At 57.6% G+C, this 57,671-nt stretch carries 47 protein-coding genes (1 of these 47 running past the window's edge); 27 read left to right on the forward strand and 20 right to left on the reverse strand.

What is annotated here, in order from left to right; translation table 11 throughout:
• Positions 1-30: 30 nt before the first annotated feature.
• From LH464_RS19405 to proV, 3 genes are all read right to left on the reverse strand, one after another.
• Positions 31-900, reverse strand: coding sequence for a glycine betaine ABC transporter substrate-binding protein (locus tag LH464_RS19405; protein WP_226788063.1), 870 nt, complete (start codon positions 898-900; stop codon positions 31-33).
• A 73-nt stretch (positions 901-973) separates the two neighbouring features.
• On the reverse strand, positions 974-1,843 hold the full coding sequence (locus tag LH464_RS19410) for an ABC transporter permease (RefSeq protein WP_255648504.1): 870 nt from the start codon (positions 1,841-1,843) through the stop codon (positions 974-976).
• A 23-nt stretch (positions 1,844-1,866) separates the two neighbouring features.
• Entirely contained in the window at positions 1,867-3,099 is a 1,233-nt protein-coding gene (gene proV / locus LH464_RS19415) for a glycine betaine/L-proline ABC transporter ATP-binding protein ProV (protein WP_226788064.1), read from the reverse strand.
• A 639-nt stretch (positions 3,100-3,738) separates the two neighbouring features.
• Between proV and LH464_RS19420 the strand changes: the two genes are divergently transcribed.
• The 8 genes from LH464_RS19420 to LH464_RS19455 all read left to right on the forward strand — a co-directional run bounded on the left by LH464_RS19420 (position 3,739) and on the right by LH464_RS19455 (position 9,355).
• Positions 3,739-3,948: a cold-shock protein gene (locus tag LH464_RS19420; RefSeq protein WP_226788065.1), complete on the forward strand. Its 210-nt coding sequence runs from the start codon at positions 3,739-3,741 to the stop codon at positions 3,946-3,948.
• 109 nt (positions 3,949-4,057) lie between these two features.
• Positions 4,058-4,342 carry a cold-shock protein gene (locus LH464_RS19425; RefSeq protein WP_226788066.1) on the forward strand — a complete coding sequence of 95 codons (285 nt, stop codon included), beginning with the start codon at positions 4,058-4,060 and terminating at the stop codon, positions 4,340-4,342.
• Positions 4,343-4,370: 28 nt separating this feature from the next.
• A complete protein-coding gene (rpsU, locus tag LH464_RS19430) occupies positions 4,371-4,616 on the forward strand; it encodes a 30S ribosomal protein S21 (RefSeq protein ID WP_226788067.1) in 246 nt (81 codons plus the stop codon).
• 316 nt (positions 4,617-4,932) lie between these two features.
• Positions 4,933-5,748 (forward strand): cytochrome c oxidase subunit II, encoded by an 816-nt coding sequence (locus LH464_RS19435; RefSeq protein WP_226788068.1) that lies wholly within the window; start codon positions 4,933-4,935, stop codon positions 5,746-5,748.
• Positions 5,749-5,788: 40 nt separating this feature from the next.
• Positions 5,789-7,567: a cytochrome c oxidase subunit I gene (ctaD, locus tag LH464_RS19440; RefSeq protein WP_226788069.1), complete on the forward strand. Its 1,779-nt coding sequence runs from the start codon at positions 5,789-5,791 to the stop codon at positions 7,565-7,567.
• Positions 7,564-8,274: a cytochrome c oxidase subunit 3 gene (locus LH464_RS19445; protein ID WP_226788070.1), complete on the forward strand. Its 711-nt coding sequence runs from the start codon at positions 7,564-7,566 to the stop codon at positions 8,272-8,274. The genes ctaD and LH464_RS19445 overlap by 4 nt, the downstream gene beginning before the upstream one ends.
• A gap of 12 nt (positions 8,275-8,286) precedes the next feature.
• Positions 8,287-9,006: a heme-copper oxidase subunit III family protein gene (locus LH464_RS19450; RefSeq protein WP_226788071.1), complete on the forward strand. Its 720-nt coding sequence runs from the start codon at positions 8,287-8,289 to the stop codon at positions 9,004-9,006.
• Positions 9,007-9,013: 7 nt separating this feature from the next.
• Positions 9,014-9,355 (forward strand): cytochrome C oxidase subunit IV family protein, encoded by a 342-nt coding sequence (locus tag LH464_RS19455; RefSeq protein ID WP_226788072.1) that lies wholly within the window; start codon positions 9,014-9,016, stop codon positions 9,353-9,355.
• Positions 9,356-9,413: 58 nt separating this feature from the next.
• Here LH464_RS19455 and LH464_RS19460 read toward each other — a convergent pair whose 3' ends face one another.
• Positions 9,414-10,214 (reverse strand): DUF2189 domain-containing protein, encoded by an 801-nt coding sequence (locus LH464_RS19460; protein WP_226788073.1) that lies wholly within the window; start codon positions 10,212-10,214, stop codon positions 9,414-9,416.
• A gap of 493 nt (positions 10,215-10,707) precedes the next feature.
• Between LH464_RS19460 and rfbC the strand changes: the two genes are divergently transcribed.
• The 5 genes from rfbC (at position 10,708) to LH464_RS19485 (ending at position 14,614) form a co-directional block, all read left to right on the forward strand.
• On the forward strand, positions 10,708-11,283 hold the full coding sequence (gene rfbC, locus LH464_RS19465) for a dTDP-4-dehydrorhamnose 3,5-epimerase (protein WP_226788074.1): 576 nt from the start codon (positions 10,708-10,710) through the stop codon (positions 11,281-11,283).
• On the forward strand, positions 11,283-12,356 hold the full coding sequence (gene rfbB / locus LH464_RS19470; protein ID WP_226788075.1) for a dTDP-glucose 4,6-dehydratase: 1,074 nt from the start codon (positions 11,283-11,285) through the stop codon (positions 12,354-12,356). Before rfbC ends, rfbB begins: the two co-directional genes overlap by 1 nt.
• The gene (gene rfbD, locus LH464_RS19475; RefSeq protein WP_226788076.1) at positions 12,341-13,243 is read left to right on the forward strand and encodes a dTDP-4-dehydrorhamnose reductase; all 903 of its coding nucleotides are present in this window, start codon (positions 12,341-12,343) and stop codon (positions 13,241-13,243) included. The genes rfbB and rfbD overlap by 16 nt, the downstream gene beginning before the upstream one ends.
• Positions 13,240-14,157 (forward strand): glucose-1-phosphate thymidylyltransferase RfbA, encoded by a 918-nt coding sequence (gene rfbA, locus LH464_RS19480; protein WP_226788118.1) that lies wholly within the window; start codon positions 13,240-13,242, stop codon positions 14,155-14,157. The genes rfbD and rfbA overlap by 4 nt, the downstream gene beginning before the upstream one ends.
• Positions 14,158-14,353: 196 nt before the next feature.
• Positions 14,354-14,614: a DUF982 domain-containing protein gene (locus LH464_RS19485; protein ID WP_226788077.1), complete on the forward strand. Its 261-nt coding sequence runs from the start codon at positions 14,354-14,356 to the stop codon at positions 14,612-14,614.
• A 294-nt stretch (positions 14,615-14,908) separates the two neighbouring features.
• Here the strand turns inward: LH464_RS19485 and LH464_RS19490 are convergent, their stop codons facing one another.
• From LH464_RS19490 to LH464_RS19510, 5 genes are all read right to left on the reverse strand, one after another.
• Entirely contained in the window at positions 14,909-15,190 is a 282-nt protein-coding gene (locus LH464_RS19490) for a hypothetical protein (protein ID WP_226788078.1), read from the reverse strand.
• Between the two features lie 300 nt (positions 15,191-15,490).
• Positions 15,491-16,276, reverse strand: coding sequence for a LuxR C-terminal-related transcriptional regulator (locus tag LH464_RS19495; RefSeq protein ID WP_390625019.1), 786 nt, complete (start codon positions 16,274-16,276; stop codon positions 15,491-15,493).
• Between the two features lie 128 nt (positions 16,277-16,404).
• On the reverse strand, positions 16,405-17,835 hold the full coding sequence (locus LH464_RS24735) for a glycosyltransferase family 4 protein (protein ID WP_226788079.1): 1,431 nt from the start codon (positions 17,833-17,835) through the stop codon (positions 16,405-16,407).
• Between the two features lie 243 nt (positions 17,836-18,078).
• Positions 18,079-19,548: an oligosaccharide flippase family protein gene (locus LH464_RS19505; RefSeq protein WP_226788080.1), complete on the reverse strand. Its 1,470-nt coding sequence runs from the start codon at positions 19,546-19,548 to the stop codon at positions 18,079-18,081.
• A gap of 88 nt (positions 19,549-19,636) precedes the next feature.
• Positions 19,637-26,173: a type I polyketide synthase gene (locus LH464_RS19510; protein ID WP_226788081.1), complete on the reverse strand. Its 6,537-nt coding sequence runs from the start codon at positions 26,171-26,173 to the stop codon at positions 19,637-19,639.
• A gap of 298 nt (positions 26,174-26,471) precedes the next feature.
• Here LH464_RS19510 and LH464_RS19515 point away from each other — a divergent pair, with 298 nt between their 5' ends.
• The 3 genes from LH464_RS19515 to LH464_RS19525 all read left to right on the forward strand — a co-directional run bounded on the left by LH464_RS19515 (position 26,472) and on the right by LH464_RS19525 (position 32,416).
• Entirely contained in the window at positions 26,472-31,085 is a 4,614-nt protein-coding gene (locus LH464_RS19515) for a MupA/Atu3671 family FMN-dependent luciferase-like monooxygenase (RefSeq protein ID WP_226788082.1), read from the forward strand.
• A gap of 59 nt (positions 31,086-31,144) precedes the next feature.
• Positions 31,145-31,762: a 4'-phosphopantetheinyl transferase family protein gene (locus LH464_RS19520; protein ID WP_226788083.1), complete on the forward strand. Its 618-nt coding sequence runs from the start codon at positions 31,145-31,147 to the stop codon at positions 31,760-31,762.
• A 390-nt stretch (positions 31,763-32,152) separates the two neighbouring features.
• Positions 32,153-32,416 (forward strand): hypothetical protein, encoded by a 264-nt coding sequence (locus LH464_RS19525; RefSeq protein ID WP_226788084.1) that lies wholly within the window; start codon positions 32,153-32,155, stop codon positions 32,414-32,416.
• Between the two features lie 145 nt (positions 32,417-32,561).
• Here the strand turns inward: LH464_RS19525 and LH464_RS19530 are convergent, their stop codons facing one another.
• Positions 32,562-33,338, reverse strand: coding sequence for a WecB/TagA/CpsF family glycosyltransferase (locus tag LH464_RS19530; RefSeq protein ID WP_226788085.1), 777 nt, complete (start codon positions 33,336-33,338; stop codon positions 32,562-32,564).
• A gap of 287 nt (positions 33,339-33,625) precedes the next feature.
• On the opposite strand from LH464_RS19530, the gene LH464_RS19535 reads away from it, so the two are divergent.
• The gene (locus tag LH464_RS19535) at positions 33,626-34,837 is read left to right on the forward strand and encodes a glycosyltransferase family 2 protein (protein WP_226788086.1); all 1,212 of its coding nucleotides are present in this window, start codon (positions 33,626-33,628) and stop codon (positions 34,835-34,837) included.
• A 122-nt stretch (positions 34,838-34,959) separates the two neighbouring features.
• Here LH464_RS19535 and LH464_RS19540 read toward each other — a convergent pair whose 3' ends face one another.
• Positions 34,960-36,525 (reverse strand): GMC oxidoreductase, encoded by a 1,566-nt coding sequence (locus LH464_RS19540; RefSeq protein ID WP_226788087.1) that lies wholly within the window; start codon positions 36,523-36,525, stop codon positions 34,960-34,962.
• A gap of 393 nt (positions 36,526-36,918) precedes the next feature.
• Here LH464_RS19540 and LH464_RS19545 point away from each other — a divergent pair, with 393 nt between their 5' ends.
• Positions 36,919-38,253: an exopolysaccharide biosynthesis polyprenyl glycosylphosphotransferase gene (locus LH464_RS19545; RefSeq protein WP_226788088.1), complete on the forward strand. Its 1,335-nt coding sequence runs from the start codon at positions 36,919-36,921 to the stop codon at positions 38,251-38,253.
• Positions 38,254-38,274: 21 nt separating this feature from the next.
• On the opposite strand, the gene LH464_RS19550 is transcribed toward LH464_RS19545, so the two are convergent.
• The 6 genes from LH464_RS19550 to epsE form a co-directional block, all read right to left on the reverse strand.
• A complete protein-coding gene (locus tag LH464_RS19550; protein WP_226788120.1) occupies positions 38,275-39,495 on the reverse strand; it encodes a type III PLP-dependent enzyme in 1,221 nt (406 codons plus the stop codon).
• Positions 39,495-39,728, reverse strand: coding sequence for an acyl carrier protein (locus LH464_RS19555; RefSeq protein ID WP_226788089.1), 234 nt, complete (start codon positions 39,726-39,728; stop codon positions 39,495-39,497). Before LH464_RS19555 ends, LH464_RS19550 begins: the two co-directional genes overlap by 1 nt.
• Complete coding sequence (locus LH464_RS19560; RefSeq protein ID WP_226788090.1) at positions 39,725-41,359, reverse strand: AMP-binding protein; 1,635 nt, start codon at positions 41,357-41,359, stop codon at positions 39,725-39,727. Before LH464_RS19560 ends, LH464_RS19555 begins: the two co-directional genes overlap by 4 nt.
• Before the next feature lie 2 nt (positions 41,360-41,361).
• Positions 41,362-41,982 (reverse strand): serine O-acetyltransferase, encoded by a 621-nt coding sequence (locus tag LH464_RS19565; RefSeq protein ID WP_226788091.1) that lies wholly within the window; start codon positions 41,980-41,982, stop codon positions 41,362-41,364.
• On the reverse strand, positions 41,979-42,935 hold the full coding sequence (locus tag LH464_RS19570; protein ID WP_226788092.1) for a glycosyltransferase family 61 protein: 957 nt from the start codon (positions 42,933-42,935) through the stop codon (positions 41,979-41,981). The genes LH464_RS19565 and LH464_RS19570 overlap by 4 nt, the downstream gene beginning before the upstream one ends.
• Positions 42,936-43,088: 153 nt before the next feature.
• Complete coding sequence (gene epsE, locus LH464_RS19575) at positions 43,089-44,402, reverse strand: exopolysaccharide biosynthesis GT4 family glycosyltransferase EpsE (RefSeq protein WP_226788093.1); 1,314 nt, start codon at positions 44,400-44,402, stop codon at positions 43,089-43,091.
• A gap of 316 nt (positions 44,403-44,718) precedes the next feature.
• On the opposite strand from epsE, the gene LH464_RS19580 reads away from it, so the two are divergent.
• From LH464_RS19580 to LH464_RS19595, 4 genes are read left to right on the forward strand one after another with little or no spacing between them, the layout of a single operon-like run.
• Complete coding sequence (locus tag LH464_RS19580) at positions 44,719-45,996, forward strand: polysaccharide biosynthesis/export family protein (RefSeq protein WP_226788094.1); 1,278 nt, start codon at positions 44,719-44,721, stop codon at positions 45,994-45,996.
• Positions 45,993-47,513 carry a GumC family protein gene (locus LH464_RS19585; RefSeq protein WP_226788095.1) on the forward strand — a complete coding sequence of 507 codons (1,521 nt, stop codon included), beginning with the start codon at positions 45,993-45,995 and terminating at the stop codon, positions 47,511-47,513. The genes LH464_RS19580 and LH464_RS19585 overlap by 4 nt, the downstream gene beginning before the upstream one ends.
• Before the next feature lie 11 nt (positions 47,514-47,524).
• Complete coding sequence (locus LH464_RS19590; RefSeq protein WP_226788096.1) at positions 47,525-48,322, forward strand: hypothetical protein; 798 nt, start codon at positions 47,525-47,527, stop codon at positions 48,320-48,322.
• Positions 48,319-49,320 carry a glycosyltransferase family 2 protein gene (locus tag LH464_RS19595; RefSeq protein ID WP_226788097.1) on the forward strand — a complete coding sequence of 334 codons (1,002 nt, stop codon included), beginning with the start codon at positions 48,319-48,321 and terminating at the stop codon, positions 49,318-49,320. Before LH464_RS19590 ends, LH464_RS19595 begins: the two co-directional genes overlap by 4 nt.
• Here the strand turns inward: LH464_RS19595 and LH464_RS24900 are convergent.
• Both LH464_RS24900 and LH464_RS19605 read right to left on the reverse strand, forming a co-directional pair.
• The gene (locus tag LH464_RS24900) at positions 49,264-50,550 is read right to left on the reverse strand and encodes a glycosyltransferase (RefSeq protein ID WP_226788121.1); all 1,287 of its coding nucleotides are present in this window, start codon (positions 50,548-50,550) and stop codon (positions 49,264-49,266) included. The genes LH464_RS19595 and LH464_RS24900 overlap by 57 nt on opposite strands.
• A gap of 192 nt (positions 50,551-50,742) precedes the next feature.
• Entirely contained in the window at positions 50,743-50,964 is a 222-nt protein-coding gene (locus LH464_RS19605; protein WP_226788098.1) for a hypothetical protein, read from the reverse strand.
• A gap of 94 nt (positions 50,965-51,058) precedes the next feature.
• On the opposite strand from LH464_RS19605, the gene LH464_RS19610 reads away from it, so the two are divergent.
• The 3 genes from LH464_RS19610 (at position 51,059) to LH464_RS19620 (ending at position 54,912) form a co-directional block, all read left to right on the forward strand.
• Positions 51,059-52,066, forward strand: coding sequence for a glycosyltransferase family 2 protein (locus tag LH464_RS19610; RefSeq protein WP_226788099.1), 1,008 nt, complete (start codon positions 51,059-51,061; stop codon positions 52,064-52,066).
• 349 nt (positions 52,067-52,415) lie between these two features.
• Entirely contained in the window at positions 52,416-53,750 is a 1,335-nt protein-coding gene (locus tag LH464_RS19615; RefSeq protein WP_226788100.1) for a hypothetical protein, read from the forward strand.
• A 133-nt stretch (positions 53,751-53,883) separates the two neighbouring features.
• A complete protein-coding gene (locus tag LH464_RS19620; protein WP_226788101.1) occupies positions 53,884-54,912 on the forward strand; it encodes a glycosyltransferase family 2 protein in 1,029 nt (342 codons plus the stop codon).
• 32 nt (positions 54,913-54,944) lie between these two features.
• Here LH464_RS19620 and LH464_RS19625 read toward each other — a convergent pair whose 3' ends face one another.
• Entirely contained in the window at positions 54,945-56,123 is a 1,179-nt protein-coding gene (locus tag LH464_RS19625; RefSeq protein WP_226788102.1) for a glycosyltransferase 87 family protein, read from the reverse strand.
• A 246-nt stretch (positions 56,124-56,369) separates the two neighbouring features.
• On the opposite strand from LH464_RS19625, the gene LH464_RS19630 reads away from it, so the two are divergent.
• Together LH464_RS19630 and LH464_RS19635 are read left to right on the forward strand one after the other, a co-directional pair.
• Positions 56,370-56,891, forward strand: coding sequence for a GNAT family N-acetyltransferase (locus LH464_RS19630; RefSeq protein WP_226788103.1), 522 nt, complete (start codon positions 56,370-56,372; stop codon positions 56,889-56,891).
• 245 nt (positions 56,892-57,136) lie between these two features.
• A protein-coding gene (locus LH464_RS19635) for a glycosyltransferase family 2 protein (protein WP_226788104.1) crosses the window boundary here: on the forward strand, positions 57,137-57,671 show its start. It continues 590 nt past the right edge of the window; the window shows 535 of its 1,125 coding nt (coding positions 1-535); the start codon lies at positions 57,137-57,139; the stop codon falls past the right edge of the window.

Consider the following 57,671-nt stretch of genomic DNA (forward strand, 5'->3'; position numbering starts at 1 on the left):
CGGCCGGGATATCCCGGCCGGTGATGCAGATCACTCCGCGGCCAACCAGGCCTTCACCTGATCCGGATGGTCGGCGATGTACTTCTCGACAGCGGCCTCGTAAGAGGTTTCCTGAGCATTAAACATTGCCGCCTCAAGGTCTGCGATCGGCAGTTTCATGCGCGAAAGGAACCCGGCAACCTTCGGATTTTCTTCCTTGAAACCCTTGCGAGCAAGCACATCGACATGCTCCGCCTTACCGAGCGAGCCTTTCGGATCCTCGATGTAGCGGATGTCGTACTTGCCAAACATCCAGTGCGGGCTCCATGAGGTCGCCACGAACCACTCCTCTGAACGGATGGCGCGGTCGACCGTCGTCAGCATGCCGGCTTCACTGGAAATCTGCAGCTTGTAGTCACTCAGGTCGTAGTCCTTCACCGCCTGCTCGGAAAGCCGGGTCAGACCGGCGCCCGGATCGATCCCCTGGACCGTGTTGCCGAGCTTTTCCTTGACCTCGTCTTTCGCCAGATCTTCGATCGAGCTTATCGCGTCTTCGGGAACATAGGCTGGAACGACCCAGCCGAGCTTGGCGTCGTCGTACACGGTGCCGAGTGTTTCGACCTTGTCTTCAACCTTCGCGAAGTAATCGGCATGTGTCTGGGGAAGCCACGCCATCATCATCGCATCGAGGTCGCCACGGCCGACGCCCTGGTAAAGCGGCGCGACATCCGTCTGCACCAGCTCGACTTCGTGGCCGAGTTCGTCCTGGATCAGCTTGGCGGCAAGCTTCGTCACGAATTCGGCGTCAGACCATGCGGCCCATCCGATTTTCACCGGCGTGGCATCCTGTGCCAGCGCAGTCGTGGCAACGCTGCCGGCCAATGCCGCGGCTACGCCCATGGAAACGAGTGTCTTGAACATGTGTGCTCCTTGTTGGAAGGTTCGCATAGGGCCAACTGCCCTTTGTGATGCTCGGCAGTCAGGCTGTTGCCGCCTATTCGGTTTTCTGCCGGGCAGCTTTCGGGAAGAAGCGGCGCCAGAAGCTGGGGCTCTCCTTCCCGAAGCTTTGGGTGATGCGATCGAGAACGACCGCGAGAATGACAACGGCAAGGCCGCCTTCGAAACCGGTACCCACGTCGAGACGCTGGATGCCGGTCAGAACAGTATTGCCGATGCCGCCTGCCCCGATCATCGAGGCGATAACCACCATGGACAGCGACAGCATGATCGTCTGATTGGTGCCTGCCATGATCGATGGCATTGCATTCGGCAGTTGAACCTTGAAGAGCAACTGCGTGGACGTGCAACCAAACGCATGGCCCGCCTCGACGAACTCGGTGTCCACCTGGCGAATACCGAGGTTGGTAAGCCGCACGACGGGCGGCATCGAGAAAATCACCGTGGCGATCGTCCCCGGTACGGCACCCAATCCGAAAAACATCGCCGCAGGGATGAGGTAAACGAACGCCGGCATAGTCTGCATCAGATCAAGGATCGGGCGCACAACGACCGCCACCGAGTCCTTGCTTGCCATCGCAATGCCGAGTGGCAATCCGATCAGCATGGCAATGATGGTGGACGCGATCACCAGGGAAAGCGTTTCCATCATGGCCGGCCAAAGTCCCATAAGGCCAACGAGCCAGAGAGCCGCGCCTGTGAAGACCGCAAAGCCAAAGCCGACCCGCCACAGCGAAATCAGAATGAAAATGGCGATGCCCGCCGGCATCGGCAGGGCCCCCAGCACGTCCTGTATGCTTCCGGTGACCAGCCCGATGGCCGCCGCAATGAAGTCAAGGGCGGGCGAGAAGTTGTCGAGGATGTAATTGACGGCCAAGTCGACGCCGTCGCCAATATCGAAATTCATACTTGTTTCCGGTCTTTGAAAGGTCAGCTGGCGCGGTCGAGCGTCTCAAGGAGGATCGACTTGCTGATGGAGCCTACATAGCGGCCAGACTCATCGACGACGGGAAGAGGACACACACTTCCAGCCACCTTGCCGAGAACGCTGGATAGCGGTTCGCTGGCAGCGATCGGCTCGATCCCATTTAGAAAGGCGTTACGGTAAGGATCGGCAGACTTGGCCCGCACCTTTTCCACCAGAGACGTCTGGCTGACCATGCCGTGGTATGTCTTGTCGCGGCCGACGACGATTGCGAATTCCCTGTCGAAGTTCTGCATTCGCTCCAATGCAGCGGCGACCGAGACACCCTGGCGATCGACGATTGTTACCTGCGTCTTGCGGGCGATATCGCCGGCCTTAAAGACCTGCGTGACGTCGACGTTGCGGAAAAATGAGCGGACATAGTCGTTGGCGGGTTGCGTAACGATTTCGTCAGGGGTCCCTACCTGGATGACGCTGCCGTTCTGCATGATGCAGATCCGGTCGCCGATACGCATGGCCTCATCCAGGTCATGACTGACGAAGACAATCGTCCGGCTGTGCTCAGACTGCAGGCGAACCAATTCGTCCTGCATTTCTGTCCGGATCAAGGGGTCAAGAGCCGAGAACGCCTCGTCCATCAAGAGAATTGTCGGCTCGCTGGCCAAAGCCCGCGCCAAGCCGACACGTTGCTTCATGCCGCCTGAGAGCTGATTGGGCAGGCTATCGGCATAGGCTTCCAGACCGACCGCTTTGAGAGCAGCCATTGCCTTCTCCGTTCGATCCGCCTCACTGGCACCAGCTACCTCCAATCCGAAAGCGGCATTGCTGAGCACCGTGCGGTTCGGCAGGAGGGCGAAGGACTGGAACACCATGCTGATATCACGGCGCCGAAGCGCAATCAGATCCTTGCGTGACATCTTCGTAACGTCATGACCATCGATCTCGATTGAGCCAGCAGTGGGTTCGATCAGCCGGTTGAGCAGTCGCAGGAGTGTCGACTTTCCGGATCCCGACAGCCCCATGATGACGAAGATCTCGCCATCCTTGATGTCGAAGCTCGCATCGTTGACGCCAATGGAACATCCGGTGGCGGCATGGATCTCCGTTTTGGACCGACCCGCATTCGCCATGGCAAGAGCTTTGTCTGGCCGCTCGCCGAAGACTTTGAAGACGTTCTTCAGGGCAATTTTTCGCTTGGCGTCCTCGACGGACACCGGAGCTGAAGTACTATTTTCCATATTTTTCACACCTTGCGCCACGGCAAGGCACACCTCCATCACAATGAAGATCAATGCAGTATTGCACCGCGGCATCCCGCGATATCTTCATTATATTCAGCACAATGCTGGAATAAACTTATCGCCCCGGGAGCATGCCTCGGAGAGAAAATCCATTGATCATCGGTCGCAAATCTGCGACCGCACCAACCAAAGATTGGCGCAACCGCGAAAGTGGATATAGCATTCTATCTAGCCAATGAGATTTACGATGTCCATAGAAAATTCGCCTATGCAAACGCCAAACCGCAAATTCCGTTGCTCAAACACGACGAAATATTCGGCAAAAAGGCAATTTTCTGCCGCAACGCGCGACGCGCCAAAAACTAGCGCTACGCTTACATCCAACCTGCCGATTTTACGGAACCGTTTCTCTTTTTCCCGCGGACCGACCCGCCCCTCACAACACCCCAGCCCGGCCACACGGAGATTCCCACACCTCCCCCTTGTTTCTGCCGCAATACCGCCCTATGTGTAGGCAATCGAACTTTGCTAGCGACCTTTGTCCGCCCCCCAGCTGGGACTTTCAGATTTCCTCTCATCGTCGATTACAGATCGGTCGCGTGGACCGTATCTACCAACGGTTGAAAGGAAATCGTTATGAACACAGGCACAGTAAAGTGGTTTAACAGCACCAAGGGCTTCGGCTTCATTCAGCCGGACAACGGCAGCCAGGACATCTTCGTGCACATCTCTGCCGTAGAGCGCGCTGGTATGCGTGGCCTCACCGACGGCCAGAAGATCAGCTTCGAAATCGTACAGGACAAGCGTTCTGGCAAGAGCTCCGCAGAAAACCTGCAGGCTATCTAATTGTAGCCATTGCCCCGCGTGACCACGGATGTACCGGCACGCTTGAGGCAGTGACTTGGAAGGTCGGGAGCAGTCCCGGCCTTTTGTTTTTGCGACGTGGGAGATTTGCATGTCGATCCCAGTCTATTCCGTTGGCGATATTGTTGTTTTCAAGAGCGACCTTTACCGCCGGTCGGATAACAACCGAACTTGTCGCATCGCCTCGGTTCTTCCCGAAGCTCAGGGCGTCATACAATACCGGATACGGTTCGATGACGAGAATTTCGAGCGGCGCGTTACGGAAGCGGACATCGACCGGGTCACGGAACCGCCTTTGAAAAGAGAAGAGCGCGTTACCTCTCCCTCCACCGCTTCGTCCTGGGTCAATCTAAACGCGATCAAGATCAAGAAATAGCAGCAAACGCCGAATAGGAGATACTTTTTTGCAGGTACTCGTCAGAGACAACAACGTCGATCAGGCCCTCCGCGTCCTGAAAAAGAAAATGCAGCGGGAAGGTCTCTTCCGCGAGATGCGGGCGCGCAGCGCCTATGAGAAGCCATCGGAAAAGAGAGCTCGCGAGAAGGCCGAGGGCATTCGCCGGACGCGCAAGCTTGCACGCAAGCAGGCACAACGCGAAGGCCTCCTGCCCGCTCCAAAGAAAAAAGTAATCGCACCCCGCAGCCGCTAAGCATGGCCGCTGTTCGTCCCTCCTGGGAACGAACAGCCCTCTTGTGCGATGTGTGGCAAGCTTCGGTTAAGTATTAGCTGCGCATTATATGCGTGCTTCGGCATCGAAGCACCTGCTGATGAGAAAAGGGCTCATGGGGACCGCCTCCCTATGAACCCTTTTTTTGCCCGGCTTCCGACCCAGGGCATGGGCCTGTCGGGCGGGCAAAAGCCTCCCAGACTGTGGTAATTGCCGACATCTTCCGCTTGTGAGATAGTACCCCGGTATTTGAGAGCAGTTTCATATCAACGGTCGGTTCGGCTCGGGAGGAGCGGAAATGGCTGTAGTGCTGATCCTCGTCCTACTGGCACTTGGCTCCGTGGTGTTTCACATCCTGAGTCCTTGGTGGTGGACGCCGATTGCGTCCAACTGGTCCTATATCGACACCACGCTCATCATCACCTTCTGGATCACAGGCACCGTTTTTGTGGCGGTTGTCTGTTTCATGGCCTATTGCGTCTATCGCTTCCGCCACAAGCCCGGCAACCGTGCTGCCTACGAGCCGGAAAACCGCAGGCTGGAGTGGCTGCTGGCAGCGGGGACTGCTGTCGGTGTCGCGGCGATGCTGGCGCCCGGCCTCGTGGTGTGGCACCAGTTCGTTACAGTGCCCGACGATGCCACGCCGGTCGAGGTTGTCAGCCAGCAATGGCTGTGGAGCTTTCGTTTACCTGGCGCCGATGGAACGCTCGGCCACGCAGAGACCCGTAAAGTCAGCGCAGAAAATCCCTTGGGGTTGAACACGGACGATGCGCGCGGCCTCGACGACGTCATAATTGAAGGCGGCGAGTTGCATGTACCGGTCGGGAAGCCTGTGCACATGTTGCTGCGCTCGGTCGATGTTCTCCACGATTTCTACGTCCCGGAGTTCCGCGCCAAAATGGACATGATCCCGGGGATGGTTACCTATTTCTGGTTCACGCCGACACGCACAGGCACTTTCGAGATCCTCTGCGCTGAACTTTGCGGCATCGGCCACTCGCAGATGCGAGGAACGGTCGTGGTCGATGAAGCGGCGGACTATCAGGCCTGGCTGGAGCAGCAATCGACATTTACCCAGCTTGTGGCATCGGGAGAGCCACAGACGACAGACTGACCGGAGCAGAATGCATATCGGAAGGAAGGGAGCAGGCGTCATGGTCGAGATTCCAGCCGGCAGTGCGAGCGCTATTCCCGCCGCGGAAGTCGCGGATATGGAACTCTATCATCCGAAAAGCTGGTGGACGAAGTATGTCTTCAGCCAGGACGCCAAGGTCATTGCCGTGCAATACGCGCTTACGGCTATTTCGATCGGTCTCGTTGCCCTCGTTCTGTCCTGGCTCATGCGCCTGCAGCTCGCGTTTCCCGGCTACTTCGCCTTTATCGATGCAGACCGCTATTATCAGTTCATCACCATGCATGGCATGATCATGGTGATCTATCTCCTGACGGCGCTGTTTCTCGGCGGGTTCGGCAATTACCTCATTCCACTCATGGTCGGCGCTCGCGATATGGTGTTCCCCTACGCGAACATGCTGAGCTACTGGATTTATCTCATTGCGGTCCTGATCCTGGTTGCCGGCTTCTTTGTCCCCGGCGGACCGACAGGGGCCGGCTGGACGCTCTATCCGCCCCAGGCCGTCCTCTCCGGCACACCCGGCGGCAGGGACATGGGTATCCTCTTCATGCTGTCCTCGCTGATCGTCTTCATCATCGGCTTTACCATGGGCGGGCTCAACTATGTGGTGACCGTGCTGCAGGGACGCGCTCGCGGCATGACGCTGATGCGCATGCCCCTGACCGTGTGGGGCATCTTTACCGCCACTGTCATGGCATTGCTGGCGTTCCCCGCACTCTTCGTCGCGTGCGTCATGATGCTGTTCGACCGTTTGCTGGGCACAAGTTTCTTCATGCCGGCCATTGTCGAGATGGGAGAACAATTACAGCATGGCGGCGGCAGCCCGATCCTGTTCCAGCACCTGTTCTGGTTTTTCGGACATCCCGAGGTCTACATCGTTGCCCTGCCAGCATTCGGCATCGTATCGGACCTCATCAGCACCCACGCACGCAAGAACATCTTCGGCTACCGCATGATGGTCTGGGCAATCGTCATCATCGGCGCCCTGAGCTTCATCGTCTGGGCCCATCATATGTATGTCAGCGGCATGAATCCGAACTTCGGCTTCTTCTTTGCTACCACGACCCTCATCATCGCCATTCCTACGGCGATAAAGGTCTACAACTGGGTCCTGACACTATGGCGTGGCGACATTCACCTGACGCTGCCCATGCTCTTTGCACTCGCCTTCATCGTCACGTTCGTCAATGGCGGCTTGACGGGCTTGTTCCTGGGCAACGTCGTGGTCGATGTCCCGCTATCGGATACGATGTTCGTCGTCGCTCATTTCCATATGGTGATGGGCGTCGCGCCGATCCTTGTAATTTTCGGAGCAATCTATCACTGGTACCCCAAGGTGACTGGGCGCATGCTCAACGACACGCTGGGCCATGTCCACTTCTGGATCACTTTCCTCGGCACATACGCAATCTTCTTTCCGATGCACTATCTCGGGCTGCTGGGCGTGCCGCGCCGGTACTATGAGCTTGGTGAAACCGCATTTGTCCCCCCTTCGGCACACTCACTGAATATCTTCATAACCATCATGGCGCTTTTCGTCGGCGCGGCACAGATGGTCTTCCTCTTCAACCTGGTCTGGAGCCTTTCCCGGGGCAGGCTGGCTGGCGGCAATCCATGGCGCGCCACGACGCTTGAGTGGCAAACGCCTCAAACCCCGCCTGCCCATGGCAACTGGGGCAAGGATCTCCCCGTCGTCTATCGCTGGGCCTATGACTACAGCGTACCCGGTGCGCCCGAGGACTTCATACCGCAGACGGAACCGGCTCGCGACATCCCCACGCGGGAGGTAGTCGCATGAACGTCATGCTGCTCTTCCTCGCGGTCCTCGGCGCCATCATCCTCTGGTGGATGGCGGGCCAACGCCTGACTTCGAAGCCCTGGCTTGAAGCAAGCGCGATACAAGTGGCGGCGACCGGGTCGCGGGACGTACCTGGTCTGGCGGCAAAGGTTGGCCTCTATGTTTTCCTCGGCGTCGTCGGCGCCCTCTTCAGCCTCTTCATCAGCGCGTACTCCATGCGCATGGGGGCTGGCGACTGGGGGGCAATGCCGATTCCGACGGTATTATGGTTCAATACCGTTGTTCTGGTTGCCGTAAGCGCCGTGCTTCAATGGGCAAGGATCGAGGCGGAGGATGGTCGTATGGAAATCTTGCGACCAATGCTCGCTCTCGGCTTCACGCTTGCCTGCCTTTTTCTCGTCGGACAACTGCAGGCCTGGCGGAGCTTGATCGCGGACGGCTACGTGCTTGCCGACAATCCGGCCAACAGCTTCTTCTACATGCTGACCGGATTCCACGGGCTGCATATACTTGGCGGGCTTGTCGTTATCGGTCGCACGACCGTCAGGGCGTTCGCGAATGACATACCGTCAGCGCGGCTTCGCCTCAGCGTCAGCCTTTGCAGCATTTATTTCCACTTTATGCTCGCCGTCTGGCTCATCCTCTTTGCGCTCTTTGCCGGTTGGGCGAACGATGTCGTCGATCTATGCCGCCAGTTGTTCAGCTAGGGAGAATTCCTGATGGAACAGTCTGTCCCGACCCACCGTGAACAGACCCTTCTGCCGGAGGGAATGCGGGGCGTCGTCGCCGATTTCTCGTCGGACCAACGCGCCTTCAAGACGGCCTCCTGGGGTAAGGCGATGATGTGGATCTTCCTCCTGAGCGATACGTTCGTCTTTGGATGCTTCCTCATCGCCTACATGACTGCACGCATATCGACACCTGTCCCATGGCCAAATCCAAGCGAGGTCTTCGCGCTGCACATCGGAGGCCAGGACGTCCCCTTGATCCTGATCGCCATCATGACATTCGTGCTGATCTCGAGCAGCGGCACCATGGCGATGGCTGTCAATTTCGGCTACCGCCGCGAACGCCGCATCACCGCCGCCTTGATGCTGGCAACGGCTCTGCTCGGCGCCATGTTCGTCGGCATGCAGGCCTTTGAATGGACGAAGCTGATCTCGGAAGGTGTGCGCCCCTGGGAGAACCCTTGGGGCGCTGCACAGTTCGGCTCATCCTTTTTCATGATTACCGGCTTTCACGGCACCCACGTCACAATCGGTGTCATCTTCCTCCTTATCGTCGCCCGGAAGGTCTGGCGGGGCGATTTCGATACGGAGAGACGCGGCTTTTTCACGAGCCGGAAGGGACATTACGAATCCGTCGAGATCATGGGCCTCTATTGGCACTTCGTCGATCTGGTCTGGGTCTTTATCTTCGCGTTCTTCTATCTGTGGTGAGGTCGTCATGAGCGAAATGACTGCACATACGCAAACTGCGCAGCAGCATCATCCGATCCGGCTCTACCTTCTTGTCTGGGGCTTGCTTTTCGTGCTCAGCGCCTTTTCCTACATGGTCGACTACATCGGCATTCAAGGCTATCTGCGCTGGTCGTTAATCCTCCTGTTCATGATGCTCAAGGCAGGGCTGATCGTCGCTGTCTTCATGCACATGGCCTGGGAACGGCTGGCACTCGTCTACGCGATACTGCTGCCACCAGCAGCAGTTCTAGCCTTCACCGCACTGATGGTGTCGGAGGCAAACCACACCATTCTTACCCGGCTCGCCTTCTTCGGCACCGCCCCTTGACCGAGGGGCAGCGGCGTCGGTTCACCGACCTATCCGGCGAGGTGTTCCCCAGGAACGATCAACGCTCTGGTACGACAAGCTTGCGATAGAGATGCCAGGTCGCATGTCCAAGCACCGGGATCACGATGGCAAGACCGGCAAAGAGCACGGCAAAACCCGCCGCCAAAAGCACTGCGACGATCAGCCCCCAGACAATGACCTCGACCGGATTGATCAGGAAGGCTTTCGCCGATGTGAAAACGGCTGCCGCTGCGCCCACATCGCGATCTAGAAGCAGCGGAAATGCAACGACCGTGGACGCAAGAACCACCAAGGCGAAGAGGAAGCCGATGGCATTGCCATAAAGGATGAGCTGCCAGCCTCTATCTGTCGTGAACACCTCTTTGATGAAAGTCATCAGCGATTCCGGCTGTTCCGGGCCGAAAAAGCTAACATATAGCGTCTGAGCGGTCACAAGCCACAGAACGAATATTGCCATCAGCATCAGGCCGACGGCAAGGATGGCTGGCACTGCCGGAGAATGCCTGACCTCAAGAGCATGATTCCAGGACGTATCGAGACCAAGCTCACGCCGTCGGCTGATTTCATACAGCCCCAGCGCGGCAAACGGGCCTATCAGGGCAAAGCCTGACATCAACGGAAACAGCAACGGCAACGCATTGGCCCCGGAGGTCCAATAGGCAAGCACGATACCAGCCGCAGGGTAGACCAGACAAAGAAAGACATAGTGGGACGGCTTGGCCCAGAAATCGTCAAGCCCCTGGTGCAGGGACGCGAATACATCACCCATGCCAATGCGCCGAACCCTAGGCTGGGCGACATTCTCATTGCCTCCAGCGATCACATGAAAATGTGTCATTGCAGTTCCTCCGATCCGCCGCGAATAGCACCAGTCAGAATGGGCACTCGTGCGACGAACAGTGCCATGGAACCGAATTCGCGTGCAGGGAGAAGTATACGCCTGCCGGCGACAGCTGGCCAGCGATCTACACCAGAGCAATGGCAAGGTGTCTGCCTTGCAAATAGTTCTGGAGGGGTTGCCTCCGTACTGTCCGTTTTCAGTCCGCTGGAGCCCGCCTGCGGGGTATCGCCTACCTCGTCCCTGAAACGGGATAACCATGCACGAACAACGCCTTTGCGAGCTGAGCATCAATCCGTCGACAAGTGTCAATCTTTCTAAATCATCCTAAAGGGGTGGACGTTTCACCCAAAGGTCAACTGCGCCAACAGAGCTTTTTCACCTACGAATAGAAGTGGGAGGAAAGCAGCACGAGAACCATTAGTTCGCCCCGCGCCGCGTGTTGTTCCCGCCAAGTACCATCATCGTAAGGCTTTTGAGAGGGTGACCCAATATGGATATCGAAGCCACGTCACTTCCGGAAGTCATCAAGATCACACCAGCCCGTTTTGGAGACAACCGCGGCTATTTCAGTGAACTGTATCGCGAGGACCTATTCGGAGCCCGCATCAACGACGTCCACTTCGTTCAAGACAATCAGTCGCTGTCCTGGCAACTGGGGACCGTTCGGGGCCTTCACTTTCAGCACCCCCCATTCGGACAGGGTAAGCTTGTCAGGGTTGTCACGGGGGCCATTTTCGATGTCGCTGTGGATATCCGGATTGACTCTCCGACGTTTGGTCAATGGGCCGGCGCCCATCTGTCAGCGGACAACGGCGCGCAGCTCTGGATCCCGGAGGGCTTTGCTCACGGGTTCATGACCCTCCAGCCGAATACGATTATCAACTACAAGGTCACGGCGTCCTACAGCGCCCTCCATGAAGGAGGTATCCTTTGGAACGATCCGGACATCGGGATCGATTGGCCATTTACCCAGCAGCAGGTTCAGATCTCCTCCAGAGACAGCATGCAACCGCGTCTGCACGAGACGTTCGTCCGTCCGTTAACAGAGGTGGGGGTCGATAGCTGATGCGCATTGTCGTCACCGGAGGAGCAGGATTCATCGGATCCGCTCTCGCGCGCCATCTCATCAAGGAGATCGGCGCCGATGTCCTGGTGATCGACAACCTGACCTATGCGGGGAACATGGCCTCGTTGGTCTCCGTCGAGCAATCCTCCAACTTCCGATTTCTTCGCGCAGACATCTGCGAGACAGACAGGATCATTCAGGCACTTTCTGCTTTCCGTCCCGATAAAATCATTCACCTGGCAGCAGAGAGCCACGTGGATCGCTCGATCATCGGCGCCTCGGATTTCGTACGCACCAATATCGTCGGTACGTTCAGCATGCTCGAGGCGGCGCGACAGTATTGGAACGGGCTTGTTGCTGAGGAACAGGCCTCCTTCCGCTTCGTGCATGTCTCCACCGATGAGGTGTACGGATCGCTTTCCGAGACAGGATTGTTCCACGAAGCAACACCGTATGATCCGTCGTCCCCCTACTCAGCCTCAAAGGCCGCCAGCGATCATTTGGCCCTCGCCTGGCATCGGACCTATGGCTTGCCTGTCGTGATCAGCAATTGTTCGAACAACTACGGCCCCTACCAGTTTCCGGAAAAGCTCATTCCCTTAACAATCCTCAATGCGCTTCATGGCCGACCACTTCCAGTCTACGGCGAAGGTCGCAACGTTCGCGACTGGCTTTACGTCGATGATCACGCGCGAGCGCTGGTGCTGGTTGCCACGCAGGGGGTGCCGGGCCGCAAATACAATGTCGGCGGGCGCAATGAACGGCGCAACATCGACGTCGTCCATTGCATCTGCGCACTCATGGACGAGCGTCGTCCCCAGCATGCGCCACACAGCCGACTTATCCACTTTGTTAGCGACAGACCTGGCCATGATGCTCGATATGCCATCGACGCGAGCCGATTGGAGACCGAACTCAAATGGCGCGCATTAGACGATTTTGAGAGTGGGCTTTCCAAAACAGTTGACTGGTTCTTGGACAATGACTGGTGGTGGCTGTCGATTGAAGAGAGTGGCTCTTCCCGCGAGCGCATCGGCTTGCTCGAGCAGGTGAACACATGCGTGTCGTTGTGACGGGAACCAAGGGACAGACAGCCAGGTGCCTTCAGGAAATAGCACCAAGCCTGGGCCTTGAAATCCTCACGGTCGGCCGCCCGCAACTCGACCTGATGGAGCCCGCTTCTGTCCTTGCGGCAATTACCCGCGCGCGGCCGGATATCATTGTTTCTGCGGCGGCCTACACGGCAGTTGACCTTGCCGAAACGGAGGTAGACACAGCCTTTTCCGTCAACGTTGACGGTGCCGGTGCGGTAGCGCAGGCCGCAGCGGCACTCGATGCACCGCTCATCCACATGTCAACCGATTACGTTTTTGCAGGTGATCAGGCATCGCCGTATCGGGAGACCGATGTGACCCGGCCCCTTTCGATTTATGGGCTGTCGAAACGCAAGGGAGAGGTGCGTGTCGAAGAGACAACGGGCAACCATGTAATACTTCGTATTGGCTGGCTCTACTCTCCTTTCGGGCGCAACTTCGTGCGCACAATGATCGACTTGGCGGGCCACCGCGAACAGGTCAACGTGGTCAGAGATCAACGGGGCGGCCCTACCTCTGCATTCGATGTCGCTCATGTGATTGCCACGATAGCTCAGCGTCTGGTCGACAGTAAGGACGCCGGCCTGCGTGGCATCTTCCACCTTGCACCTCAAGGAGACGCCAGCTGGGCAGAGCTGGCCGAAGAAGTATTCCGTGGCTACGCCATGGTTACAGGCAAGTCTGTAGCGGTGCGGCCAATTGCTACACACGAGTATCCCACCGCGGCTCGAAGACCTGCCCGTTCAACGATGGACACGACAAAACTCCGAACCGCCTTTGGGATTTGTCTGCCGCCCTGGCAGGCTTCGCTTCCGGGCGTCGTAGAGAGGGTTATCCAGGAAAAGGTGGGAGAACTTGCATCATGAAGGGTATTATCCTTGCCGGCGGTTCCGGGACCAGACTCTATCCGATCAATCAGGCGGTCTCAAAACAATTGATGCCTGTCTACGACAAGCCGATGATCTACTATCCGCTCACCACGCTCATGCTTGCAGGTATTCGAGAAGTTCTGATCATCACGACGCCTCATGATCTGGTCGCGTTTCAACGTCTGCTCCACGATGGTTCGCAATGGGGAATTTCGTTATCATACGCGGTTCAGCCGAGCCCGGATGGTCTGGCGCAATCCTACATCATTGGTGCCGATCACGTGGCCGGCGAACGGTCGGCCCTGATCCTCGGGGACAACATTTTCTTTGGACATGGCTTGGCAGATATGATGCAATACGCGGCCAAAGCGTCCACCGGCGCAACCGTTTTCGCATATCAGGTCAGCGCCCCCGAGCGTTACGGCGTGGTAGAATTCGATGCCAGGATGCAGGCCCTTTCCATCGAGGAGAAGCCGCTGAGACCCAGGTCCAATTGGGCAGTGACCGGACTTTACTTCTACGATGAGACGGCCGCTGACATCGCTTCCAATCTCACTCCGTCCAGTCGAGGAGAACTGGAAATCACCGACCTCAACAATGTCTATCTTGAGCGGGGCGATTTGCTCGTGGAGAGAATGGGCCGTGGTTACGCCTGGCTCGATACCGGCACACCGGACAGCTTGCTGGAGGCGGCCGAATTTGTCGCGACCTTGGAGCGGCGCCAAGGCATTAAGATCGCCTGCCCCGAGGAAGTTGCACTCCGGATGGGCTATATCGACTTACACACGTTTGAGATTTGCACCGAGCAGCATGCGAAAAGCGCTTATGGTTGCTACCTTCGCCGGCTGCTGCACGATGAAAGCCTCGGAGCCGAGCGCATTCCACCGCTACAGCAACTCGCCGCCGTGTGAAACACGAGCCGATCCTGTGGCGCATCCGCGAGCGATCCTGGCACGCGTCGCAGCCCACCCCCGACCAAGTTCCAATAAGATGACTAGTGCCCTTCCTTCGGCGAACCTCTACGTCCATTTGATGTCCGCCCCCCAGGTCGTCGGCCGGTTCGATGCGTGAGATGATAATCTGTAAAATTCGCGGGGAGGAGGCGACATGGAACCAGGAACGATACATGTCGAATGGCGGGCACCGGTCACTGTGAGGATTGGCTACGGGACAGCGGAACTAGTTCGAGGTCCGGCTGAGGCATGCGACTACCTCGCTCGGCGTTGGCCGATGCTGGAGGGCTTCTATCACGATCTCGCGGAGCGCAAGTGCCGGGTGGCGGCTGATCGCCGCGCGGCAGTCGAGGAGTCTCGTAATCTCTTTATTTCAGCGGCCATAGAGGCCTCTGTCCTGGCTGGGGAAGAATGACCTGAGCATTCAACGTTACTGAAGAACGGAAGCATGTTCTGACCTTTTCTGGTCCAGAGGCATTCCGATCGGGGCCGATGGCGCATTGCACGTTGACCGGAGACTGCCAGGTCTGTCGTTGAGACAATCGGACCCTCTTTTTATGGTCTTGCCCGAGCGGCTCGATGCGATCGTCTCCGAGCAATTAAGGATTGCTGCGGCAAACAACGCAAAGGAAAACATCTTTCCTGATTGACCGCACCCGGCTTCAATTGGTCGATCGGAGCCACGGGGCAGGATCACCAGGTTCGCGTCTCACTCGGCAGTATCTGAAGAGGCCTGATCACGCAGCCAACGACTTGATGGGGTCATGTTGAAGCTTGACCAATCGCTGTTAATCAAACTTACGAACAACCGGTCATTATTCCCCAAACAGTCCTGGAGATGGTCGCGCAGGTCCCGCGCAGGTCCCTCATGCTTTACGAACCAGACCGCCCCCTGCGCCTGCAACGCGTCGAGCGCGACCAGCTTTTTGCGGACCAATGTGTAGTTTCTACCGATGCGATCCAAGTCCAGTATAACGAGATACACTGCCATAAAAAACACAGCTCCCTGCGTTCTTCGGGCTGAAGAACGCTTCCCCCACAACAAGAAAACAATTCGGGTGATTTATGGGTATGCAAACAAACATAATGTATATGTCTTTCGACGAAACAGTCTTACTAGGCGCTACTCTTACCAGTAAAAATCAAAACATACCACATATGCGCTATCAGCAGATGGAAATTTGCCCGTGGCTCTGTAACAGCGTCCACCGCGAGTTTGATGGTGAAAGGCCATGGCGAGGTCCTGCCCCCCATGGCCTTTGTATTTTCGGTATCGTCACTGCCACAATCTCTAGACAGAATGGTACATGGTGCCGGCCGCAAGATCATTGAGCTTGTAGGCAACTTCTGTTCGATTAGTTGCCTTGAGCTTTTTCATGATATTGCGAATGTGGACCTTGACCGTACTCTCACGAAGGTTGAGCTCGTACGCTATAATTTTGTTTGCCTTGCCCTTGCGAAGAGCCTCCACGACAGCCTCCTGTCGCGGAGTAAACATTCCGAGAAGCGGGCGGGCACTTGCCGCCGCTGGGTCCGCAATCAGATGGCGCATGGCCTGAACGGTTGTCGCCGGCACGAAGATCCCCCCGGCCATCGCCAAACTAACCGCCTCAACGCACACTGCGACACCGACCGAAGACGGTATGAAGCCGCGGGCGCCAAACTCCAGCATTTGCAAAACCTGTGGCAGGTCGTCAGAATCCGAGAGGATAACAATCGGGATTGAACGGAATTCCGACGTTAACCGGCTCATGTCGTTCATCATGTCGGGATCGCTAGAGCGACGTCCGCCGATGTTGAAAAGAATGGCTTCTACCGGCGGATGGAAGTCTTTTTCTCTCTTCCATTCGTCGACAGATCCAACGGCAAGAATCTCCCGGTCCATACCGCGACTGATCAGCGCCTTCGCAAGGCATTCCCGATCCAGGGCCCGCCCATCCAGAAGAAGAAGGCAGCCCTCGCCGTCGGCCACAGCCAGAAACCGATCACTGTCCCTCATCACCGCAGTTACGTCCTGCGTGGGCAAAGCCCTCGCCGATATTGCTGATGCCCTATAACCACCTACTGCCGTATTCATGGCGTCCCCCTTGTACTCAACGAGTGATATCTGCTTTAGGCACTCCTGGTATTCTTCATGATATTGCATAATATCTTCTTTACAGAAGACAAAGTGCACAGTTTCCCTACAACTAATAGCTTACTTCGCTACAACTGATTAAGCAAGTCGTAATCTTCTTTATCTTTATATACGGGCATTGTTAGATTAACGGAAGGCTTGGCGGAATTACCTCGAACCCATTCGTAAACCTGAAGAATCTGCTTGGCCTTTGCATCCCACGTAAAGATCAACCGCGCCCGTGACGCTGCCGCGCAGCTCATGGAAGCCAGGCGTTCGGGTGCATTTCCTAAACTGACCAATGCATTTGCGAACCCCTGCACGAGGCTGTGCCGATCGTGAAAGTTCACAGCTATTCCGCATTGAACATCAATGAGTTCCGGCGGTCCCGCGTAGTCGGCCACTACCGGAACAATGCCAAGCGACATCGCTTCGACCACCACCCCTCCGCCGAATTCTCGCACACTCGGCAGCGCCAGGACATGACTGTCGGCGAGAGCATGGGCCAGTCTTTCCTGTGGGATCCAACCCCGGAATTGCACTCGACCCTCAAGTCCATGGGTGCGAACAAGGGCTTCAAGCAACGGCCGCTGCGGCCCCTCTCCTATGATCACGATTTCGAGATCGCTGGAATGGTGGCAGCTGGCTACCGCCTCGATCAAGATATCGGCGCCCTTGTAGGGTACAAGGCGACCCACAAATGCGATGCGCAAAGGTCCGCTGTCTCGTCGTCTCTGCGTAAATGGAAAGCGGTCAGGCTCGACCGCATTTTCCGGCAACCAGAAGGATTTTGAGAGGCAGGATTTGGGAAGTTCGTCAAAAGTGGCGCGGGAACCTGCTATAAGTGCCGCCGCCAAGTGACGGGTCGCAGAATAATGAGGCATCAGCTTGTGCAGGCGCCGCATCGGCGACAACCAATCCAGCTCTTGTCGCCGGACCGACCGGAACGCAGGTGGCCATGCGACACCGCCGTTCATCGGTCCAACCACAAAAGGCACATTGATGGACTTGAGCTTTTTGGCGATGGCGCTCTGACTCGTCGGGCTGACAGGCGTGACACGATGGACAAGACTGAATTCACCCTCGGTCAGACGGCCCTTCAACACTCGCCATAGTTGCTTTTCAAAGCTGTAATAGGCGATCGAAGATAGGGCCGTAACCGCCGTCCACCCCTTGTTGTCCCCGCCCCTCAGGACCTCGCCAATGCGATGCAGGCGTGAAGCCTGGCGCTCATTGTCAATGGCTATGAAATCGATCTCCTCCCGAAGGCCTGCCCGAAGGAATGCCTCGCGGTTTCTGATCTGTGTCGCCACCAGAGCTCCGGTGTGGCGCGCAATAGCCCTTGTCAGATTCCAGCCTACGAGTGGGACGCTTGTCCATTCCGGGTTGGCCGCTTCAGCAATCAAGAGCGGGCGCACGGTTCCCGGATTCCGCTTTGTCGTACCGGAGACGCTGCCGTCAAACCACGGCGGCAACGATCCGGCAGAGGGATCAACCTCGGTTTTTGCGACCTTCGTCACGACTGCACACTCGCCCCTCTGCATGACCTGCACCAGGACACGCATCCCAAAGACCTAACAATTCAGTTAGAGATGAAGCATCCATCGCCAAACAGACTGTTTTGGCGGCGCATACGACCCTTTACCCACTGTCGATCGTAAGAGCGGTCACGCCTAATTAGCAATCTAGCAGAAGCGGCAAGGCACTACGCCCATCGGGGTAGGCCATCTACCCCCATCAGCATTATGAATAGGATGACAGGATCACGACTGCATGAGTGCAAGCAGCCAGGCAAACGTTTGACCTCCCAGGAAACCGAGGGGCCAGGCCAGAAGGAGTGCCAGTTCCAGGCGCAACGAGTTGAGACCATGGCGGGCATGGAAGTAAAACAGTAGCAGCGCGCCGGGTAGACCATGGAGCGCGACGGCCCAGATGGCGCCATCAAAACCGAACAAATAGTAACCAAGGGGCAGAACAGTGAAGATAGAGATAGTCCGCACCAGGTTCAGCAACGTGAGGTGACCGGGCTTGCCAATAGCCAGGTAGACACTCGCCAGCAGTCCATAGCGCGCAAGCAGCAAGCTGAATGAAAGAATTTTCAGCATCTCGACGGCCCCCGCATATCGGGAGTCGTAAAGGAACGCGATAATGGCTTCGGCCGCCGCATAGGTCGCTCCTGCCGCGGCGACAAACGTAACGTCGAAGGGAATCCGGAGTTTACTGAAGACGGAAGGAAGGCGGTCAGGATCGTCGCGGTACACCTTGCTGAGCGCGGGCATTGCCACGGACGAAAACAAGCGGCTACCAGCGCCCTCCAGCATGGCAACAAGATTAAACGCCAGGATGTAGAGGCCAAGCATCATCGGGGTTGTCCATCCCGCGAGGAGCAGCCTGTCGCCATTTGCGGCAAGCACGGTAAAGGAAGACGACAAGAGCACCCATTTGCCGAAACGTACCAAGTCTTTCAGCGCCGTTGGATCGAGCGCAAACCTGTTGCCAGGCCCGGGAAGCCAGACAAAGCTTAAAATTGTAGACACGACGGCTGAACAGATGGCCGCAATTACAAAAGACCAGATGGAGCGGGTCTGCCACGCCAGCACAACCGCAACGGCCACACCGACTATCTGAGCCGCTAGTTCAATGGCGGTGACACGCGACAATGTGAGATCGCGATACGCGGTAATGATTTTCGCCGACTGCAATCCGGTAATAACGGTCGTGATTGAGATGCCAGCGATGACGGCCGGAAGGACCGGATCCGAGTAAACAGATCCGGCAGGGAACATTCCATGGCGGTTGGCGATCTCCAGGAATACTGCCGCAACGAGACAAACGAGGCATATCCACAATCCGTGGATGAACTGCAACGTCCATGCGGTATCGAGATAATCCTTCTGGCCGCCCATCGGGCTCTGTATCGCTGCTGGGCGCAGTCCGACGTCCGAAAGCATCGCGACGGACACCTGAACCATCGTGGCGATCGCCATTATGCCAAACATCTCAGGCACCAGAAGGCGCGTCAAAATCAGGCTACTCGCTATCCTGAGGAATTGCACGGCGACATAACCGCCCAACGTCCAACCCGCCGCCTGCAATATAGCAGTACGGAAGCGGCGCACCGGCACCTCGTTCTGGCTCTGCTTCTCATCGTCACGCAGTGACGTGATCGCTTTGCGAGGCATCAATGCAGCTCGCGTTGCAAGTGCGTTGCGCCGCGTCAGAAAACTGGCCACTACCACTCTGGAAGCCCCCCTTTAGTTTCGGTTGCTGTCGCTGACGTTTTTCGAAATTGTTGACCGCGCCACGAGCCGGCGCCGCCAATCATTGGGCCGCCTCGAGCATTCTTGAATGCGAAGGCAATGGTTTTGTCTCATGCGGATTATCCTGATCGTGCTGAGACCTCTCGCACGCATCGAGCAACAGCCGACGCAACCTGTCGGCGAGCACTCGAACAAAAGGATCAAGCATCATGCTGTCATGGTCGCCGGGAACCTCAAAAACCAACAAGCGGGACACAGCTGGCCCCCAGCCATTGTCGGCAAGGAGAATATTGCGGCCCTCCTGCAGGAGACGTCCTCCCGGCAACCGGTAAAATACGTCCAGCTTTGGCCTGAAAAGGGTCACCAGGCCCGAGTAGGGTTTGACTTCGTACACACTGGCGGCTTCTCGGAAGGCCATTTCGAGTTTGACGCTATTGAAGTTTTCCGACTCGTGCGCTGAGGCCAAGGCTGAATTTTTCATCCGTTTGCCCGCGATGACGACTTGGTGATCACGCCACCATTTCGACAGGTAAGAGACCTTGTGCCGCCTGATATCCTGAAGCTTCATACGCACGCGGTCACTGGTCGACAAAGCCGGCTGCCGGGGTAAAGGCGTGTCGAAAAGTGCAAGATGGGCGACCACATCACCGTTCCCCACGAGTTGGCGCGCCATTTCCAAAGCAGTTATGCCCCCTCCCGAGTACCCTGCAAGAAGGTAAGGGCCTTCAGGTTGAACGGCTTTGATGGCGTCGATGTAATCGCGTGCCATGTCCTCGAATTTGCGGTGCGGCTCCTGCTCACCATAAAGACCCCGCGCCTGCAAGCCATAGACTGGACGGTCTCGGCCAATGGCCAACGCCACGTGCCGCAGGTTCAAGATATTCCCGAACATGCCTGCACAGATAAACAGAGGCGTTGCTGGTTGGGATGCAGATGGACCAGGTGCCATCGGAACAAGGTGGATGCTGTCCCCGGCGACTGTCGTACGCGACACCGGGGACGCGTCTTCAGGCGTCGCCGCAGTGACGTCCACCAGCTCGGCAATCTTGCTCGCACAGAGGGCAATCGTCGGGCGCTCGAAAAGCGTCGAAATCGGCAAATCTGCGCCAAACTCATTCTTGATCATCCGGAACAGGCGCACCGCGATTAGAGAGTGGCCTCCAAGGTCAAAGAAATTGTCGTTGACACCAATTCGTTCGACGCCAATCAGTTTCTGCCAATGTTCGGCAAGGGTCTCCTCGATCCGATTTGTGGGCGCCACATAATCGTTTTCAAGATCCGGCCTTTCAAACCCATCGCCCACACCTTCAGTTCTGTTAATCGGCTCATCAACGAAATGCGCAAGCGTTTCAAGGTCAATGGAACTGACGATGACCTCGGGAAGCGACGTGACAAGGGCTCGTTCGAGAGCCTCCAAACCTTCCGCCGGCCTGATGCCATTTGCCACCTGCAGGCTGAGCCTTTGCAATGCGGGCGACATCGCCGCCCGTTCTGACCCCGGCGATGTCTCCGCGGGCAGGTTCTGGCCCGTCGTCTGCTCCAAGGCCTTTTCCATCCGGTGCATCACAAACCGCTTGATTTCGACGACAACTTCGCCCGCCGGGTCGGTGATCGTCACATCGAATGCCGCAAATCCATCGCCAAGGTCAGAATTGTCGGCGATCCTGGCCCAGCTCACGATGGTGGCAGGCAGCGGCTTGCGGATTACCACCTCGCCATAATTGGTCGGCACCCACAGCGATCTACCATCGTCATCGCTGAGAACCAGCTCGAGAGCAAAGCCTGTTGCAATGTCGAGAAGCGCGGGATGCATCTTGTAGAGCGATAGATCGCCTGCGAATACTGTCGAGAGACGAAGATCCGCAATCGCCTGGACCTCCCCTACGGCTTTCGCACGCAGAATGGACCATCGCTCCCCAAATCTTAAACGGTCCTGCTGGAACGACGGTAGCGTCTCGTTGCCCGTTGCGGAACTGCGGGCAGGAAGGGCGCCACGAACGGTATCAAGGTCAAGTCGCGCAATGTCGATCCGAGCGTTGGCGGATATGCTCGCTTTCGCGTGGATCACCAGACGGTCGTCACCTTCGCCTGGTTCTTTGGAGGCGATGCATGCATCGAATCCGCCATTTCTCGGCTCCAGACGCAACCTCAGCAACCTCGACCGATCATCCTCGACCACAAGCGGCCGTATGAAGGAAAGGTCTTTGATACGGACATCTTGCCCGAGGCCGTACTCTTGAAGGGCCTGAACCAGCATCTCCAGATAGGCGGCTCCTGGAAACACAGCGCTTCCCGAGAGCATCCGGTGCTCGTCCAAGATCCAGTGCGACCGGGTGGAGAGTGATACTTCAAGCCACAGATTGCCTTCCTGGCATTCGATCCACCTTTCAAAGAAGGGACCAGCCGCAGAATGACTTCCATCTGATGCCGTTGTCGTACGTGCACCGACAGCTCGTGCGGCGAGCCCCACCTCGTTCCAAACACCCCAGTGAATGGAAATGACTCGCCTTCCCTTCCTGCGGGCCGCTTGTGCATAGCTGTTGAGATAGGCATTGCCGGCGAGGTAATCGGTCTGGCCGGCGCGCGCGATGTCTGTGCTGGTTGACGAAAACAGTGCGAGAAAATCGATATCGAGAGTCTTCAAGACGCCATCGAGGACTCTCAGTCCTGCGACCTTGGGGGCCAAGACCCGTTCGATATCGTGATGGTCTTTCGTCTGCAACAGTCCATCGTCCAGAGCACCGGCACTGTGGAACACCCCATGGATTTCGCCAAATCTCGCTCGTGCCGCAGCGACAGCTTCGGCCATCTGCTCGCTGTTTGTCACGTCCGCTGACAGATAAAGGACTTCGGCGCCCTTATCTTCCAGCTGCTCGACCGCCGCCATGGCACGCCTCACCCGTGGCCTGATCAGGGTGCGGTTGACGAGATGCCACTCATCACGCGGCTGCAAGACGGGGCGTGCGAGAATCGCCAGCTTGGCTGCATATTTTTCTGCAAGCTCCGCTGCCAGGGCCAGCGCGATTTCGCTTAGCCCACCTGCAAACAGGTAGACACCCTTGTGCCGGAAAACGGCAGCGTCCGGTGCACCCGGCAATAGCGGAAGGCGATCGTATCCATGCCGGAACCGGCGACTGTTGCGCCAGGCAACCACTTCACTTGCCGGGCGGGAATGGACCTCCTCCCAAAGCTCCTCCAGCACAGCCCATCGCCGCCTTCCAGCCTCATCCGAGGCTTGTCCCCGCCGACCGATGCTGAACAGCCGCCCGGCTGGTGCCGCCGGATTCTCGATACGAAGGTCGAGATCGACCACCTTTATTGAGAGACCCGCCAGCTCCTTAGGTGCTACCAAGGCGGGGCCGAGCACCAATGCCTTGTCCGGATTGGGCGCATCATCCTCATTCACCTGCTGCATACCGGATGTGACAACAGTGATTGACAGTTCACGCTCGAGAGAAAGGTCAGCCCAGGCCTGAACAAGATGGGTGAGGCTGTAGAACCCTTGCTCCTCATGCTGATGAACACTGTTCGAGCCTGGTCTCACGTGTTCCTTTTCATCGGCCAGCCACATATGGACGATACGCGACGGCAGGGCGTCCCGCTGCTGCAGGTCTCCCAGCAACGCCACGTATCCCTGTTTACCAAGCTCGGCGCACAGGACGTAGGCATCATCTCCCCGAGAGCGGAAATTATCGCCGCGGTGGACGGTGATGACACGATGCCCCTTCGTCCTTAACCGGGCAACCAGCGTTGCACCGAGACCATCATCATCGACGAAGACTAACCATGTCGACGGCTGATCCTCTGCGTCTGGGTGATAATCTGGCCAGGACCTCGCCCAAGCAGGTCGGTATCCCCAGGTATCAAGGTCCGTCTGCTTGGTCAGCACAGGGCGGCGTCCGCGGTTACCCAGATCCTTGCTCGGCTCGATGAAATAACGCTTGTGTTGGAAAGGGTAGCTCGGCAAGGCTATCCGCTGCGCGGAGGACTGCTCAACCAATGCGCCTAAATCAACATCCAGCCCGATGGCGAATGCTCGTCCCACTGCTGCCATGAAGTGATCCCGGTCATCGACACCTGCACTGGCGTGAGGCAAGCTGTTGATGATGCGCCCTGCGGCAATCGTTCCTTGCCCCTTGGCAAGCGAAGACAGGACACGACCGGGCCCAACCTCAACAAAGACAAGCGATGGATCGCCGGCAATGGCGGCAAGACCATCAGAAAACCGGACCGTCTTTCGCAAATGGTCTGTCCAGTAAGCTGGGTCGGTCGCCTCTCCGGCAGTCAGTGGTGAGCCGGTAAGGTTAGAAATGATCGGGATTTTCGGCGGGCTGAGAACCAGGCCGGCGACGAATGCTTTGAACGGGTCCAGCACCTCATCGAGAAGGCGCGAGTGGGCCGCGATATCGATTGGAATGCGCGTTGCTTCAACGCCCTTATCCGCCAGTTCCTGACGGAACGCTTCCAGATCCCGATTGCTGCCGGATACCACGCATAGTGAGGGAGCGTTGACGCAGGCGAGATCGAGACTGGCCGGCAACAGTTCCATGAGCGACCGCTCGTCCAGTGAAACACTCAACATTCCACTCAATGGCACTGTTTCAAAAAGCTCTCCCCGCCGCCGCACCAGACAAACCGCGTCGCGGAACGACATGACGCCCGATACGCAGGCAGCCGCATACTCTCCCATGGAATGCCCGATCATGGCCTTCGGCTGCACACCGCGTGCACTCCAGAGACGGGCAAGAGCAATCTCGACAATAAGGATCGCCGGTAGTTGAACCGATGGCCTCAGAAAATGGTTGGCCGCATCGGCGCAGGTATCATCCAGCCAAGCGGTGCGGATTTCGGCACCAACTGCCGCCGGCAAGTAGGATAATCCTTCTTCGACCGCGGCGCGAAAAATGGGCTCGCGTGTGGCGAGCTGTTTTGCCATTCCAGGATACTGGACGCCCCCACCGGGGAACATGAACACGCATCCGCTGGCTTTTTCCAGGCTCGTCTGGAACATCGCATGGGCATCACGATCGGTGAGCGCGTCGAGTGCGGTCTGCCGGCCCCTGACCGGCAGAACCATCCACTCATTGAAGCGCTTGCGGCCCTTGAACAACGTGTAGGCCACATCCTGCAAAGGGACATCAGGGTTGGCCCCGAGCCAGTCCTTTAGACGGTCCGCCGCTGCATCCAACGCCTTACGGTTGCGCGCGGACAATAGTAGCAGGAGTGGATCGGCGCCCTCTTCGTCAGTAGCAGCTGAATCTGAGGTGCGATAACGCTGTGGCGCTTCCTCGACCACAGCATGGGCATTGGTGCCACCGACACCGAGAGAATTGACGGCTGCTCGACGCGGGCCGTTATGGGCTGGCCAAGTCAGCAGACGGTCCACGACCTTAAAGGGGCTATTTGCGAAATCGATAGACGGGTTAGGCCGTTCGAAGCCGAGGGTCGGTGGAATTTCACCGTGCTTGACGGCGAGTGCCGCCTTGATCAGCCCGACCACGCCGGCGGCCGTGTCAAGGTGGCCGATATTGGATTTCACCGAGCCGACATAGCAAAAGCCGGTGCGATCGGTACTTTGGCGAAAGGCCTTGCTTAACGCTTCAATCTCGATCGGATCGCCAAGATAGGTGCCTGTGCCATGGCATTCCACATAGCCAATGGAATCAGCGCTGACGTCCGCAATCGCTTGTGCTTCCACGATTGCCTCGGCTTGGCCATCAACACTGGGGGCTAGGTAGCCCGACTTGCTGCCGCCATCGTTGTTGATGGCTGTGCCTTTTATGACCGCATGAATGATGTCGCCGTCGCGCAGCGCGTCATCCAGTCGTCGAAGCACCACGACCCCTGTTCCGCTGCCAAAAACCGTGCCTGCTGCACGATGGTCAAATGGCCGGCAATGGCCATCCGGGGAGAGGATTTCGCCTGGATTGAAAACATAGCCGCGACGGTGCGGAAGCTCTATCGTCACTCCGCCGGCGATCACCATGTCAGATTCGCCGCTCAGCAAGCTTTGGACGGCATAGTGAACTGCAACCAGCGACGTCGAACAGGCCGTTTGGACGTTGACGCTCGGCCCGCGGAGGTCAAACAGATACGAGGCGCGCGTCGAAAGGAAATCCTTGTCATTGCCGGTGTGACGCAGCAGAAACATCCCCACTTCGTCTACCAGGCTCCGATTGCTGCAGACATTGAAGTAGAAATAGGTCCCCATGCCGCAGCCAGCGAATACGCCGACCGGCGCAGAGGACGCCGAGGGGACTTTCCCCGCATTCTCGAGAGCTTCCCAAGCGCATTCAAGGAACTGCCGATGTTGCGGATCCATGATCGCCGCTTCTTTAGGCGACAGACCAAAGAATTCCGCGTCGAACAACTCCATATCGGGAAGGTCTGCTGCTCGTGGCACATACCGGGGATCGTGTAACCGCCCAGGGTCCTCGCCATTCGCCATGAGCTCTTCTTGCGAAAGGCTGCGGACGCCCTCTACCCCATTGCGCAAATTGCTCCAGAACTCATCAAGATTGCGAGCACCCGGCACTCGAAGCGCCATGCCAACAATCGCGATGTCATTGGCACCAACCTGATACTTTGCATCAAGCATTATCCCCGTCTCCCGTCGTCTGGACGTCTCGCGGTCATCTCCTGCCATGTGTGAAGGGTGCTCATCCTGCACAGGCGGCGCGCCGGTGTCGTCTTCGCCATTTCGCGCGACCGATCTGGGATGCGCAATTACGCCTTTCGGGGACGACACTATCCCAATGACCGATACAACAGTTTGCACCTGTCTTTGGATGTAGCTCTTCTGCACCCTATGGCTGCGGGTACGCATGTTGATCTTTGTCCCTGCCGCCGTTTGTATCGATGGCTTGGATACCGGGTGTCAGAGGGGACCGAGGGACATGAACGGCTTTCAATCCGCGTTGGTAGGTGACGGCTTGCTGCTTGTCGCGTGCGCTGAGGTGCTTGCTGCCAAGGGCCACGGCATTGCTTTGGTAGCCAGTTCAAATCCCCAGGTCCGCGCCTGGGCCGAAGGCCGGGCCATACCGATCTGCGACCCAGAAGGGATGGAAGACAAGATCTCCGATTGCGACTTCGATTGGTTGTTCAGTATCGCCAACCTTCGGCTTCTTCCACCGCAGGTGCTGAATAGAGCCAGGCTTGGAGCTATCAACTTCCATGATGCTCTTCTGCCGGAGCAAGCCGGTCTCAACACACCCGCTTGGGCCATTCTGGAGGGGCACCGTGTTCACGGAGTCACCTGGCACGCAATGACGGACGAAATCGATGCCGGTGACATCTATGCCCAGGCATCATTCGAAATTGCCGAGGACGAAACCGCCTTTACGTTGAATAGCAAGTGCTTCGAGGCTGGGCTTGGGAGCTTTGCAGACCTGGTCACCGCAATCGCGGACAATCGCCTGAGCGTCCAGCGCCCGGCGAGCCCTCCAGTCCGCATCTATCGCCAGTCGGATCGGCCTCCGGCAGCTGCGACCTTGGACTTCAGCAAGACAGCAGCCGAACTAGACCGTTTGGTGCGCGCGCTGGATTTTGGTCAGACTTACGGCAACCCCCTCGCAACCGCAAAAATTCGCCACGGCTCTGCAATCCTCCACGTGGCGGGGTTGACGGTTCTGGATGGTGGTCCCGCCGCAGAGCCGGGAACAATACTCGCGGTGGAAGGCGGCACGATGACCGTGGCGACGGCAGATCGCCCCGTGCTTCTATCCATCAGACACAGTGACGAGACGCCAAACCTGCGGGCAGTCTCCCGGCTACAGCCGGGCGAACAGCTCATGTGCGGAAACATTCAGGAACGGGCTGACCTGACGGGCGCCGTTTCTACAATTGCACGCTTTGAACCCGAATTTCGCGTCGCTCTTCGCCAGAGCATGGACGTTGCCCTGAGCGATATCGGCAACGCTGATGCTCCAACCGCACCGGATCTTCAGGCCGTGCCGCTGACAGGATGCGAGGGAATGGATCGTGGCGAGAGGATTGCTCTTGTCTGCGCCTTCATTGCAAGGTTGTCCGAACAGACGACATTCGACATTGCCTTTTCCAGCGACCGAATTGCCGACTTCTGTGCAGCTCACCCAGGATACTTCTCGCCTTCTGTTCCACTCAAAGTCGAAGCCAGTGACGCGGCCATGCCCCGCGAGATCACAGCACTCGTGGAACGACGTCTCAACCGCCTTGACCGTCAGATTACGTATCTCAGCGACCTTCGCGATCGATACCCGGACCTGCCGGCAGGTCCGCTTACCTGCGCTGTCATCGATGCCCGCATGCCAACGCTCGCTGAACCAGTTCCCGGCTGTGCCCTCAATTTCAGGATAGGCACCTGCAATTCAGACCTTCTGTTCGATCGCAATCGGATCGATGAGAGCCATGCCCGCTCGCTCGCCAGGAAGTTCGCGGTCTTCGCCCCTTATTACGCCAGCAACCGGGCGGCGCTGGTTGACCTTCCGATACTGGACGAGGAAGAAAGGAAAATGGTTCTTTTCGGGTGGAACGACACCCAGAAGGGCTACGAAGACAATGCTTGCGTTCATCAGTTGATTGAACGCCAGGTACGGATAACACCGGATGCCGAGGCGTTGTCCAGTGGCGGACGCAGTCTCACCTACCGAGAACTCAATGAGCAGGCCGAAAACGTCGCGGCATGCCTTTTGGACAAAGGCATAGGGCCTGACGTAATCGTCGGCTTGCATCTATCGCGCACCGTCGACCTGGTGGTCGCCGCCCTCGGCATATGGAAGGCGGGCGGCGCCTATCTGGCGCTCGACCCCGAGTTTCCCGCAGATCGCCTGTCCTTCATGATCGAGGACAGCCAGACAAAACTCGTCATCTCCAGCCGGGACCTTTCATTCGCTCCAGCGCTTGCCTCTGTCGCGGTAGTCACCATCGAAGAGGCTGTGAGAGCCAACAAGGCCAGCGCACCGCGCTCCAATGCAACGTCAGATCATTTGGCCTATGTTATCTACACATCCGGTTCGACAGGTCTGCCAAAGGGCGTGATGGTCGAGCATCGCAACGTCGTCAATTTTTTCGCCGGCATGGATGAACGCGTTCCCGTGCTGGCCGACCGTCGCAACGTCTGGCTCGCGGTCACCAGCCTCTCCTTCGATATCTCGGTGCTGGAACTGTTCTGGACACTTGCGCGAGGTTTCAAGGTCGTCATCCACACCCCGGAAACGCACCAGGCGAAAGCCAATGCAAAGGTGTCGCTGCCAACAGATTTTTCCTTTGGCCTGTTTTATTGGGGGAATGATGCGTCTGCGGGTTCGAACAAGTATCGCCTGCTGATCGAAGGCGCAAAATTTGCGGACGAGAACGGGTTCGACGCCATATGGACACCCGAGCGGCACTTCCATGCGTTCGGCGGCCCCTTTCCCAACCCTGCCGTAACCGGCGCCGCGGTAGCTGCCGTCACCAAGAACCTTTCCATCCGTGCGGGCAGTTGCGTTCTCCCGCTGCATCATCCGATCCGGGTGGCCGAAGAGTGGGCAGTTGTCGACAATCTTAGCAATGGTCGTGTCGGCATCGCCGTCGCATCTGGCTGGATGCCGGAAGATTTCGTCCTGCGCCCCGAGAACGCACCGCCTCACAACAAGGCGAAACTCCTGAGCGACATCGATGTCCTGCGCAAACTGTGGCGTGGGGAGGACGTGAGCTTTGACCTGGGGGCAAAGCCGGTCCAGGTGTTGACGCAACCGCGCCCGGTCCAAAAAGAACTGCCGATATGGCTGACGATTGCCGGCAACCCCGAAAGTTACAAGGAGGCAGCCCGTGCGGGTGCACATGTGCTGACCCATCTCCTCGGGCAGTCGATCGATGAACTGGCCGAGAAGATTGCACTCTACCGGACGGAGCTGGCACACACCGGACGCAATCCTTCCGATTACAAGGTAACGCTGATGCTCCATACCCTGATCGGTGAGGGCCGCGATCAGGTCCAGCAGCAGGCGCGCGGTCCAATGAAGGACTATCTGAAAAGCGCCGCTGCACTGATAAAACAGTACGCCTGGGCGTTTCCAGCCTTCAAGAAGCCTCACGGTATTAGCCAGCCGATGGACATCGACCTGCGCACACTCGAAGCGGAGGAGATGGACGCCATACTGGAATTTGCATTCCAGCGCTATTTCAACGACAGCGGCCTTTTTGGAACTATCGAAGATGCCCTCGCGCGTCTGCAACAGGTCAAGGCAGTTGGTGTAGACGAGATCGCCTGCCTGATTGACTGGGGACTACCCGAGGATCTTGTTCTGGACGGGCTGATACCGCTCGCCGCTGTCGTCGAACAGGCCCGTCATGCGCCGGAAATACGCCAAACAGTAAGCTTCGCCGCAGAAGTGGCCAATCACGAGATAACCCACCTGCAGGCAACGCCATCTATGATGCGGGGCTTCATGATGTCGGACGACGATCGCACCGCCCTTGGCCAGATCACTCACATACTGATCGGCGGCGAAGCCCTGCATGGCTCTCTTGTCGCTGCGCTGAAGACATGTACCCAGGCCAGCGTCGAGAACATGTATGGCCCGACAGAAACCACGATCTGGTCCTCCACCTTCACCGCCCGGACGAGTACCAGTCTGGTGCCCATCGGACGTCCAATTGCCAACACACAGCTGTACGTGTTGGACGGACACAAGCGTCCGGTAGCACCCGGCGACGCTGGTGAGTTGTATATCGGTGGCGACGGCGTTGCCCGTGGATACCTGAACCGAGATGAACTGACCCGTGAGCGCTTCTTCGCCAACCCGTTCGCTGCCGGGCGTATTTATCGCACCGGCGATGTCGCGCGCTTCGACGAAACGGGAACCCTTCATTTCCTCGGCAGGAACGATCAGCAGGTCAAGATCCGCGGCTATCGCATCGAACTGGGAGAAATAGAGTCGCAGATCGCAAGTTTCCCCGGCATTCTGGAAGCGGTCGTTACCGCAAGAAAGGACCAGGCCGGCGGTGCACGTCTGGCCGGCTATATCCGCGTGGAAAACGGTATCGACGTTTGCGAGACCAAGCTGCGCGATCATCTCAAGTCCAGGCTGCCGGAAGCGATGATCCCGACGGACATCGTCACGTTGGATACATTCCCTCTTACGCCGAACGCCAAGGTGGACCGAAATCGATTACCCGCGCCATCAGCCAGAGCTCCCGTTGCCGACCTGCCCTTCATTGCCCCGGCCGGCGATATTGAGGAGGCGATAGGGTCCATCTTCGCACGCCTACTTGGCCGCGCGCAGATCGGGCGCCAGGAGAGCTTTTTCGCGCTTGGCGGCCACTCGCTCCTGGCAGTGCAAATGCATCGCGAGCTCAAGGCTTCCATAGCTCCCGCTCTCACCGTAACCGATGTCTTCCGCTTTCCGACTGTCGCCACCCTTGCCGAACACATCTCAGGCAAGGACAGCTCAGTCGAGCGGCTTTCGAGGGCATCGGACCGTGCTACGCAACGACGTCAGGCTATGCAGGAGCGTCAGTCACGCACCTCGCGTAACGATGCCCTTGTGTGACCATGTTGCTCACGGGCTTACTCGCATCAGATATCGCAACCTGTGAGTGGCATGTCGGAATGCCACTGGCACCGCTTTACGACGTTGAAGCACGGTCCGTAAGGAGTGCCGTCGATTGCAGGCGGCAGGAATTTCAGGCTGGCCGGACCTGCGCTCGTCATGCCTTCATGGCACTTGGACTGCAGCCCCAACCGATTCCGGTTGGGCCAGACAGAGCTCCGATCTGGCCGCCGGGCTTTACCGGAAGCATCAGCCACAGCAAGACGTATTGCGTGGCGGCCGTGGGACGCTGCAGTCCCCATCTCGCGTCTATCGGGGTCGATATCGAATGCGACGACGCGGTGGAGCCTGCGCTGGCGAGCGAGATCTGCCTCCCGCAAGAACGGGATTGGATCGAACGGCAGCCACCAATCGATCAGCGGCGGCTGCTAACGGCAATCTTCAGTGCCAAGGAATGTGTCTACAAATGCCAGTATGGGCTGACAGGAACCTTGCTTGGCTTCGAGGCTTTGAGCATTGAGCTGAACCCCGATAGCGGCGTCTTCTCAGCCGTTTTTCAACGCCCATTGCCACCGTTCTCAAATGCGGGAAGGCTGGTCGGCAGGTTCCGCTTCGTGCATGGACATGTCGTTACAGCCATGATCTTGCCGCTGTCGAACCCCACGCTCCTTGTGTGAGCGCCGGGGACCAACTCGCCCGTAGGGTAACCGCCCTCGCGCCACGATCAAGTGTCGCCAATGTTCCTCCCGCTTTCCCGATGGACCCGCGCTGGAAATGGCTCTACTGGCGTCGCTCACGCGCATCATCACCGTGTGCTCGTCGTCCCATTCGAAACCATTGTCGTTCGGTTGCAGTAAATCTTTGCACGTGGCAAACACCGAATCCGACAGCACCCCATTCCCGGGGATGGAATGGCGAAGGCTGCGGCAGCTGAACTGAAGTAAGCCTAGAGGCGGCCTCGAGGTGGAGCGAGGTCCGCAAAGCGCCTATCCAAAAAAGCTGCCAGCCGATACTAATACCAGAGTCTGCTTTGACCGCGTCGAAGTCATCCGCCCAAGGGAATATCAATGGCAAAGCCACCAAAACTCGAACACTCGGATTTTTCCGGCGAATTCGAAGACAACGGCATCACCGTGCTCGTCGACATTTTCAGACCTTCTGGGAGCCAGGATGGCTGGACCATGGAGGTCATTTCGCAGGCGGAGGATCTGACCACTTGGGAGGAGCCTTTCGCTACTGACAAGGACGCGTGGGAGGAGTTCCTTGCAACCGCCGAGCGGGACGGGATCGAGTCCTTTCTCGGCGAAGACGACGGCGACACCGTGCACTAGGACCAATGATGGAAGAAGAGCCGGCCTCGGCAGTTTGTTTGCCGGGGATTGCGCTGCAACTGGCGCGGCTGGCCACGGCATTGCAGGAACTGGCAGGCCAACCAGTCGAAGATCCTAACTCCCATGCCAGCCTGGAACCTATCCGCTACCCATGCCGGAATGGCCGCGCCACAACTTCATGCGAAAATAGCTTGACAAGTGGCACGACCGAATAGGCGTACCGGCGCCACAAGCGTCGAGGTTCCGACAACAGACGGTGGAGCCATTCTAGCCCCATCCGTTGCACCCATCTTGGAGCTCGCCGCTTTGTACCGACCAGAAACTCCAGGGATGCGCCGATACTAAGACCGATCCCGCAAGCTTGCGGGTGGTGCGCCAACTGATGGGCAATGACGTCTGATTGCGGAGATCCAACAGCAAGAAAGACAAATCGAGATGATTGAGCCGCGACGAAATCCACGCAGGCTTTCATCGCTTCAGGGTTATCGCGCAAGCCGGCAGGTGGAACGATGGCACGAAGGTCGACATGGGGGAAAGAACTGCGCAACCGTTCCACGACATCGGAGTTCGGCGCCACCAGCGTTATGCGATCACCAGCCTCGATGACGGACCGGAAAAGTTCGATGGTGAGATCCGACCCTGTCACCAGCGGAAGCTTGATGAACAGCATCCTTGCCAACAGGCAAATCGGCCTGCTGTCGCACACGCTCAGCCAGGCATCGCGAACATAGTGTCGCAGATCACTATCTGTGCGCAGTCGCACGACGTAATCGACGTTCGGCGTGACAACGTACCGGAAGGCTCGTTCCGGCGGGCTCGTTCTCAACATATCCAGGACAATCTTGTCGGTCAGCAAATCGAACGGCGTTTCCAGAAAGACGCGGCGACTGCACTCCAAAAGCGCCTTATCAATCGCAACCATGACGTCCCCCACTTTCCCAGACAAAAGCCAGCAGAAAATCGATGCGACTACCTTAAGGTCAGGCGTCTACTTTCTTGATTTCAATGCTGAATCCTATCGGGTGTCGGGAGACACATTCAACGCCTCCGGACCGCAGCAAATAGTTGTAAAACGACGCAAACCACAGCAGATCTGCTCGAAAGAAGGAGGGCGATTTCCAGCAAAGGTGGTAGATGTCGCGTGCGCGCAGATACCGCCCCTGAGTTATCATCAATCCGTGTTCAAGGCGGTCACTGCCGGGGAAAGCGATGCTGGAAACTGTTGTCTACGCCCTACTTGTCGCAACCACCGTGCCGCTCTGCGCAGCGACTGCGTTCTTTATTATCCAATGCGTGGTCGGTTGCCTGCCTTCCAACAAGCCCGTTCCGGATCGTCTCGACGATCACCGCCAGCCTTGCGCAATCCTGGTACCCGCTCACAACGAGGAAGAGGGGATACTCTCGACGCTTGCTTGCTTGCGTGAGCAGATGCGTGTTGGCGACCGCCTCGTTGTCGTTGCGGATAACTGCAGTGACCAGACTGCCGCACTGGCCCGGGCAACCGGTGCCGAAGTGATCGAACGATACGACGAAACCCTCTGTGGGAAGGGTTACGCACTCGCAGCTGGCATCCGCCACCTGGCACAGTTGCCACCTGCGATTGTCGTGATTGTGGATGCCGACTGCATCGTCTCCCCCGGAGCAATCGACCGCCTGTCGTCTATGGCCGTGCAATCTGGGCGGCCTGTGCAGGGTCGCTACCTTATGATCACGCCGCCACCACGCCAGGCACAGACGGCTTTGGCGGAGTTCGCATTCATGATCAAGAATTGCATCCGGCCCCGAGGCCTTTCCCGGCTGAGGTCCGCTTGCCAGCTCACCGGTTCGGGGATGGCATTTCCCTGGCACGCAATTTTCGCAGCCAATCTGTCTCACGATCACCTGGTCGAGGATATGAAGCTGGGGCTGGATCTGGCGCAAGCGGGTTTGGCTCCACGGTATTGCGACGAAGCGATCATCACCAGCCCGTTCCCGCTCTCCACGCGTGGGCAAGCCTCACAGCGTTTTCGCTGGGAGAAAGGAAGGTTCATCCTGACCCGTTCAGCACTTAGCCTGCTCCTTCAATGGCCAACTTATCGGCGACCACGGTTGGTCGTTTTGCTTGTCGACGCGCTTATTCCCCCAGTAACTCTTCTCGCAGCAGCCATTACGGCGAATATGGCGTTTACTGGCCTATCGCTGTTGCTTGGCGCACCACCATGGCCTTTCCTGGCTACACTCGTCACCGCCCTTGGCTTCATCAGCGTCATCACCGCCATTTGGTACGTCCACGGCCGATCGACCCTGCCTCTCACTGCCATCGCTGCAACGTTCTCTCATGTGGGGACAAGACTGGCGTTGTATGCGAGCCTCTTGCGTCGGCGCCCCACCCGTTGGATCCGAACCGACAGGGGCACAGGTGACCCTGAAGGGACCTCCTGACGTCATGGCGGCACGCTGACGAGGCTATTGCGGACTAAGTGAACAAAGGCGAAAGCAGCACTTACCGCCCTATATCTGCAGCGAAAGAGGACGTTTCGTACGACTTCGGCAGATTTATCGAGTCAGGTTTCCACATCGACCGGCCTGCTTCCGCTTGATGCCTTCAATCGCGCGGACATTATCGCACCCGCCCGCAATGCATTCGCCGCAATGGTGAGGCTTGGGTTGATGCCGCCGCTGGTCGGGAAGATGGAACCATCGACCACGTAAAGGTTCTCCAGATCATGGCTCCGGCACTCGCTATTGAGGACGGACAGCGAACTGTCAGACCCCATCCGGCAGGTGCCGCAGGAATGTCCGAAATTGAGATTGATGCTTGGTGTGAGGATCGCCATCAGGTGTCGCCGGAATGCCACCTTGTACAGTCGCCGGAACTCCCGTACCCGACTGCGGAGCTCATCCTGGATGGTATATTCAAAGCAAATCGTATCGGGCTGTTCAGGGTCCGACCAAACTCGGTTCGACTTATAGGGGTGGTCCTCGAGGACCGTTGCAAAGATAGTCGCCCTGCCAAGAAGCTTGGCCGCCAAAAGAGCTGGAACATGCAGGAAGCGTTTCAACGGGCGTAGCCATTTCCAGGATCCGGCATCGATCGCCATGTTGAGGACATGCACCACATTGTGCGCATCGGCAGCCAGTCCCGTCGACTGTATTACACCGAGGCTGGCCCGACCGAGCTTGTAGAAGTCACGGACGAGGATTGAGCGTCCCGCCATGGTTTTTCGCCCAAGCTGCCAGACCGCCACAAAGTCGGAGACATGAAACATGAGATTGCGTCCCACCATGCCCGACCCATTGGCAACACCCGTAGGCCAAACCCTGCTGGTCGAGCGCAGCAGCAGAAAAGGCGTCGAGAGAGCGCCACCCGCAAGCGCGTAACATCGTGCATGGACGGTAATTTCCTCGCCCTGGCGCTGGCAGGTCAACCTGTGGACACGATCTGCACCGGCATCGACGCGTTCCACGGTGCATTGGTCGATTACCGTGGCATTGCCTGTCGCCAAGGCCGGCTCAATGAACACTTTTCGCGCATCATACCTATGTCCCGACGGTGTTCCGTCCGAGCCACGCTCGTCTCCGCCCCTTCCATCGCCTGCATTGTGGGCCCGATATGGCTTTAGCCCATTGCGCTGCAGCACGTTGAAGAAATAGCTGTCGGATCGGCTCATGGGCGGCGGCTGACGTAAAGGCGCCGCCGGGCCACTGTAGAAGGAATCAGGCCCACCGCTGACCCGGAAGAGTTCCTCGGCCTGTTCGTAGAACGGTGCAAGCGCATCATAACTTATCGGCCAGCAGGAGTTTCCGCTGTCATCGTGGCGCTCGAAATCATCCCGAGCGAAGCGCTCAAGTGTACCCGCATAAAGCAAAGTCGATCCGCCCACTCCGCAGCCTAACGGCGGATAGAAGGACACGGGCGCTTCGTCGATCCAACCGCTGATGCGGTTTGGCCACCGGCCATTCGCAAGCCGGACCCTTGGGTCGGAAGCCTCAGGGTCGTCGGATATCTCCTCGCGGCTCGTCCAGACCCCCTTCTCGAGAAAAACTACCCGGTGGCCCGCCATTGCCAGCGCGTATCCCAAGGCTGCTCCGCCCATTCCGGCTCCGACGATTGCAACGTCCCATTTCATTTGCAGCCTTCCGGTGCTTGGTTCCCCGCTGTCGGCAACCCTGCCAATCGACGACACCAATTCGCTTCAAGCGTCCCTGATTGGTTAACGGACGAGTCGACCATAGTTCGTTCCGGCACACCATGCTGTTCAGCTCAATTGAGACGGCGAAGCATACAGCATGCCTAACCAGAGCAGTCACCATCGACGTTTGGCCATGATGCAATCCTCCGGAAGGTGTAGCGCGGCATGATTGTTTGCGCCCACCCTGCCCGAGTATTTTAACGATTGAGTTGGGGGTTATTAACCATGGTTGGAGAAGTACAATCGCCTAGCGGGCTTATTCATCGCTCGCGTGGCCAATCCAGTGGATGGAACGGGCTGGCGCACGAAGCGATTGCCTGGGTCATCGCCTTGGTCGATTTTGTCTTTCTGCTCGCCGCAAGTGCCACGGGCTTCCTGCTCTACGAACAGATCACTTTCGGGCTGGTCGCGGATCCCAGTCGGTATGTCGGCATCGGAATGGTCATCGCCATGAGCTTCGTGCTCGCGATGCATAGCGCTCAGGCATATCGGCCGGAAAAGGTGCTCCTGCTGCGCCATCAGATCCGCCTGATCTGCATCCTCACCCCCACGACGCTGGCATTCCTGCTAACGGTGATCTTCTTTTTCAAGCTCGGCTCCTCAGTATCACGAGGCTCGATTCTTCTCACCACCATTGCTTCGTTGTCCGGGCTCATAGCCCTCCGATATTTTTGGCGGGCGTTCATCCCATTTGCACTCGCGCGGGGGGTTTTTGGTCGCCGGCGCGTGCTTCTAATCTGCGGCGATGGATTTCCGGTATTGCAATTTCAGGCTCGAGCTGCCGGCGTCGGCACCACGGTCACAGAGGTCGCGCGTTTATCCGAAGACGGCGACGTGCCGCTGCGATGCCTGGATCTTCTCGCCGGCGCCCCTCCGGCCCATATCGATGAAGTCGTCATCGTCTGGCGTAGTGCGGACATGACCAAGCTCGACGACTATCTTGGGCAGCTTCGGCGCTCAACACTTCCGGTCAGCGTCACCTTCGAAGGGCTTGTGGGCGGTATCGTCGCAGGCACATTAACCAAGATCGGAGGCATGACGGCCTTCCAGACACAACGTCCTCCTCTCAGCCTTTATGAAAGTACGCTCAAGCGTCTGTTCGACATCTGCTTTTCTCTAACCACGCTGCTTGCCCTTTCACCGATCCTGCTGATCACGGCAGTGGCCGTAAAACTGGACAGCAAAGGACCTGTCTTCTTTAGACAGACCCGCAAAGGCTATGGCGGACGCCCGTTTCGTATCGTCAAATTCCGCAGCATGACTGTCATGGAAGACGGCGACGAGGTAAGGCAAGCGACCAGAGGAGACACACGCATAACCCGTGTGGGCGCATTCATCCGGTCAACAAGCCTGGATGAATTGCCGCAATTCTGGAATGTGTTGAAAGGCGAGATGTCGGTAGTTGGCCCACGCCCGCACGCGAACGCCCACGACGAATACTTTGATGCGCAGATCGGAGAATACGTCTTTCGGCGGCACGTCAAGCCTGGCCTTACCGGCTGGGCACAGATCAATAAATGCCGAGGAGAGACACCGGACTTGAAGAAGATGGAGGAACGCATCTTCCATGATCTCTGGTATATCAATAACTGGTCGCTGTGGCTCGATCTCAAAATTGTCTGCCGGACGGTGTGCCTGTTCCACGATTTCCGTGACGTGTATTGAACCTATGCCATCGCGACATCGCTATCCCGTGACATCAGACATCCCGCTCTCTGCGATCAGGATCTCCCGCGGCCGCGGATGACTGATAAAAGCAGTCGGACTGGCACTCGGTCCATAAGCGCCACTTGAGTGGATTGCCACGAGATCGCCGACCTCGAGCCTTGGCAGCGCGATGCCGTTGGCAAGGCGATCGATGGATGTGCATAGAGGACCAACAAGGTTGATTGCTTCAATCGGCCCTTGATGATCACCGACTTTGTGCATCGGGTAGTTGCGATGCATGACCATTCCGAAATGCCCGCTTGCCGGCAGGTGATGGTTCATGCCGCCATCGCATATCGCAATCCGCGTACCCCGTGATTCCTTGATGGAAACGACTTGGGTGACAAAATAACCCGCCTCTCCGACAAGATAGCGTCCCAGTTCAAGCACATAACGGCAATTCTTGAAGCTTGGCTTCATCGACAGGACGTCTAGCTGCTCATTCGTATCAGCGGCCACCTCATCAAGATCAATGGCGGCATCTCCCATATGATAGGGGATGCCCAGTCCCGAGCCAAAAACGAGTTTTTTTGGCGCCAGGGCATAGGTGCCGCAGACAGCCTCGAAAATGGACATGAAGTTGCGGTAATTCTCGCATACGGCGGCGGCCTTCAAACATTGCGTTCCGGCATAGATATGCAGCCCATGTATGTCGAGCCCCGGAAGCGCCATGATAGCCGGTATCGCCTCGCCGATGTCTTCCACATCGATGCCAAAGGGGGATGGCCTGCCCGCCATCTGATCACCGAAGCCCTTGGGAACCGAATTGGGCGACAGCCGGATCAGTATGCGCTGCCGTCGTCCAAGGGCAGTCGCTATCCGACTAGCAGTTACTGCCTCTCCGACCGACTCGACGACAAGCTCTCCCAGTCCTGCATTGATAGCCTCTGCCAGTTCTGGTTCGCGTTTTCCCGGTCCAGTAAAGCTTAGTTGCTCGCTCGACCATCCCGCGTTGAGCGCCAAGCGGAACTCGCCGATCGACGACACATCAAGAAAATCCACCAACGTCCTCATGCGGCTGAGCAAATGAAGGTTGGGGTTGCATTTAACCGCGAATGAAAGCTGGAACCGGCCACCAAAGGAATTGACCAAGTGTTCACGCCGCTTGGCAACGTCACTGAGAAAATAGACGTAGCAGGGGGTGCCAAAGTCGGATGCCGCAGCTTGAAGCCAGGCATCGACGACGGGCGTCCGCTCCATCACGCAACGGCTTCCGTAAACCGCAATATCCGTTCGGGCGTATCAAAATTTTCCAACGTGACATCTTCGGCGCGTATCGAATGTCCGCTCGACTGCTCTATGAAAGCGATCAGGTTCACCATCGACACCGAGTCCAGTAACCCTGTCGAGAACAGCTCGCTCGACATACTGACGTCACTCATCGCCATTGGGCCCTGCAGATAGTCCATTAGATTGCGTTGTGTCAGGCTCAAAGCACGGCCTCCCCTTTTGCATGATCCGTTTGACCAATGTGGCGATCATCGACGGAAACTCTCACCGGACTAGTCCCGTTCTTGCAGCGCCGTATGACAGTTGGCCGGTCAATTTTCCCGCTTGCTGTCCGCGGCATGGCTTCCGGCCATTCATGGAAGTGGCGCGGCACCATATAGCTTGGCATGGTGGCGCGGCAGTGACGGATAAGATGATCTTCATCGAGGGCGCCGCAGAGCGGCGTTACGGCAACGTGAACGATCTCGCCAAGATCATCGTCCGGCATGCCGAAAGCGACAGCTTCAGCGACCAGATCGCTACGGTAAACGAGGTCTTCCACCTCATCCGGACTGATGCGGAATCCACTCGTCTTGATCATGGTGTCCTGGCGACCGATAAACCAGAGGTCGCCGTCTGCATCCATTCGCACGGTGTCGCCGCTATAGACGACGGGCTCGTTGCCAATCAGTTCAAAGAGTTCCGGGCAAGGCCTGATCTTCTGCGCGGTCAACTCTGGTTGTCTCCAATAACCCAGGCTTACCAGCGGCCCACGGTGAACGAGTTCCCCTTCTTCGTCAGGCCCTGCGATCCCTTCGCCCGGCTTGATGACAAATACTTGCGCATCGGGAATAGCTTGACCGATCGATCCCTTTTTAGCCCCGAACTTGAACGGCGGTAGATAGGTCGAGCGAAACGCCTCCGTTAACCCATACATCAGGTAAATATCAGTATTCGGAAATACGACAGGCATCTGTTCCAGGATATTGGGTGAGATCCGACCGCCTGAATTGGTCAGCCTTCTGAGCGCCGGAAAATGTCGAGGCCGTTGCATCAGAACGCGAACGATTTGGCTCCAAAGCGGTGGAACGGCCGCCAGTCCGGTGACGCGCTGCCGTTCCATGGTAGCAATCACTTCCGCGGGAAGCGGCACCGGTTGATGCACCACCGTGCCTCCGACGAGCATCATCGTCGTCAGCTGGTTCAAACCGTAGTCAAAACTGTAGGGAAGCACGCTCAGCAGCCGGTCATCCGATCCCAAACCCAGGTAGCGGGTCACGGAGCGTGCTCCGGCAACCAGATTACCATTCGTCAGCATCACGCCCTTGGGCATGCCCGTAGAGCCAGAAGTGTAGATGATCATTGCCAGGTCGGTCGAAAGCCGCTTCACCTCGCTGGCAGACCCCTTCATGGCTGGAATATCGCACCGGCGGAAATGGTCCTGCTCGGGCGCGACACCGTTGACCAAGACGTGAAGGATGGCATCGGGAAGGTCACCTTGAGCCAGTCGGATAGCAACTCTCGGCTCCACGACCAGGCAAACGGCTCCACTGTCGCGAGCAACATAGTGCAATTGCTCGATCGTCCATTGACTGTTCACATTGACGATGACGGCACCGAGCTTGGCAACGGCAAACATCGCCGCCACTTCCGTCACGCTCTTGCGCAGTTGTACTATGACCCGGTCACCCGGCCTGACCCCGCTCAGGTGAAGATGGTCGGCAATACGATCCGTTTTATCGCTCAGCTCCCGGTAGGTGACGTCAAGATTCTCATCAACGATCGCTGTCTTGGCAGCCGAAACAGGAAGATTGTCGCTCAGCAGGTGATAGAATGTGATTGCAAGACCGCTCATCGCTACCCTCTTTCGGCCGGCGGCCGACCTTCCTTCGGGAATGGGCAAAGCCGGGGGAAAATACGTGCAGGCGACCCAACAACGACAGAATCGGACGGCACATCCGTCGTCACAGCCGTATTGGCGGCAATTCGCACGCGATCGCCGATCCGTATCTCGCCCAGGACTGTCGAATTAACGCCGATGAAGACGTCGTCCCCAATCACCGGCGCGCCGCCAATCATATTGGTGCCGATCGTCACATTGTGCATGACGCCGCACCGCTTGCCGATCACGGAATCGGGATGGATCGAAAGGGATCCTTCAGCGTGAATGATGTGGAACCCCTCACCGGTAACCACTGCCGGTGGAATCCAAATCCGCGTGAGAATTGCAATCGGGGCATTCACCGCGCCATAGACCTTGCGCGACAGCCGCCTTGACCAGGAATACCGACGGCTTTCACACCACTGTCCAAACCGGTAGGCCAGAAGGGCAAGAAATGCCGCATTGAACGTCGTGGAGCCGTGGCGACGATAGTCATTTCTCACCCGCTCAAAAAACAGCGAAGTGGGACCGGCCAGTGTGTTGACGGGACCGTCGACTGATCGAAAAGGGAGAAATAGAACGCGTCTGTACCTCATGCGCACACCAGGTCCATTGTTTTCGCAACATCTTGCCAGTCGACATGGAACCCGTGTTTGGGACCATTTCCCACCACGAAGGCAAATTTCTGGCCCTGACGGTCGCAGGATATCTTCAAAAGAGGCAGAACACGATCAGGGGGCTGAATGACAAGAAGTGCGGCATCGTTTGGCATCACCATCGACCCATGCGTCAGATGGCTACCCTCTACGCCAACGATCACGCGTGCGCCTGCACAGGCGTGCAACATCTGCGATAACGGTACTGTTGCGGGATCGAGGACGGTCAGGCCGTATTCAACAGCAAGTCTCTCGGCGATTTCCCACTCATTCAGGAGAAGCCTTAGCTCGCCTGTCCGACCTCTTAGAAGAAAGACACCTGGATGCCGCTGCTTGTCAGCCGCGCCTGCAAGCTTTTGGCGGATACGATCGGCGCGAACACGTTTGCTATCGTTTTGGCCCTGATCCAGAAAGATGGTCAGTTCTTCAAAATGCGTATCTTCCACCGGCTGCATATGAAACCCGAGCCGCTCGGCATATTGACGCTGATGCGGCGATTGGGCGGCCATCGTGCGGACGGGTTGACCATGCTCCTGCGCCAGCGAGTATGTCAAACAATCGTCCAGCAGCCACATTCCAAACCAGCGATTGCCCATCCAGCTCTCGAAGAGGCTGCCCTGCTTCATCACTCGCTTTGGTCGCACATAAATCGGCAACCGTCGCCTGTCGGGCCGCAATACAGAGGCGCCTCGGCCGGTGTAGATTGTACCGTCGATCAGATCGACATCCTTGAGGCGGACACCCCAGGTTGGCGACTGGTAGCTCTCGTAGTTTCCTTTGAAGCCTCGGACGACCTCCGCAACGTTGCCGAACTCTGTCGAGCGTATCTTTTCGAGCTGATGAGGCAAGAAAAGCGCAGGTCGAATGAAGCGCTTGATGCCGGGGGAAATCATCCAGCGCTCCGCAGCGGCAGCTTCGGCGCTTGCTCCTGGAAAGCCCAATGCCTTCCTGCCTACGTGATGGATTGGCCGCCAGGAAATCACTTTCCTCAACCTCTAGCTCCTCGCCATTCCACCCCGGAATGGACAGTTCAGGACAGAATAATTTCACACATCGACACCAATTGCCGGTCCACTTTGCGGTGATTGATCTACCCACTTGGACGTAGTGTCCTCGCCTCGTGCGGCAATCTCGACATGGCTTCGCAGGAGGGTGGATAGCGCTGCGGCGCTGATATGATGATTGAAGTGTGCGTCAACGCGGGCACGGGCGTTCAGGCGCAGCCGGTGTGCAAGATCCGGGTCGGCTAAGACCCGGACAATCTCCTCAGCCATATTGTCCGGCCGGCCATCGGGCACCAGCAAACCATTGCGATCGTGTTGGACCAGTTCTGCGTTACCGCCGACATTCGTCACCACAACAGGAACCTCCATTGCCATCGCCTCCATGATGGCCACGGAAATCCCTTCATTGTGGCTTGCCAGGACAAAAATGTGCGCGCTTTGAAGTTCCTGCCGGACTTGTTCCTCGCTGATAGCCCCAAGAAGGGAAACATGGTCCCTCAGGTTAGCCGCATCAATCGCCTCTTCGAGTTCCCGGCGATATCCGCTCCCGCCCTGTTCGTCTTCGCCCGCGATGCGCAATTGCACGTTCAGCCCTCTCTCGCGCAACAGGCTGACTGCCCGCAGCAGATCGTCATGTCCCTTGACCTTGTTTAGCCTCCCGCAGCTGAAAAGTCTGCAGGTGCTGCCGCTCGTCCAGATAGCGTAGTCCTGGGTGCGGCGAATTTGGTCGAGATCGACCCCCATCGGAGCGATCCTTACCTTTTGCGGGTCGATCAGCCCAAGCTGGGTCACGGCAACGTCGTAAAGCCGTCTGGAGATCACGGTCGCGAAGGAGCAATTACGCCATTTCTGACGTTGATTGGGCCCGTAGTCTTCAAGATCCGGGCCGTGCAGCGTTAAACTGTAGGACACTCCGGACACCACCGAACAGAGCATGGCGACGTTAGCCGCATCCCCGCAGGAGTGGACATGGACATGCGACCATCCGCGCAGCCGCGCGATATGTGCAAGCTTGGCCGCAGGTAGAAGCATTGCGAGCAGGCGCAGTCGCATTAACGGGGAGTAGTCTGTCGAACGAGCAACAAGTTTCACCACTTCATACCACCTGCGAGGGCCGCAACGCAGGAGTTCGCTCAACGCATTCCATGCGTCCGACAAAGTAAATGGCAGCAGATAGTCGGTACTGCGATAGGCTTCCTTCGCCCATGAATGCGAACTGATCGCGTTTGGCGGAGCGGTGGTGGACACGAGTGTCGTGTGGATACCCAGTTGTTCAAGCGCCTGCCGCTCACGCCATAGGAAGATATGTGTCTGTCCCGGAAACTCGGGAATGAAGAACCCGATCTCAAGGCTCATGTTCGTTCTCCCTACCGTCTGCCGTCTGCATTTCATCATCCCCGGCGCGCTTACGAGGTACGCAATCCTGGAGGATTGATTTGATCAGAACCGCAGACCCCTGAAGACAAGTGTTCAGGCGAAACTGGATCGTATCGCGCAGCCGGACGCGAACAATGGCGTCAAATGTCGTAGGAGACCGACAAAGAGGTAAGTCAGGCTGCGGACATCCACCCTTCGATGGAAGCAAGTCCTACCTCTTTGAGCGCTGTTTCCAGTGCCTCTGCAAGGATCGTACTATCTCCCGACCATCTACGATGGGCTTGGGGGCTATGCGATGATTAGAAAACGAGCGATGCGTCGGTTGGCGGCTATCACTGTGCTCGCAGGGGGGCTGGGCAGTGTTTTTCCGGCTTTTGGCCAGAACGCCTACACGCTATCGGCGGGCGATACCATTCAGGTCTGGATGGCACAGTCCGAGGATCTGCAGCGCGACGTGGTTATCGGACCTGACGGCATTTTGTCCCTTCCTCTTGCCGGCCATCTGCAAGCGCAGGGAATGACCCTGCTTGAGCTTGAGGCAACCCTGCAAGAGCGTCTTCGCCCCTATTTCAAGGATCCCTCCCTGACTCTGATGCTACGGCCGGGACAGGAACCGGTTGTCTACGTGGTTGGAGAAGTGACGACACCCGGTGCCTTTCCTTTCAGGTCGGCGATGACTGTCCTGCATGCCGTTAGCGTTGCCGGTGGAATTTACCGTGCGGCGGTGCTGCCTGCCGACCAGGATCGCTCGGTTATCGTCTCTGGGCAAGTGGCCGAGGGAACTCAAAAGCTTCGAGAACTAGCAGCACGAATCAAACGTCTCGAAGCTGAGATCGAGGGACGTACAACCATCATCGATCCCGGCGACGATGCTCCGGACCCGATACTGGTCCAGGAACAGACTTTGCTTGAGGCCCGGAGCCGCAGTCTGGCAACTATGGAAGAAGCACAGCGCCAGGTCGATGAGCTGAACGAGCGTAACACGAAAGAAATGGAAGAGCAGGTGGCGACGACCAATCGTCGCCTCGAACTGGCCAGAGACCGGCTCAAATCTATTTCCAATCTTGTTCAAAAGGGCGGTGCCGAGGCATCCCAAACGAATAGACACGAAGCGGAAATCGCCGACATCGAAGGTGATCTCAGCCGAATGAAAGCGGCATTGGTTCTCAATGAACGAGGGACCACGGCTGAAACGGCGCGGTACCGGACCGAAATCCAGGAGCGCCAAACCCAGCTGCTGGCCGAACTTCAGGCTGCCCGCCGCACGTACGACGAGACAAGCGAGCGCGTCGCTGACGGCCGGCGTATCCTGTCGATTTACGGCACAAGCGCCATGGCGAACGAGCGACGCTCCAATCAGACGATCACGTTCTCGATCCTACGGCGACGCGATGGCACGACATCAGAAATTGATGCCACTGAAATCACTCCCATCGAACCCGGCGATCTGGTGCGGGTACGCTATCAAAGCGCCGACGAAGCAGCGGATGCACAAGCCGGCACTGGGACCGGGCTGGAGAAACCTTCGTCGGTCGCCTCCCGTGTGATCCCAACCGAGGGTGCCCAACGATGATCGAACTCGCCTGGCGAAATGCCCTCTACTACCTCGAACTGGCCTTTCGCCATCCTCTGTACGTGGTCTTACCTACGTTTCTGGTATTTTTCGCCGGCGTCATCACGATCTCCGGGATCGTCCGACCCTACTATAGCGAAGGACTGCTGGTCATGGAGTTTCAGCAGATCCCGTCATCACTCGTATCACCAACCGTCGCGAATGATCGCTTGCGATTCATCGACCAGCGGGTGCTTTCCCGAGCCAATCTCTTCGCCTTGTCCGAGCGGCTAAATCTCTATCCCGATCTGCCAGCCGCGACCAGCAAGGAATGGATTGCCGGCATGGTACGTCGCAACCTCACAGTTCGCACAACATTCTCCGAAACCGGTGACTCACCTGCAGGGAGTGCCTCCGTCGTAATCGGCTTTAAGCATGTCCAGCCAGAAAAGACTGTCGAAGTCGTTTCGGCGCTGCTTCAGATGGTCATGGATGAAAACCGACACCTTCGCACCAAACGTGCCTCCGAGGCGACACGGTTTCTTGAGCGTGAGGTGTCCAATCTAAACGAACGGCTTGCGCGTCGAGAGGTCGAATGGGCCGGTTTCCTGGAGCAGGTTCGGGATGCACAGCCAAATCGGGTTCCGACGATGCTGATCGAACTGCAGGCCAGAGAGCAAGATCTCACCGCCACGGAACAAGCCCGGGCTGCAGGCCAAGAGGAAATCAAGCTTTTGGAGACCCAGCTACGTCTCAGCATGGAGGCTTCGCGACCGGCCGAGCAATTGAAGCTCCAGCTGGGGGAAGTCGATATCCAACTTGCCGAAGCCAGGACGATGTACACGGACGATCATCCACGAATGCGGACACTGCGCCAAAGGGCACATGAACTTGCGTCGGCCTACGAGGCTGCAACGGCTGAAGAGGCCGGTGCAAATCCTTACTCGGCGACCAATTCATCTCCAGACCTCATCGTGACGACGGAACGCCTCACTCAGGTCAAGGCTCGACAGGAAGGGCTCGGCGCAATGCACAAGCAGTTGCAGGAAAAGCTCGCCGAACTGAAGCTGAAGATTGCACAGGCTACGGATGTTGAAGGAAAGCTGGCAGCGATTACAACCGAGCGTCAAACTCTGACCCAGTCTCTCGATGAGATGAAAGGTCGCCTTTCTACTGCCATGATGGGCGAGCGGCTCGAGTTCGGTGAAAGCGCCCCGAATTCCGAAATCATCGAAGCGCCACTCATGCCCACCAGCCCCTCAGGTCCGCGACGTCTCCTCATGTATGGAGCCCTGCTCGTAGCGTCAGCTGGCGCCGGATTGGGAGGATTGCTCACCTTCGACGTCCTGGATCGGCGCGTTAGGGGCACTTTTGATCTCAAGACGGCTCTTCCAGACCATACGTTGGTAATGATCCCGGACTGGAGCTTGGAGCCATTCAGTCTCCGAGACGAGCTGCGTGATCGGGGCAAAGAACTAGGCCGACGACTTCGAATGGGCGTGGAATCACTATCCATTCGTCGCCATAGTGCGAGATAGGGACAGCTTGAATGGAAATGATAACAAACATCCATCCACATACCCGTCTGACAGATCGGGTGGTGGCACCACGTTCAGATCTGACGCAAATCTCGCGGAATTCGCTGCCAGAATCCATCGATTCGTCTGAAGGCTTTGTGCCGGTGTGGAGTGATATCCATAAGCTTTCGGAAGAACATCTGGATCGCAACCGCATCGTAGCCTTTCGCGCCAATCATCGCGTCACGCGCGCCTTTGATATGTTGCGCAATCAGCTCGCCCATCAGCATGCGGACATCTCGAAGCCTATCGTTGCAGTTACCGCGCCCTCACCGGGTTGTGGGACTTCCGTGACAGCCATCAATCTGGCATTTAGCTTTGCTCGGCTGTCCACCAGGCCGGTGCTGCTGGTTGACGCAAACCTGACCGCCCCCGCCTCTGAGCGTCTGCTGGGATTGGCGCCCCTGCCCTCTCGATCCCGGGGCGCACCTGGCAACCAGCATATTGTTGTCGATGCTTCTGGTGCACAGATCAATTTGCTGCGACCATATGCGGCCCGCTCTGCCCCAGGCACTCTGGCCTCCGATGAGATCGCAGCCGATATCATAAGAGTGCGGCAAGCGCTGATGCCGAGTGTTGTTATCCTTGATCTCGCGGCGCTACTGCACTGTGATACGGCCGTACAATTACTCGCTTTGGCCGACAGCACCGTGCTCGTCGTCGCCAGCAATCAGACGACCCGCAGTGAATTCGAGGTCAGTCAAACCTTCTTCTCTCAGGACAAGAAAGTTCAGGTCGTTCTCAACAAAGCACGGAGGCATGGCTTGTGAATTCGGTCTCTGCCGAGCAAAAGTATCCAGGGCCTCTCCTGGTCACTCTGATCGTCAATTATCGTACCGCGGAACTTGTCGTAGATTGTTTGCGGTCACTCTTTACCGACGCGACGCTACCGGAAAACAGCTATGTTGTCGTCGCCGACGGAGCCTCAGAAGATGGCTCCGTCGAACAAATCGAGACGGCAATCAAAGAGAATGGGTGGCAAGACCGCACTCAACTCCTGCCACTGGCGGTCAACGGTGGCTTCTCCTACTCCAACAACCAGGCCCTGGCACACGCAATCCAGGCGTTTGGACGACCGCGCCACGTGCTATTCCTGAATCCCGATACGATCGTTCGACCGGGTGCCTTGCATCCACTACTCGAGGCCGTGGAAACGAACCCACGAATCGGGATCGCCGGTGCGCGATTGGAGGATCCCGATGGAACGCCGCAGGCATGTGCCTTCCGCTTTCCGACGGTTCTAGGCGAGATCGAGAGCGAAGCGAAGCTCGGTCCCATCACGCGTCTACTTGATGGATGGGTTATAGCCCCGCCAATGGCAGAGCAAGCAAGCAGGATCGATTGGGTATCGGGGGCAGGCATGCTGGTCAGGACAGACGTCCTTGACGAGATTGGCCGGTTCGATGAACGGTATTTTCTTTACTACGAAGAGGTCGATCTCTGTTTGCGCGCCGCGAAGGCCGGTTGGCAATGCTGGCACGTGCCCCAAAGCAGGATCGTCCATCTTGTCGGTTGCTCGACGGGCGTCACTCGACTTCGGACGCCAAACAGGAGGCCGGCATACTGGTTTCAATCACGCCGCCGCTACTTTCTCAAGCATCACGGCACCGCGTATTTGGTGGTCGCCGATCTTGCCTGGCTTAGTGGACAGCTTCTCTGGCAATTGCGCCGGCGTATCGAACGTAAACCACTGGATAGCCCCCCGCATCTGTTAAGAGATTTTCTCACTCACGTCTGGCCTAGCGAACGGCTCGGTCTCAAGGGATAGCTGTTGAGCCGGAATGGAGGCCATGCTGCTGGCGACGGCATTGCGCATGTGACGCTCCAACATCTCGACGGAACGGGCGATATCATGGCGCTGGCGTACCCGGTCATGTCCAGCTTGCCCCATCAGGCCTATCCGCTGATCGTCCAGGGAAATTGCCGTGCGCATTGCGTCAGTCAACCCATCAACGTCGCCTGCGGGAACCAGCCAGCCACAGTCCGGACGAACCAGCTCGGGAATGCCGGCGATATAGGTTGAGATGACAGGTCTACGTAGCGCCATGCTTTCCATGAGAACGACCGGGAGACCCTCAGCTAGACTTGGAAGCACCAACGCACGCGCTTTCATCAGCTCGTCACGGACCTGATCCTGCGGCAATGTACCCAGCAGCTGCACCACCTCCGTCAGTCCGAGGGTGAGGATCCGGTTCTCGATGTTTCGGCGCAGGGGACCATCACCGATGAGCACAAGCTTGAAAGTGACGCCCTCGCGATGCAGGCGCGCTGCGGCTTCCAGCAGAATGAGGTGCCCCTTCTGTTCCGAGAGGCGACCGATACAGACGAGCCTGCCTGGAAGACCGGGATCACACGGCTCAGCGTCAAGATAGGCTTCGTCCAAACCACAAGGGACAACGTGTATCCGTTCCCAATGTTCAAGGTTCGCCCATCGCTGCAATTGGCTTCGCCCGAAAGAACTGACGGCCACAGTGAAGTCCGCTGATGCCATTTTATCGCTTAGAAAAAGCTTCTCAGGGCGATCGAACTCTTCCGGACCGTGAATGGTAAGGCTGAAAGGAACCCGCGACATATGGTGGGCAAGAAGCGCAACTGTCGCCGAATTGGTGCCGAAATGGACGTGCAGATGTTCGATCCGCTCGCGCCGACACCAAGATGCAAGCACCATCGCTTCCAAGAGGTAGACAAGGTGGAGGCCGTAGATATGGCCTGCCTTCCGGGCGAGGCGGAAGGCAATCCTGCTTGCCCGCAGCACGTCGCCCGGTACACCGACCGCTGTTTTCAGACAATCGACAAGGAGACTCAGCGACCCTTGACTGAGGATATGACGTGTCCGCCCGGCTTCCTCCAGGTCATCGGCATCGATCAGCTGCCCCATTGCAGGCCGAACTGCAAAGCGATGGATGTCATGCCCCCGGCATTCCAGAGCCCGGATTTCTCGTCGGATGAAGGTATGGCTCGCCGCTGGATACTGATTGGTGAAATAGCCTATCCGCATACCGTCTGAACCATCTTGGCCGTGCCAGGACAACAGGCCTCTCACCTATTCAGATACCAGCAATCCGGGAGGTTCATCAGATGCCCGAAAGTGGGATGCAAGCTCCAGGCGATACACCCTTTTGACAAGTTTACACCTGCGGGAACAGTACTCACTATGCCCAGAAGACAGCGGGAGCTCTCGATAAACTCGCTATCGCGCGTACAGCAACTTTCGTAGCCACGCACCGGCAAGGTATCCGAGGTTGAGGGTGATGAGCGCCATCACGAGCTCGCCAAAAGACGGCCTCGTCAGGCCGGAATAGACCGTGGGAATTGCAAGAACGATGACCGCGTAGGCAACAGCAATGGGGACAAGCGATAGCGGTTTCAGAAGGAACCCGGCGGCGCTCCCGAGCAGGCATGCCACGATCATTCCTGCCCTCCTCGCGCGACGCTAGTTCTGACTATCAGCTTTCAAAGGAGTGTGGCAAGGCATCACCTGGCCGATGCCCGCGAAAAGGACGTCGATGAAAAACAAAAGGACTGTTGCCGTCCGGGCGGTTGACCACCACTGCGATAACCGCAGGGTCGGCGTTGTTGTGATCGGCAGAAACGAGGGACAGCGCCTGATCGACTGCCTGCAATCGCTAGGTGATCTGCGGGATCACACAGTCTATGTCGATTCGGGCTCCACCGACGGCAGCCAGGGCGCCGCTGCGGCACAAGGCGTTCACGTCGTCCTGCTTGACCCACACGTTGCATTCACCGCCGCCCGTGCCCGCAACCTGGGCTTGGGCTACATCATCGAAACCTGGCCCGATCTCGAATTCGTACAGTTCGTCGATGGCGATTGTAGACTTGACACCAGCTGGATACCAGTCGCTGAAAACTTCCTCCAGACACGCGACGATGTTGCACTGGTGTTTGGCCGTCGCCGTGAACGCCATCCTGAGCGGTCGGTCTACAATGCGATGTGTGATCGGGAATGGGACGGAGTGTCGGGCGAGACGATGGAATGCGGAGGCGACGTATTTGCACGAATTGAGGTCATGCGTGCCAGCGGGGGATATCGCGAGCGTCTCATAGCAGGGGAAGAGCCCGAGCTCTGTGTGCGGTTGCGCCGGCAGGGCTATCGGATCTGGCGCCTCAGCCATGACATGACGCTTCACGACGCAAATATCATGCACCTGAGCCAATGGTGGCGGCGGACCATGCGAGCGGGCCATGCCTACGCCGAAGTCTACCTTCTCCACCGCAAAACTCCGTGGGTCATATGGGGAAGAAATCTCGCGCGTAGCGCCTTCTGGTCGCTCCTGCTGCCTCTGAGCATCGGCCTGTCGCTGGCTCTTCATCCAGCGGCACTGCTTCTCTTGCTGCTCTATCCCATCCAGATCGTCCGCCTGCAACGACGCGAAAATCGCTGGGCTCCTGCCCTCCTCCTGATGCTCGGAAAATTTGCGGAGATGCAAGGGGCGCTTCGCTTTTTCGCGCGCCGGATCACCAACGGGCGACCGGCCCTGATCGAGTACAAATAGAAGCCTGGCCGAACCCACAGGGGATGATCCGGGCGGCACCAGCCCTAGCCAAAAGGCGTAATGCGATCACACCATACCCTACCGGAATGTCCGTTTTTGGCGCTTGCCCTTGCCTTAAACCTCGTGCCCCATGGGGTACGATCAAATGGAGCGCGGGACGATGATCAACCGTAGAAGCGTACTGCAAATGCTGTCCGCGGGTCTCTGTGCACCACTCCTATCCAGTGCGAAAAGGGCATCCGGAAACCATCATCCAAAACTTGGCCTCAATCTGAGTGGGATGAGCTATTGGCTTACCGAGCAGCCATTTTCAAACTTGGCGTACAACGCCTCCAGGTGGCGCACTCAAGTGAGGGACGCACCCTTCACCTGGGACGATCCCCTGCCGCCGATGACGGAGGACGGCTATCCGACCATCATTCCCGAAGGCGCGTTTATGGATAGCTTTCTCATCTTTACCTCCAAACGAGGTCATCTGCCGGTCAATCTGTACGTGAACTACGAGGGGCAAGGCAGGATCGCTTATGTCGGCGGCGCAGAAATACTGGAGAGAAGGCCGGGTTGCGATGTCGTGCGCAACCTGCGCCGTGACGATGCCTTCACGGCCCGCATAGTTAAAACTGATTCAGACAATCCCATCAGAAACATCCGGGTCTTCGAACAGGAGGCACCTCCGACATCAACTTTTCGCCCAGACTTTCTCGCACGCCTCCAGAATATGTCGGTTCTGCGGTTCATGGACTGGATGGGGACCAACAATTCCACGGTAACAAAATGGGCTGACCGGCCCCTGGAAAATCGGTTTGGCCAGTCCATCCTCGGTGTGCCTATCGAAACCATGATCGAACTCTGCAACACCGCAGGCATCTCTCCGTGGTTTAACATTCCGCATCTTGCCGACGACGATTATGTGCGCGCCTTCGCCGAGCATGTCCGACATGACCTCGACCCCACTTTGCACATTCATGTCGAGTATTCGAACGAGGTGTGGAACACCATTTTCGGGCAGGCTGATTACGCCGGAAAGCAAGGGCTGGAGCTTGGTCTTTCGGACGACGGCTATGAAGCTCAGCTCCGCTTCTATGCGAGACGATCGACGCAGATCATCCAGATATGGGAGGATGTCTTTTCGCACAATCCCTCCCGGATCGTCGGCGTCTATGCCGCGCAATCGGCCAATCCCTGGACCAGCGAGATCATCCTCGGCACGCAGGACGTGGCCCGCCATGCCGACATTCTCGCCATCGCTCCCTATTTCGGTGGCTCACTGGGTTCTCCCGAACAAGCTCCGCAGGTTCAGGATTGGAGCCTCGACCGCTTGTTCAACGTGCTGGCGCAGGAGGTGGAAAGGGAAAGCCGAGAGCAGATTTCCGCCCATGCAGCCCTCGCCCGGCGCTACGGGCTGCGCCTGTTCGCCTACGAAGGCGGCCAGCACCTCGTCGGTCACGCGGGCGCGGAAAACAACGACAAGTTGACAGAACTGTTCATCGCCGCCAATCGCGATGAGCGAATGGGTAAGCTCTACGAGCGCCATCTTCAGGTGTGGTCGGAGGCCGGAGGCGATCTTTACGCCCTCTTTGCGTCCATGGGCGAGCCGAGCAAGTGGGGCAGTTGGGGCCTGCTTGAGTTCGAAGGCGACAAGCGGCCAAAATGGGACGCTGTACAACGCACCCTCCACGTCTGATCGGCGAAAAGGCATTACGCGCGAGTGCGTAACTTCACCCGGCCTCAACCTTCGGACGTAGGTCGCTATCAAAAGCCTAACTGGGCATGTTCAGTAGCCCACCTTAAACTCTCTCGATGCGTGAGGGACAACGATGACAGTGGTCTCGATTGACAACCGACCGAACGTAATGGTGAGCCTGATCATCCCCGTGCACAACGAGGAAACTGCCATTGCGCCGTTTCTTTCCGCGGTCCACGAGACAGTCGATCCATTGCGTGCCCGGGGGATCGACTTCGAGTTCCTTTTCGTGAACGACGGAAGTCGCGATACAACTCTGGAACAGTTGATCGAGGCGCAACACCGGGACAACCGCATCCGGATCCTGGATCTGTCGCGCAATTTCGGCAAAGAGGCAGCAATGACCGCCGGGCTCGACGCCTGTCGCGGCGATGCGGCCATCCCGATCGATGTCGATTTGCAGGATCCGCCTACCCTCATCCCTTTGCTTGTGGGAAAATGGCGGGAGGGATTTGATGTCGTGCTGGCCAGACGTTGCGACCGCTCCAGCGACAGCTACATGAAACGGCAGACGGCCACGCTTTTCTATCGCCTGCACAACCTGATTGCCTCGCAGGAAATACCGCGCAATGTCGGCGATTTCCGTCTCGTTGATCGTCAGGTCATCGAAGCGCTGAAGCGACTTCCGGAACGTCGCCGCTTTATGAAGGGCCTCTTTGCCTGGGTTGGCTATCGGACGGCCGTCATCGACTACGTCCGGGATGCGCGCGTTTCAGGAACCAGCAAGTTCTCCGGTTGGAAACTCTGGAACTTTGCCCTTGAAGGCATCACATCCTTCTCGACGGTTCCACTCGAAATCTGGACCTATATCGGCGGTGTCATATCGGTCGGCTCCTTCGCTTATGGAGCCTTCACGATCATCAAAACCGTTTTCCTGGGCATCGACGTTCCAGGTTACGCATCGCTGCTTGTCAGCATGCTCTTCCTGGGGGGCATCCAGCTCGTCGGCATCGGGATTCTCGGGCAATACCTGGGGCGGGTCTACAACGAGATCAAGCAGCGGCCGATCTACCTGCTCCGGCAAGACATAGAAGCTCCCGCCGCGCCCGACAATCTTGTCGCGATGGATGCGATGCTACGGCGTTCAGCCGATCAACCCTGAGCGCGCAGCCCAACACCCATCCGGATCGCCAGCTACGCAGCCCGGATCACCTGCGCGCTCCTTTTCTCCCAGTCCAACCTCCACAGCACGAACACTGCGAAGATCGCCACAAGAATGAGCGTGCGCGCGTGCACGATAGCCGGCAATTCGATGTCGCGGATCAAGCGTTGCGGCATGAAGAATGGAACGGCCAAGACAACGAAAGTCGCGATACGGCCCCAGTTAACTTGTTGGAATGCAAGGTAGAGAGCGCAACTCCATACGAGTATGACGGCCACGTAATCGTAGTCATGCACGAAGAGAAAGCTGCAAGCCGTAACCAGCAACAGCTGCAGCGCCATAAAGGGCTCCATCCATCGGCACAGCAGAAACGCGGTAATGACGAAAATGGCACCGAGAGCGGCAAACGGCAAAGCACCGGCGTAGAGACCGTGCGCCGCAAGCAAACTCTCGAAGCCTGCGACATAGGGTGAGCCAGGCATGTTGATCGCCACATCTGCGTAGCCATGAAGCGACGCCAGCCAACTTGTCATCGGCGTGAGCGGTCCAAGGATGATCGAAGCTGGAATGATGCACAAGACGGCAACCACGCCCCCGACCAGCAAAACGCCGAGTTCGAGAGAGAGGAGCAGCCACAGTATATAGAAAATTGCCAGTTGCGGCTTGAGGGTCGCTATGGCCAAAAGAATTCCAGCCGCAACTCTCTTCTTCTCCTGCAAAAGCAGAAAGGACAGCGACAAGGCGGCCGTCACCACCAGCGTCATTTGCCCTTGGTAGAGACTGGTCGCGGTGTAAGGATTGCCGATAATCAGCCCGAGCGCCATCGACTGCGGCAAGGTTATGTGACGGAAGTCACCTATGTGAAGAAACCAGCGATTGGCGCAATAACACAATACCGCTATCGACAGCAGGCTGACGATGATGTGCAAGCCAAGTGCGATATGCTCGGGAAATACCGTGTAGGCCGAAAGCACCGACACTGCGTGCGGCGGATAGGAAAAGGGCTGGCTGGTATCCATCATGGTGAGCCAGGGGTCCCGCCCTTCGGCGAAAAGGCTTCCAGCCTTGTAGAAAACCCGGAAGTCGTCTCCAAGCGGCGCGGCCTTGAACAGACCCTGGATACCGACGACGTATAGCGCCAGAAGCGACAACGCCAAAACAGCGATCGATCCATATCGCTGGGCAAACGCATTAAGATCGGGAGCAGCCATGGGACCTCTTTCACTTGCTTCCTGGTGAAACTGTATCGATGCTCTTGCCGTGGGACGAGGATGGCAATGGGATGAGACCTACCACCTTCGGCGGAACTCGATCTCGTGGCGCGGGTTGTCTCGTCGAGAAGTCCACTCAGAGGCTTGTTTAGTCGTCATATCCACTTGGTAGCGACGGCTACTTGAGGCAGTTCTCTCTGGACAAGTCCCGGTCATTAAACTCACAAAATACGAGCGGAGAACGCGATGCTGCCGACTTTCGAAACAGAGCGCCTGCTTCTTCGCCCCCGCACCATGGGCGATTTTGACGCCTGCTTGGCCATGGATTGCGATCTCGAGGTCACCAAGTTCATCCTGGGCCCGTGGCTTAATTCCGCTGAACACGAAAGCTTCTTGAAGCAGCGTATCCAACACCCATACGGGAGGGGCCTCGGTTACTGGTCTATTTTCCCAAAACATAATTCTGATGAATTCATGGGATGGGTACTGCTGACACCCGAAGATGTGACCGCCCCTGAGATCGAGATCGGCTGGCGCCTGAACCGCAAGGCCTGGGGCAAAGGTTATGCAACGGAAGCAGCGCTTCCGATCTTGAACCATGCTTTTAAAACCGTAGGAATCAATCGCGTTATCGCTGACATCGATCCTCATAACAGCGCGTCTATTCGGGTAGCCGAGAAGATAGGCATGCGGCCTTTGCAGGCAGGCCGGATGGTTATCACAGCACCTGGTAGAGAAAAGGATCTGCCGATCCTGATGGCAACATAACCTCTCGCCCGGAACGGGGAGTTCACAGGTGGCACAAATGCGCCGCCTCGATCTTCAGTCAGCGCGTGGGGACCGTTCGCAATGGATACATCCGTGCGTTTCTTCTGCTGACCGTGTCCGCAATTTCAGAGATGTCGCCGCGCTTGCCTAACCCAATGGCGGTAGGATTGAATCCTTTGGCCAGCTTCCTCAGTGCCTGCCTGTTACCCGATATTGCTGCTGTAACCTAACTACGGGCAATATCAGTGTCGATTGATGTCAAAGCGTCCGGCGTATCATCCGAGCTGGAAGGTACTGCCCCGGCCATGGGGCCCCTTTCATGGGCCCTTGTGATCGCCACGTATTCCAGGACGGATGTCCTTGCCCAGTGCCTTCGATTTGCCCTCGTGCAATCGCGTCCTCCCGATGAGGTAATTATCGTCGATGCATCCGCGGATTTTGAAGTTGCCAAGGCCGCTATCGCGACGGTAGCCGGGGATTATCCCCGCATCCGTCTGATCCATCAAGCCGCGAAGCGCCGTTCGATCCCCGCGCAACGCAATCAAGGCGTCGCTCTTGCCACTGCGGACATCGTCTTCCTTATCGACGACGACGCGTTTCTTTACGGGCATTCCGCGGCAGAAATCATGCGTATTTATGATGCGGACAGCGCGCTTCAAGTCGCCGGCATCATGGCTTGCCCGACAAGCCGGCCTCCCGGCGAAGACGAGGCGGATACCTTGGTCGATGAAGAGCTGAAGCAACAGACACCTACTATTGCCGCCCGGCTCTCGGCGTGGG

Source organism: Pseudorhizobium xiangyangii, assembly GCF_020531965.1.
Lineage (GTDB): Bacteria > Pseudomonadota > Alphaproteobacteria > Rhizobiales > Rhizobiaceae > Neorhizobium > Neorhizobium xiangyangii.

What these genes read in the sequence shown, in the direction of transcription:
- LH464_RS19405 (WP_226788063.1), bottom strand. Translation starts at nt 900, where the DNA reads ATGTTCAAGACACTCGTTTCCATGGGCGTAGCCGCGGCATTGGCCGGC.
- LH464_RS19410 (WP_255648504.1), bottom strand. Translation starts at nt 1,843, where the DNA reads ATGAATTTCGATATTGGCGACGGCGTCGACTTGGCCGTCAATTACATC.
- proV (WP_226788064.1), bottom strand. Translation starts at nt 3,099, where the DNA reads ATGGAAAATAGTACTTCAGCTCCGGTGTCCGTCGAGGACGCCAAGCGA.
- LH464_RS19420 (WP_226788065.1), top strand. Translation starts at nt 3,739, where the DNA reads ATGAACACAGGCACAGTAAAGTGGTTTAACAGCACCAAGGGCTTCGGC.
- LH464_RS19425 (WP_226788066.1), top strand. Translation starts at nt 4,058, where the DNA reads ATGTCGATCCCAGTCTATTCCGTTGGCGATATTGTTGTTTTCAAGAGC.
- LH464_RS19435 (WP_226788068.1), top strand. Translation starts at nt 4,933, where the DNA reads ATGGCTGTAGTGCTGATCCTCGTCCTACTGGCACTTGGCTCCGTGGTG.
- ctaD (WP_226788069.1), top strand. Translation starts at nt 5,789, where the DNA reads ATGGTCGAGATTCCAGCCGGCAGTGCGAGCGCTATTCCCGCCGCGGAA.
- LH464_RS19445 (WP_226788070.1), top strand. Translation starts at nt 7,564, where the DNA reads ATGAACGTCATGCTGCTCTTCCTCGCGGTCCTCGGCGCCATCATCCTC.
- LH464_RS19450 (WP_226788071.1), top strand. Translation starts at nt 8,287, where the DNA reads ATGGAACAGTCTGTCCCGACCCACCGTGAACAGACCCTTCTGCCGGAG.
- LH464_RS19455 (WP_226788072.1), top strand. Translation starts at nt 9,014, where the DNA reads ATGAGCGAAATGACTGCACATACGCAAACTGCGCAGCAGCATCATCCG.
- LH464_RS19460 (WP_226788073.1), bottom strand. Translation starts at nt 10,214, where the DNA reads ATGACACATTTTCATGTGATCGCTGGAGGCAATGAGAATGTCGCCCAG.
- rfbC (WP_226788074.1), top strand. Translation starts at nt 10,708, where the DNA reads ATGGATATCGAAGCCACGTCACTTCCGGAAGTCATCAAGATCACACCA.
- rfbB (WP_226788075.1), top strand. Translation starts at nt 11,283, where the DNA reads ATGCGCATTGTCGTCACCGGAGGAGCAGGATTCATCGGATCCGCTCTC.
- rfbD (WP_226788076.1), top strand. Translation starts at nt 12,341, where the DNA reads ATGCGTGTCGTTGTGACGGGAACCAAGGGACAGACAGCCAGGTGCCTT.
- rfbA (WP_226788118.1), top strand. Translation starts at nt 13,240, where the DNA reads ATGAAGGGTATTATCCTTGCCGGCGGTTCCGGGACCAGACTCTATCCG.
- LH464_RS19485 (WP_226788077.1), top strand. Translation starts at nt 14,354, where the DNA reads ATGGAACCAGGAACGATACATGTCGAATGGCGGGCACCGGTCACTGTG.
- LH464_RS19490 (WP_226788078.1), bottom strand. Translation starts at nt 15,190, where the DNA reads ATGGCAGTGTATCTCGTTATACTGGACTTGGATCGCATCGGTAGAAAC.
- LH464_RS19495 (WP_390625019.1), bottom strand. Translation starts at nt 16,276, where the DNA reads ATGAATACGGCAGTAGGTGGTTATAGGGCATCAGCAATATCGGCGAGG.
- LH464_RS19510 (WP_226788081.1), bottom strand. Translation starts at nt 26,173, where the DNA reads ATGCTTGATGCAAAGTATCAGGTTGGTGCCAATGACATCGCGATTGTT.
- LH464_RS19515 (WP_226788082.1), top strand. Translation starts at nt 26,472, where the DNA reads ATGAACGGCTTTCAATCCGCGTTGGTAGGTGACGGCTTGCTGCTTGTC.
- LH464_RS19520 (WP_226788083.1), top strand. Translation starts at nt 31,145, where the DNA reads ATGCCACTGGCACCGCTTTACGACGTTGAAGCACGGTCCGTAAGGAGT.
- LH464_RS19525 (WP_226788084.1), top strand. Translation starts at nt 32,153, where the DNA reads ATGGCAAAGCCACCAAAACTCGAACACTCGGATTTTTCCGGCGAATTC.
- LH464_RS19530 (WP_226788085.1), bottom strand. Translation starts at nt 33,338, where the DNA reads ATGGTTGCGATTGATAAGGCGCTTTTGGAGTGCAGTCGCCGCGTCTTT.
- LH464_RS19535 (WP_226788086.1), top strand. Translation starts at nt 33,626, where the DNA reads ATGCTGGAAACTGTTGTCTACGCCCTACTTGTCGCAACCACCGTGCCG.
- LH464_RS19540 (WP_226788087.1), bottom strand. Translation starts at nt 36,525, where the DNA reads ATGAAATGGGACGTTGCAATCGTCGGAGCCGGAATGGGCGGAGCAGCC.
- LH464_RS19550 (WP_226788120.1), bottom strand. Translation starts at nt 39,495, where the DNA reads ATGGAGCGGACGCCCGTCGTCGATGCCTGGCTTCAAGCTGCGGCATCC.
- LH464_RS19560 (WP_226788090.1), bottom strand. Translation starts at nt 41,359, where the DNA reads ATGAGCGGTCTTGCAATCACATTCTATCACCTGCTGAGCGACAATCTT.
- LH464_RS19565 (WP_226788091.1), bottom strand. Translation starts at nt 41,982, where the DNA reads ATGAGGTACAGACGCGTTCTATTTCTCCCTTTTCGATCAGTCGACGGT.
- LH464_RS19570 (WP_226788092.1), bottom strand. Translation starts at nt 42,935, where the DNA reads ATGATTTCCCCCGGCATCAAGCGCTTCATTCGACCTGCGCTTTTCTTG.
- epsE (WP_226788093.1), bottom strand. Translation starts at nt 44,402, where the DNA reads ATGAGCCTTGAGATCGGGTTCTTCATTCCCGAGTTTCCGGGACAGACA.
- LH464_RS19580 (WP_226788094.1), top strand. Translation starts at nt 44,719, where the DNA reads ATGATTAGAAAACGAGCGATGCGTCGGTTGGCGGCTATCACTGTGCTC.
- LH464_RS19585 (WP_226788095.1), top strand. Translation starts at nt 45,993, where the DNA reads ATGATCGAACTCGCCTGGCGAAATGCCCTCTACTACCTCGAACTGGCC.
- LH464_RS19590 (WP_226788096.1), top strand. Translation starts at nt 47,525, where the DNA reads ATGGAAATGATAACAAACATCCATCCACATACCCGTCTGACAGATCGG.
- LH464_RS24900 (WP_226788121.1), bottom strand. Translation starts at nt 50,550, where the DNA reads ATGCGGATAGGCTATTTCACCAATCAGTATCCAGCGGCGAGCCATACC.
- LH464_RS19605 (WP_226788098.1), bottom strand. Translation starts at nt 50,964, where the DNA reads ATGATCGTGGCATGCCTGCTCGGGAGCGCCGCCGGGTTCCTTCTGAAA.
- LH464_RS19610 (WP_226788099.1), top strand. Translation starts at nt 51,059, where the DNA reads ATGAAAAACAAAAGGACTGTTGCCGTCCGGGCGGTTGACCACCACTGC.
- LH464_RS19620 (WP_226788101.1), top strand. Translation starts at nt 53,884, where the DNA reads ATGACAGTGGTCTCGATTGACAACCGACCGAACGTAATGGTGAGCCTG.
- LH464_RS19625 (WP_226788102.1), bottom strand. Translation starts at nt 56,123, where the DNA reads ATGGCTGCTCCCGATCTTAATGCGTTTGCCCAGCGATATGGATCGATC.
- LH464_RS19630 (WP_226788103.1), top strand. Translation starts at nt 56,370, where the DNA reads ATGCTGCCGACTTTCGAAACAGAGCGCCTGCTTCTTCGCCCCCGCACC.